The organism is Actinoplanes cyaneus, from assembly GCF_016862095.1.
In the GTDB taxonomy this organism is placed as follows: domain Bacteria; phylum Actinomycetota; class Actinomycetes; order Mycobacteriales; family Micromonosporaceae; genus Actinoplanes; species Actinoplanes cyaneus.
In genome coordinates this window covers 1-55,265 of sequence record NZ_BOMH01000056.1, presented here as the reverse complement: position 1 = coordinate 55,265, position 55,265 = coordinate 1, and the positions used below count along the sequence as shown (strand labels likewise).

The following is a 55,265-nucleotide window of genomic DNA, read 5'->3' as shown; positions in this document are numbered from 1 at the left end:
AGGACAACGGCCGGGCGCTCGGCACGATCGCCGGCGAGATCCAGGGCTTCATCGAGAGCGAGGCCGGCAACGGTCAGCTCAAGAACGAGCGGCTGGCGCTGGGCAAGGCCCTCGGCGAGCTGCAGCAGATCCTCGGCGTGACGATGGGCTGGCTGGCCGCGGTGCAGGGCGGCGAGTCCCGTGAGCTGTACAAGATCGGCCTGACCTCCCGCCGGATCCTGCTCGCCCTGGGCGACGTGGTCCTCGCCTGGCTGCTGCTGCGCCAGGCCGAGGTGGCGCTGAACGCGCTGAACGGCGAGGTGTCCGAGGCCGACAAGAAGTTCTACACCGGCAAGGTGGCGGCGGCCCGCTTCTTCACCCGCGAGATCCTGCCGCGGATCGGCTCCGACCGCCGGATCATCGAGAACACCACCCTCGACCTGATGGACCTGGACGAGGACGCGTTCTGACCTGAAGCTTTTCCCACTCTCCTGAAAAGACGTAGGCCGGCGGACAATGGCGTCCGCCGGCCTTCGTTGTCTTCCGATCGTGACCTGATCGGAGGACGCTACCGTAACGACGTACCCGTACGATCCTCTTCGATACTGAAGATCATCGAATGCGGGGGCCTTCGGTGCGCATAGTCGCTGCCTGCCTTTCTTCCCTTCTCCTGGCCGGTCTGGTCGCCACACCCGCGCGGGCCGACGAGGCCCCGCCGGTCATTCTCGACATCGGGGTGCGGCAGATCTCCGACCGCACCGACGTGGTCGCTCGCTTCGCCGCCCGTACGCTGAGCCGTCGTGTCGTCGTCGGGCTGAATGCGGTGACCATGACGGTCGCCGCGGCCGACCGGGATAGTTTCGTGGCCGATCTGCTGGCCGATCCAGCAGTGACCTGGGTCGAGGAGGATGCGCCGGTTCACGCGGACGCGGCCGGGCCCGTCAACGACCCGTTCTACTCCCAATCGCTTGATGCCGCGGCCGTCCCGGAGGCGTGGACGTGGACGACGGGCAGCGCGGACGTGACCGTCGCCGTCGTCGATTCCGGCGTGACGGCGAACCGGGACCTCCCGGCCGCCCGGATCCTCCCCGGGCTCAACCTGGTGGAGAGCGGCCGGGAACCCGTCGACGACGACGGCCATGGGAGCCTGGTCGCCGGGGTCATCGCGGCGACCGCGAACAACGGGGTGAGCGCGGCCGGGGTCTGCCCACAGTGCCGGATCCTTCCGGTCCGGGTCCTGAAGCATGACGCGGACGGCGGCGCGTCGGGAACGTCCGCCCTGGCCGCGTCTGGCATCACCTACGCCGCCGCCAACGGCGCTCGGGTCATCAACACCTCGTTCAGCACCACCACGGACAGCCGGTTGCTGCGCGAGGCGGTGCAGTACGCGGCCGACCACGGTGCCCTGGTCATCGGCTCCGCCGGGCAGGATGACTATCGCTCCGACCGGCACTACCCGGCAGCGACCGAGCCGGCGCTCGCGGTCGCCGCGGCGCTGCCCAACGGCCTCCCCGCGGCTGGGACCAACATGAATCCGCTGAACAGTCCGGCCGACCGCTGGATCGATGTGGAAGGACCCGCCTCGCTCTGGGCGGTCGCTCCGTCGGGCACCGGAGGCCCGCTGGTCGGCACGTCGGCTTCGGCGGCCGCGGTCTCCGGAGCGGCGGCGCTCGCCTTCAGCCTGAAGCCCACGGCCAGTGCGGACGAGGTCCGGTCGGCGATCGTGAAGACGGCCGGCGACCCGGATCTGACCGGGATCGGACTCGTGGGCGAAATCTCGCCGTACCTGGATGTCGCGGGTCTCCTGCACAGCCTCGGGGCGCCGGACACCGAGGCGCCGAGGATCACCTCGTCAACCATCACCCTTGGCGTGCTCGGCGCGACCGGGACCACGGTGCTCCCGCAGGCCGTCGACGATCACGGGGTGTACGGCTTCGAGCTGGTGGCCGACGGCAAGGTCGTCGACTCGACGCGGGACGCCAGCTGGGACCGGCGGATGAAGCTCGTGCCGCCCGCGCACTATCGCGGCGACTGGCCGGTGACGTTGCGGGCCATCGACTACGCGGGCAACGTCACCGAGAAGACGTACGCCGTGCAGGTCGACACCGGTGCTCCGCTCGATGTGGACGGCCCGGTCGCGACCGAGTTGCGCCCCGCCGCGAACACGCGGATCCGGGACACCTTCACCAGCACGATCAGCGGAGTCACCGACCCGTCCGGAGTGGCGTCGGCCGAGCTGTGGTCCAACGGAAAGCTCGTCGGCCGGGACATCTCGGCGCCCTACTCGCTGGTCGTGCGGACCGGCTCGTCCAACGGCGCCGTCACCGTCATCTGGCGGCTGACCGACCAACTCGGCAACTCGCGCGACTACAGCCGGACGGTGATCGCGGACAGCGGCGGACCGGCCGTCTCGATCACGAAGGCGCCGGGGAACAAGGCCAAGGTCAAGGGCACGGTCAAGGTCTACGTCAAGGCGAGCGACCCGAGTGGCATCGCCCGGGTCCAGCTGCTGGTGAACGGCAAGGTGGTTGCTACCGATTACCGGTCGGCCTACCAGCTGTCGGTGAACACCGCCAAGCAGAAGAAGACCATGAAGATCCAGATCCGGGCGTACGACCGCCTGGGCAACCTGCGATACACCAGCGCCCGCACCTGGTACCGGAAGTAGGAGCTCAGCCGCGGGCGGTGTGCCGGCGTGACAGGCGCATCCCCTTCGGCTGGGTGTCCGACCATCCGGTCTCGGTGGTGTGCACGGCGATCCCGGAGGTCTTCAACTCCAGCGCCGCGCCGTCCCACTGTTCGTCCGGGACGAGCAGAGCGGACACTTCGGACACCGTTGGGTTGTGGCCGATCAGCAGGATCGTGCGCACCTGCTCCGGCACCGCCCGGAGCAGGTCGAACACCTCGGTCCGCCCGCCGTAGTAGAGCTGATCCTCGTAGTGGACCTCGGGCGCACCGTGCGCCGGATCGCCCTGTGCCAGCGCCAGCGACGCGCCCTGCCAGGTCTGCCGGGTGCGTTTGGCCGGTGAGCAGATCACCAGGTCGGGGTGCAGCCGCTCGTCCACCAGCCAGGCGCCGGCCGCGTCGGCGTCCGACATGCCGCGCTCGGTAAGACTTCTGTCGAAATCCGGTAGTTCGCCGGGAGTCTCCGCTTTGGCGTGGCGTAGCAGGATCAGCGTCCGCAAGGTCATTGGAACAGCTTGCCTGATTGGAACTTCACGCGTCCGGGTAAGGCCTCGATCGACGTATTCAGGATGGTCGAGCGAGGCAGGACTCAACGCCCGGCCGCTTACGAGGAGGGCCCGATGGGCATCGGCGCAAGTATTTTCCTGCTCGCTCTGGGGGCGATCCTGGCGTTCGCCGTCAACGCGGACATCAGCGGCCTCGACATCAGCGTGATCGGCTGGATCCTGATGGCCGCCGGCCTGATCGGGCTGGTCATCACGCTCTGGTTCTGGAACAGCCGTCGCCGCACGGTGGTCACCCGCTCCACCGCCGCTCCGGTCGCCGGGACGGGCTACGCCGCCGGCGAGTACCACGAGGTGCGTCAGGACGACGTCCCGCCGCCCCCGCCGCCGGCGTACCGCTAAAGCTTCAGATAGTGCAACGGCCCGGCGGTCAACCGCCGGGCCGTTTCGCGTATGCGGCCGTCAGGCGTACAGCGCGAAGTAGATCGCGATGTGGTGGCAGATCGCGGCCACCAGCGTGCAGGCGTGGAAGAACTCGTGGTGACCGAAAACGGTCGGCCACGGGTTCGGCCGCTTGAGGGCGTAGAAGACCGCGCCGACGGTGTAGATCACGCCGCCGGCCAGCATCAGGACCAGGCAGGTGACGCCGCCGACGTGCAGCACGTCCGGGATGATGCCGACGGCGACCCAGCCGAGCGCGACGTAGAGCGGCGCGCCGACCCACCGCGGCAGGTTCGGCCAGATCACCTTGAGCGCCACCCCGCCCACGGCCCCGCCCCACACCAGGCCGAGCATCAGCTCTGCCGTGCCCTTGTCGAGCAGCTCGACGCAGAACGGGGTGTACGTGCCGGCGATGAAGATGAAGATCATCGAGTGATCCATCCGGCGCATGATCTGGTAGCCGCGCTCGCTCCAGACGCGCCGGTGATAGAGCGCGCTGATCCCGAAGAGGCCGCAGACCGTCACGCTGTAGATCAGGACACTGATGAACGGTGCGATGCCCGGCCGGCTCGCGGCGATCGAGCAGAGCACGATGCCGCAGACCAGGGCGACGAAGAACGCGTACTGATGCAACCGGCCGCGTAGTCGCGGCTTGCCGAGGTCGGTCGGCTTCATCCGGAACGGGGCTGAGGTCGTCACGGGATCCAGGTTACGGCAGCGTAGGTTACTAGTGGGTAGTGACGCCGCATACGGTTCCCGATGCACGATGATTTTCCGGTGACCCCGATTGATCTGAACGCTGACCTCGGCGAGGGCTTCGGCGCTTGGCGGCTCGGCGACGACGACGCCCTGCTCGACGTGGTGACCTCGGCGAACGTGGCCTGCGGCTTCCACGCCGGCGACCCGTCCACCATGCACCGGGTGTGCCGGGCGGCCACCGCCAAGGGCGTCGCCGTCGGCGCCCAGGTGGGCTACCGGGACCTGGCCGGTTTCGGCCGGCGCCGGATCGACTACGAGTTCGGCGAGCTCCGCGACGACGTGCTCTACCAGATCGGGGCCCTGGAGGCGTTCTGCCGGGCGGCCGGCGACCGCGTGCGGTACGTGAAGCCGCACGGTGCCCTCTACAACACCGCGGCCGTCGACGAGCGGCAGGCCGAGGCGGTGGTGGCCGCGGTGCTCGCCTACGACCGCGCGCTCCCGCTGCTCTGCCAGCCCGGTTCGGTGCTCTTCGCGACCGCGGAGGCGGCCGGGCTCACCGCTGTCGGCGAGGGCTTCGCGGACCGTGGTTACCTGCCGGACGGCCGGCTCGTGCCCCGGTCACGACCTGACGCACTGGTTCACGACCCGGCCACGGTGGTGACCCGGGTCACGCGGATGGCCGCCGACGGCGAGGTGGTCGCCGCCGACGGCACAGTCGTCGCCTGCCCGGTCCGCTCGATCTGCCTGCACGGCGACACCCCGGGCGCCGTCGAGCTGGCCCGCGCGGTCCGGGCCGGGCTCGTCGCCGCCTCCATCCCGATCCAGGCCTTCTAAGGGCATTCAAACCCTTGTCAGGTACGGCCTAAGCGTCCATCCCGCGCAGGATCAGCGGGAGCCGGCTCGGGGCGGCGGTGTCGATCACGATCGGCACGCCCCAGTCCTGCCGGGTCAGGTGGCACGCCCCGAACTCGGCGTCCAAGTCACACGTCGCTGCCTGGGCCACCACCTGCAGCACGCCCTTCGGCACGTCCGGGTTGAGCACGAGCCGGCGGGTCAACTCGGTCGTCGTGCCCTCGCCGTCGAGCAGCAACTCGGCCGGTGACGCCGAGACGGTCAGCCGCAACGGCGAGCCGAACTGGCTGTCCAGCTTCTGACCGGGCGCCGGCGTGAAGATCACGTCGAGCGTCACCTCGCCCGGGGCCAGGTGGGACGGCGGGCGCTCGGTCTTGTGCCGCTCCCCGGCGACCGTCTTCATCACGCCGGGCGCGAGCCGGGTCAGCCGGTGCGCGGCGGACTCCACGACCAGGACGTCCCCCGAGCCGGTGACCAGGATGTCGCTCGGCTCGGCCAGACCGGAATCCACCGTGGACACCTCGTTCGCCACCGGGTCGAACCGCCGGATCGCGCCGTTGTACGTGTCCGCGATCAGCACCGACCCGTCCGCCAGCGCGGCGACACCGAGTGGATGCTGGAACAGCGCCTGGTCAGCGGGACCGTCGACGTGACCGAAATCGAACAGGCCCTGGCCGACCGCCGTGTGCATCACGCCGTCCTCGACGTAGCGCAGGGCGGACGTCTCGCTGTCGGCGATCCAGAGCCGCGTCCCCGTCGCCGACAGGCCGGACGGCTGGGCCATCCAGACATCCGGGATCGGGCCGTCGCGCAGCGCCTCGACCGTGGTGCCGGCGTAGACGCCGACCGTGCGCTGGATCGGGTCGAACCACCACAGCTGGTGGATGCCCGCCATCGCGATGATGACCTTGTCGTCGAACCACGCCAGGTCCCACGGCGAGGAGAGATCCGCGGCGAGCGCGTCGTGCGGGTGATCGTCCACCGTCGACCGCCACGGCCGGCCCGACCCGGCGACCAGAGTGATCTCGCCGGTCGCCAGGTTCAGGCCGCGCAGCTGGTGGTTGACCGTGTCGGCGACCACCACGTCGTACCCGATGATGTCCCTGATCGCCTGCGGCAGCGCCAGCAGACCCTGCGGCTCGCTGAACGGCTCGTTCCGGTCACCGCCGAACCGGCGGACCAGCGTCTCGCCGTCGGGGGACAGCTCGACCACCGAGTGCCGGGCCGAGTCGGAGACCAGCAGGTTACCGCCGGGCAGCTCGATCGCCTTGCCGGGGAAGTGCAGCAGACCCTCCGGGGCCGGCGGCGCGACATACGGCCCGTCACCGCGGTGCAGCGTGCCGTTCGCCTCGTGCTTGGCGACCAGCTCGTCGATCAGCCGGGACAGGCCCTCCGCGTGACCCTCGCCGGCCATCGAGGCAACCAGATAACCCGTCGGGTCGACCACGGCCAGGGTGGGCCAGGCCTTCGCCGCGTACTGCTGCCACAGGTGCATGTCGCCGTCGTCAATCACCGGATGGTGCACGCCGTAACGCTCGACGGCGGCGGCCAGCGCCTTCGGATCCCGCTCGTGCTCGAATTTCGGGGAGTGCACACCGATGACGACCAGGGCGTCCCCGTACTTCTCCTCCAGCGGCCGCAACTCGTCCAGCACGTGCAGACAGTTGATGCAGCAGAAGGTCCAGAAATCCAAGATGATGCAACGACCTCGCAAATCAGCGAGGGTCAGCTCTTTACCGCCAGTGTTCAGCCAGCCCCGGCCCTTGAGTTCGGGCGCACGCACGCGAGGATTCATGGGCCCATCGTGCCGCACGAGCGGTGACCAGCCCGCCCGAGGCGGTGGCGCGAGTGGCGTACGGGACACCGCTCGGCCGAAAGTCAGCTCGCCCACCCGGGTTCGGTAGCGGTCGCCCTGCCTTCGGTACACCTCCGCTGGCCCGACCGGAGTAAGAAGGTCGCCCGTGCCGACGATCGCGTTGTGATCCGGGTTGATGCGCTCGGCTATGACGGCGACGCGCCGGACGGTCACGGCAGACGGCGTCGCGCGGATCACGACGGCGGGGTAGGCGTCGTCGCCGACATGGATTGTGGCGGGGCGTCCGGGAGTGAGCACGAGGGTCATGGCGCGGACGGTACCGTTTTTTGCGACTGACGTCAGACGCAACACGCCCCGCCCCGGAGCTGTCTGGAACGGGGCGGGGAGGGGGCTTGTTGCCTGGTTACAAGGTTCGACCGTCGATGACTTCCAACGCCGTGCCCGCCTCCTCGGCGGCGGCTGACAAGCGTTCCGCGATTTTGTCGTACACGGCATGGTGCAGAACGGTCCGCGAAGGCTCGCTATCGGGCGCGGTGGCTGTCACAAGGACCGCAGTGCGGACGTCGAGGATGCGGCCGGAGTGGGCGCAGAACATCGCGTGCGAAACGGCGTGACGGAGGGTCTGGCGGTAAATGGCGGTGGCGATGGTGTCGTGCACTTCGGCTCCTCGGGCTCTCTCCTGGTTAGTGCGTAAGTCGTCATGCGCATCGGCTCAAGCTGCGGCCTCGGCGTCTATACGCGCGGAGCGGGCCGCTGCCAACTTGACGGCCCACCGGGCGGCGGCGTCGGTGTTGCCGTTCTCCATCGCGCGGCGACGGAACCGTTCGGCTTCGCGCTCGGCGGCCCGTGTCGAGCGGATCGCCGCCTCGATGGCGAGCACAGGTTGACCGATCGCCGTTTCCCCCATGCTGCCCACGAGTTCGCCGATCGCGTTGGCAATGGTCGGCTTCCAGCCGTTTCGCAGTGCCTCGGCGCGAGCGGCCTGAATGGCAGCCAAGACGCCGTCGCGCGGCGACGGGGCGGCAGCGATGTGGTCGGCCAAATCAGCGGCGAGTTTGGTCCGAAGGGCGGCGGGGAGGGTTTGAGGGTTCAGGGCGGTACTCAAGTAACTCACTCCCAGGCGGGTGGACAGTTGCGACCGATCATACATGCGTATGACGATGGACGCACCGCCGGTCGCATGCCGAGAAGGACATGTCTGGGAGTGTTTCGGTCTCCGCGATACGCTCAGCGGCATGATCGGTGCGGTGGTATTCGACGTAGGTGAGTGCCTGGTCAACGAGACCCGCGAGTACGGGACTTGGGCTGACTGGCTCGGCGTACCTCGGCACACCTTCTCCGCGATGTTCGGTGCTGTGATCGCACGGGGCCAGGATTACCGAGAGACGTTCCAGATCTTCCAGCCGGGCTTCGACTTGACAGAAGAACGCGAGCGGCGTGCCAAGGCGGGCCAGCCCGAGTCATTCGACGATCAGGATCTCTACCCGGACGTTCGCCCAGCGCTAACCGCTCTGCGGGCCGCTGGCTACTGGGTCGGCATCGCTGGGAACCAGACGATCCGTGCGGGCCGAATCCTGCGAGCGCTTGATCTGCCTACCGACATGATCGCAACGTCGGACGACTGGGGAGTCTCGAAGCCGGATCTCGGCTTCTTCGAGGCCCTAGCGAAGGAGACTCCGTTCAGCCCAGAAGCGACGCTCTACGTTGGCGACCGGCTGGACAATGACATCCGGCCGGCCGCGCTGGCAGGCTTCAAGACTGCGCTGATCAAACGAGGTCCGTGGGCGACCATCCAGCAGCACGACCCGGACTCTGCGCAGCTTCCGACTATGCGGATCGACTCGCTGACAGAACTTCCCGGCCGGATCGCGGCGCTCAACGCTGCAACGCGCTGAGCGTGGTCTGCCAGCTATAAAGGCGGTCATCGACCTTACGGACGAAGTCGGCGTCCGCCCAGGGATCGAGGGCGTGGCGCACCTCGCGAACGCGCTCCATTCCGGTCGCGTACCAGGTGCTCGCCAACTGATCTAGGACTTCGTGGATACGCGTGCAGGCCGCCTCCGGCTTCTTCTGAGCGACATCGACGGCCGCGAGGTCGGCAAGGATGACGGTGCGCTGCTTTCCCTCATCGGGAAGTAGGCCGGCCAGGGCTGCGGTGAGCGTTTCACGCGCCTGGGCGAGTCGGCCGGCCTTTAGTTGAGTGCTTCCCTTGAAAGCGGCGAGGCGGGCAGGCGAGAACCAGGTAAACCACTCCGGTGAGTTGTGGTCAGCGCCTGCCCCGAGGATCTCCTCAGCGTGGGTAATGAGGCGCAGTGCATCGGCATGACGTCCGCAAATGGACTCGCACTCCGCCTCGACCGCGTCGATCCATGCAAAAAAGTTCGGCTTGGCGTTGCCTCGCCGGGCGTAGGTACGCGCGGCGCGAAGGCGCTCGGCGGCTTCGTCGCGGCGCTGGGCCCAACCGGGGATGAAGGCGGCGTGCGCGAGAACGGCTGCCCCGAGGAGTGCATCCTCGGCCGCGCCTGCGGCCTGTAGCGCACGAACAAACGTGGCATCGGCCTCCGTGGGCTGCCGAAGATCAAAAAACTCGATACGCCCGGCAAGTAGCTCAGATTCGGCCAATGCGCCTGCGAGTAGGCGATGGGCAACACCGCTGGTTTCGGACAACAGATGCAGTCCAAGGCGCGTGTGCTCGACCACTGTGGGATGTAGATGGCTTGGTTGAACGCTCAGGTACATACGCCGATGAGCGGCAGTAATGGAGCTGTAGTCCGCGCCGATCGTCAAAGGCTGGACGGAGTTGGTAGCTCGCGGGATGGGGAGGGCCGCCGGCGCCGCCGCCGAACGCGGCCCAGGTGCCGAGCCGGGCGCGGCTGAAGGCATTTGCCAGGGCGGTTCAAAACCCAACTCTTCAATGGGTAGCTGAAGAACGTGGACAAGCAAGCGTTGGTAATCAGCCCGTGGCCAGGGCGGGGAAGACGACTCCCACCGACGGACCTGGCGGACGCTGACCTCCACTTGTCCTAGCCCGATGCGCGGCGCGGCTTGCGTCAGCGCGTCGGCGAATGCTTGCTGCGAGGCATAACCCGCGTGCTGACGTGCGGCCTTCAGACGGGTGTTTCCAGCCGACTGGGGAGACAAGGGACCTCCAAGATGGCGTGCCTCGATCGAGCGTACATCGGGAGCACTTTGCCAGGACTTTCCAGCCCCCAGAATCCGAAAGTTGCCTCTAAAAGTCCTCTGGAGGTCCGCCTAGGGGCCTTCTGGTTACTTACGAAGTGGGACATCGTGGCCACGGTGAGCGATCAGGGCCGGAATTACCGCAGGTGGCGGTGGCTCAGGCAAACGCGGCGACCGCTGGGAGCAGTGATGCATCAGAAACGAAGGTGGAGGCTGCTCCGTCGTTCTCGCTGTACCTGCGGGCTGCGGTGGCCGTGTATAGAGGCCGCGATGGCCGCGGGCCGGCACCGTGAGGACAACCGCACGCGCACGGCAGTAAGCGACCCCGCGCCGTCGGTAGCTCCGGAGCCCTCGCCGCGCCCCCCAGCCTGGGCGACAGCGACGATGCCCTTGTTCCAGGTTGCGCGTGCCGGCTCGTTGACGCCGGGTCAAGAGCGCCGCTCGCGAGGGGGTGCGTCGTGCTAGTCCCCCGTACGGAACATCAGGGCGAGCGTCCCGACTGGGACTGCCGGGTCTGCGGCGAGCCATGGCCCTGCGCGGTCGCGAAGGTCGAGCTTGCCGAGCAGTACGGGCGATTCCCGCACGGTCTGTCGGTCGTCGTTGGGTCCTTTCTGATCGAGGCGATCGACGACTGGGCCGGCAGGGCTGGCGGGAGGCCGCCCGACCTTTATGAGCGGTTCCTCGGCTGGGTCGAGGCCCCGGGGCTCGCGGCATGACAACCGAAGAGTCGCCGAAGAGAACGCCTGGGCTGCTCGGTCTCCTGATCGATGCCTTCGATGGGCCACCCGTGGTGAGGGTCGGGACGACGTTGGTCAAGGTCGGATGGATTCACATGCAAGAGGGCCGCGCCGTCATCGAGCTTGAGGCCGACGACATGGCGGTTGCCGTCGAACAGCTCGTACTCGACAGCGCCACGGCGGCACGGGCAAGAGCAGCACACACGGAGGACCGGTCGGTAACGGCGTCGCAAGATCAGAAGGAGGCATCGAGTGTTTGAGGCAATCGTCAGCCCACAAGAGGAACAGTTCGTCGCCGTTCGCCCAGGTAACCCGGCAGCGATGCAACTGCCCTCAGCTTTCTACGCCGCGCTCGCCGACCTCTCAGATGAAGGCGGCATCGTGCCGGACTGGTTCGCCGACGCCGCTGCAAGTGCCTGGGCCTTGGATCTCCGGCAACGGCCCGTTCGGGACGTGTTGATGGTCCGGCCGCCCTCCACGCTGCCCGTGACGTATTGCCGTGCGTCGTGGGAGATCAACCTCGGCTGCAACTTTTCCTGCGAACACTGCTATCTGGAAACCCGGCCGTTCGCCGGCCTCGACCTGGACGGCAAGCTCCGGCTGATCAACATGCTCGCGGAGATGGGCGTCTTGTGGTTCCAGATCACCGGCGGCGAGCCACTGATCGACCCGCACTTCGCGGAGCCCTATCGGGCCGCTCACGACGCCGGGATGATGGTCGAGATCCTGACAAACGGATCACGGCTCGCGCGCCCGGAGATCCTCGATATCTTCCGAACCTCCCGGCCGCACAAGATCACGGTGTCGATGTACGGCGCGAGTGCTGAAACGGCGTATGCGCTGACCAAGACCAAAAGCGCGTTCAAGAACACCTACGCGGGCCTCGTGGCCGCCGCCGAGGCGGAACTACCGGTCGAGGTCACGATCATCATCACCAAGCACAACATCGAGGAGCTGGGAGAGATGCGCGCCTTGGTGCGCGACCTCGGCTTCCCATTCAAGGAGTTCGGATCGATCTCGCCGACCTACACCGGCAACGGCTCGACCCTCGACTCCCAGACGCCCGGCTATCTGGACAAGTCCGCGATCTTCCAGGGCTGCCCGGCCGGGCACACCAGCTTCCATGTCGACCCGCACGGCAACGCCACCATGTGCAAGGTCGGCCGGGAGAACCCGCTCAATCTCATCACCGAGGGACCTGAAGCCCTCTTGCGTCTGCCCGGGATCGCAGACGCCCAAATGCTTCGCACGGGTGGATGTTCCGGCTGCAAGCTGTCGTCCACCTGCCGGGTATGCCGACCTATGGCGAAGGTGTATCAGGCGGCGAAGGCACCACTGAGTTACTACTGCCAGCACGGGAACTAGGAGGAATCATGAGCCCGACCCCGGTTCAGATCACGCGCCGTCCCGAGGCGACCGCGGCCACGACCTCGGCGCTGTCCCAGCACCGCCGGCCGGAGCCGACCGGCATCGTCATCACCACGGTCGAGCAGGTCTCCGCGGGCAACCAGCGCGGCTGCGGCGACGACAACCCGTACAACTGATCATCGGTCATCCCTGATTGAGCGTCCCGGACCGTCGTCGTGCCATAGGCGAGGCGGTCCGGGCGTCCCAGCCGCCGAGGAACGAACCTTGTCGCCCACACGAATCGCCTATTGGCAGTTGCCGGCCTCCGTCCGATACCGCATCGGTGCGGTCATCGGTCTCGTCACCGCCGCGGACTCAGCGACCGAAGGACTCAACAGTTCGGTTGCCGCACGCCTGCACACCCCCGACGGCCGGTACTTTCTCAAGGCCCTGCCGGTCGAGCACCGCTGGGCATGGACTCAGCAACGCGAGGAGGAGGTCGCGCCGCACGTTGAAACCGTGGGCGCCGGCCTAATCGCCCGGATCGTCGAGGACGCCTGGGACATTCTGATTTTCGACGCGCTTGACGGGCACCACGCGGACTATTCGCCCGAGTCGAAAGACCTCGGGCACGTGGCCCGGCTTATCGAACGCATCGGTGAGTTGCCTTGTCCGAACACTTCGCTGCGGCTGGCTGAGCAGCGGCTCGCCGCGTACACCAGCGAGGATCAGCTTCATCACTTCGTGGGCGCGAGCCTGCTGCATACCGACCTGAATCCCGCCAATGTGATCGTCGGCGGCGACGAGGCCCGGATCGTCGATTGGGGCTGGGCGACTCGTGGCGCGGCATGGCTCGATGCCGCCTACTGGGTGAGCTGGCTGATCGCCGCCGGCCATGACCCGAAGCAAGCCGAATGGTGGGCCGAGCAGGTGTCGGCCTGGCAGACCGCAACGATCGAGGGCGTGACGGCCTTTGCCGAGGCCAACGCGCGGATGTGGGCGGAGATCGGTGCCGGGAGCAGCGATCCGTGGACGCGCGGAATCATGACCGCGTCGGAGGCTTGGCATCAGTACCGACGAGGAACGGCGACAAGCGCGGGCAACAGTTAGTCACTCCAATACTCCCGGTTCGGCGGGCTCTTCCCCCGTGGCGCCTGCCGAGCCGGGTCTCAACTTTCCGTGTATCACGACCGGAGATTCCTGACGGTGGCTTCACGAACAGCAACGGCAACGACGCAAGATGACTGATCCAAGATCAGCCGACCGATCCGCCGTCGACGCGCCTGCGCTGCAAGGCGACGCGCTGATCTGGCATAACCGCCGCAGCCAAGCCCAACGGGAGGGGTGGCCGCCGGAACGCCTGGACGAGATCGCCGCGCTGGAACGGCAGCATCCGGAGTGGCGGGTGAGCTGGCGAGCCGAGTGGAACGGCGTGAAGGGCTGGGAGAGCCCGGCCGGCTACTACGCCCGGCGTCGCAGGCGCCAGGACTTCGAGCCGGAGGCGTACGCAGCAACGGCCGACGAACTTCCAGCGGCGATCCAAGACCTGATGGATCGGTTGGAGCAGGCACGCCAGGAGGGGCGCCGACTTTGGGTGCGCGCTGGGAATGGGGAGGGCTGATCGATGACTAGCGAGAAGCTGACGTTGGCGAAGGTGATCGCCTCTGCGGCGTACCCGTTTGAGGCGGGCAGCACCCCGGACCGGTTTGCCCGGCTGCTGGCTGAGCTGGTTCCCGATTACGAGGCCGAGGCTGACAGCCCGGAAACGACGGGCAGCGGGGACGTCAACGTGTCCATCTCATCAGTTGATGGCCGATGCGTGGCTATCAACGAGGGGCCGCATGGCGATTACCCCCTCGACGGGAAATGGCAGGTGCTCGCGTGGGGCCGGGTGGACATGATTCTCTTCCTTCCCGACGATGCCGATGAGGCCACGTTTGCCCACATGATCCGCCTGCTTCAGGCGCACGGGGTGCTGCCGGAGGCAGTGAGGTAAGAGAGACCGCCGCTGAGCGTCCGTCAGCGCGGGCTGAGGTGCGGCCGTGAGCGCGGTCGTAAAGAAGGCCCGGCCGAGGTGCACCTTGCGGCGCTACCGGTCCGGGCCTTCGTCATGCGGTTTTCTTGGCGGTCGCGGCGAGCGCGTCGCGTAGTGCCCATCGCGACATGCCGAGCCGTTTGGCGGCGGCTTCCTGCGAGATCCGGGGCTCTGCCTTCTTCAGTAGCTCGAACTGTCGGCGTGTCTCTGCGGCGGGCCGACGGCGGTTCGTCGAGGGAAGGATGAGCAGCTCGCCGTCTTCCCGGGTATCGCCATCAGGGTCGGTAAGTAGGACGTCGTCCGCGGTGCTTGGTACTGGCGAAGCCGAAACGAGCGGCAACAGCCGGGCACCGGGCGGGACGAGTGGCGGGCGCCAAGTTGGAACGGCAGGTGGTGACAGAACGGTCGCGATGGCGTGTTCTGTGATGGTCGTGGCGTGGCCGGTGACGATGATCGCCACGGTCGAGATCAGCATTAGGCCGTCAACGGCGATCGGGCCGAACCGTACCGCGATCGGGTCTTCTCCGTAGTAGCTGAGCAGGCCGGAGAGGTGCCGGTACGAGACGACTGCGGCGACGGCGGCGACCGGGGCCAGACCGACGACACGGACGAGCCAGGCCCACCAGGTTCGGGGCCATGGCACGCGGGCGAAGACCTCGACCACGACGGCCAGCGCGACGGGCCAGAAGATCGAGATCAGCACCGCCCCGACCTTTGGCGTCCAGTCGGCCGGGGCACCCTCGGGCGGGATGAAGGTGTGCGCGATGTTCGCGGCGATCGAGACGACCGCGCCGAGCATGGTGCCCACGTAGGCGGCACCGCGACCTCGCGCGGGGCGGGACGGCAGTTTCACAGGCCCTCGCATCCGTGCTCACACAGTCCAGCGACGCACAGAACGCGGTCGGGCTCGTGGGCGCCGCCGAAGACGCATTCGGCCTTGCCCGGTGCGCAGTGGCATTGGGACGAGCAGTCGGGAAGGTATCCGGCGGGATGGGGGTAGTCGGTGTGTGGCGGGGCGGTGGTGATGTGGGAGATCGTCATCATTTCCTCGTCGAGATACGGTCGGTCGCACTTGCGTGTGACGTCTTACGCATCTCGCATAAGACGTCACACGGCATGTGGCGCGTCAGCCCTGTTCGCGGAGGCGGAGGCCGATCGGGTCGAGGTTGGCCCACTGCTTGAGCATGGCGACCAGTCCGGCCGGGATCACGATCTCCCGGTCGATGTCGATCAGGAGGCCGCTCGCGACGTCGGCGAACGTCTCGAAGGAGTACCGGCGGATCTCGGTCTCGGTCTCGTCGTCGTGGCGGAAGACGATCTCGCGGGTGTCCTCGCACAGGTCGATGAGGTAGCGCTTCTCGTCGATGGTCTCGATGCAGGTCCGGTCGGTGTATTCGTTCGTCATGCGTAAAAGCTTACATGCGTAAAGCGTCATACGCAGCTCACGAATGACGCTTTACGCAAGAATTCCTCAGTGGCAGGTGAGCGGGTGTTCGCCTTGCTCGATGCGGCGAAGGCCGGCGAGGGCCTCATCGTGAGTCGCGAAGGCGAAGGCCGAGCCGAACTCGGCATCGCGGTCAATCACCACGTGAACCGTGGTGGCGGGGTCTGCGTCGTCCGGTTCCGTGGTGATGCTCAGGCGATCCGTCGCGGTGTCCGGGTGAGTCATTTTGCCTCCTGAGTAAGGGTCGTCACGTCCGATGATACATGCGACTGACGTCACACGCATCAAGCAACGCACGCACTGAGGACGGCGCGTGCCAGCAAAGGCGGGACGGAGTTGCCGATCTGCAGGAAACGTTTCGCCTTGGAGCCCTGCCAGGGGTAGCCGACCGGGTAGGTCTGGATCACGGCTGCTTCGTCCTCGGTGACCAGCCGGACGAAGTCCGAGCGCAGGAACGTCGCGGCCCGGTTGCCGTACCGCGCGACCGTCTCGGGCGTCGGGATCGCGGGGACCTGGCGCACCCATCGGGGGTCACGGTGGCCACAGATGGTCGCGCCCGGTCCCTCGATCGGCCGGCGGGCAACACACGGCCGGTCGTTGGTCGTCTGCAGGCACCAGCCGACGGTGTTGACCCGCTCGCCGAAGAACAGGGTTCCGGAGGGCTGGTCATCGCGGCGTTCCGCGGCGTTGGCCTGCGTGCCGTTGCGCAGCGCCCAGCGGAAGCCGCCGGGGTGCGAGCCGCCGCCCTGGCCGGTCACCGTGAAGGCCGGCGCGTCGACCGGCCGGCCCGGCCGCTCACCGTGGCGTTCGATCATTCCGGCGCCCATCGCCTTGATCGCCTCGGCAGGGATGGCGTCGATGTGCGACCACGACGCGGATTTCGACGTGACGGTGTGGGCGGGCTCGCCGGCCGACCGTAGATCGCGTGCCCGGTAGTCGGTGCCATCAAGGGTGACCGTTTCGCCGATGCCGTCGGCGCGGCGTGGCAGGCCCACGTAGGGGGCGCTGTCGGTGCTGGCGGGTGGGTTGTCGCCGGGCTCGATCCAGCGTCCCTCGGCGCGTTCGGTGGCGAGTCGGCGGCGGGCGCCTGCGCCACCTCCGAATCCCTTGGGACCGCCGGTTTCCGAGGTTCCCGGGACGGTCATGGACGGCCGGGCGGTCATTCCCCAGCCGAGCGCTTCGGCCATGGAGATCCAGGGGAGTACGCCCTCGTCGAGCCGCTGCGGGTCGCGGGGGTAGTAGCGCGAGTGTGTCGGGGCCGGCAGTGCCGCGGTCTCACCGTCGCGGCGGGCGATCAGAAAGGCGCGCTTGCGGGTCTGCGGTACGCCGTACTGCTCGGCGTTGAGGTTGCCGGTCGCGACGGAGTAGCCGGCGGCGCGCAGCACCTCGGCGCACGCCTCCCAGACCGGCAGGACCGGCGGGACCTGCTCCCAGGCGATGTAGGTCGGCATCATCGCGAGGGCGATGCGGAGCGGCTCCAGGACCAGGGCGGTGCGTTCGTCGCCGGTCGTGTCGGCCAGCTCGCGGTACGTCGGCCGCTCGCCCGCGGCGTACCGGGCGACGCCGGCGAGGACCGCGTCGAGGGCCCGCCGTCCGGAGCCGTTGCCCGCGGTGGAGAAGGTCTGGCACGGCGGGCTGGCGATCAGCACGTCGTACTCGCCGGGCAGCGGGGCGACGTCCCGGACGTCGTCGGCGATTGTCTTCAGGCCGGCGGCGGCGCGGGTCGCCTTGGCCTCATTCATGATCTCGACGCCGTCCACGTCCCAGCCGAGATCGTGGGCGGCGAGGTCCCAGCCGCCGGAGCCGGCGAAGAGGTCGAGTGCACGCAAAGTTGAGCTCCCTTTCGGGTTGATGGGGTGGGGTGGGTCAGGGCGCCAGGTGGCGGGGGAGGTAATCGAGCGGCGTGTCGGCGACCAGCTCGGAGGCGTGGCGCGGCACATAGCCATGCGAGATGGCGGTCTCCGCGCGGACGGCGTCGACCAGGGCGCGAAGCTCGGCGGTTCCCTCGGGGGACTCCCAGCCGGGCAGGTCTGCGGGCGGGCGCCGGAAGCGCCGGATCACCGCCGGACGCCGGGGCGGCCCGGCAGGTCGTAGACGACCTCGCGGAGGTGCTCGATCCGCTGGGTGTCGCGCTGGTCGCGTTCGTCGAAGTCGACGAGGTCGTAGTCGCGGTGCGTGACGAGGTCGCGGTCGATCGGGTGCGGCATCGGGGTGTCCTTTTCGTGGGTCGGGTCGGAGGGCCTATGCGCCACCGAGGGCCGTGCCGTTCACGACCCCCGTGCACCGATTTATGCGGCGATCGTCATACGCATATCGGTCAAAGCGCGCTGACGTGTGCGCTGCACCTTGAGGCGGGAGAAGCCGAGCCGGTGACCGATCTCGGCGTCCGGCACGGTGTCGTACTCGGTGAATCCGTAGTAGAGCCGGCAGACCTCGCGCTCGAGTTCGTTCACCGCGGCGAACGCCAGGTCGACCAGGACGCGATCCTCGGCGTCCACGATCTCGGCCGGTGAGGTGACCGCGTGAAGAGCTGCGTCGCCCTGGGCGTCGAGGGCGCTCTCCAGGGACTCGTTTGCCGTCACGGCGGCGTAGACGTCCCAGAAGGTGCTCTCGCGCATCTCGTACCGGGGGGCGAGTTTCGCGGCGGCGGCCGGGTCGCCGTCCGCCTGGGCGAGGATGTTGTAGAAGCGCTCCAGGGTGCGCGTCGGAACGCTGAATCCCTCGCGGGCCTCGCTCGACGCCGCGTCGAGGGCGTTGATCAGGTACGGCCGCACGATGGAGACGAGCCGGTCGGTCTTGGCCAGGTCGACGGCCCGGATCGCCTCCAGGAATCCGACGAAGGCAGCCTGCCGGGCATCGTCCAGCGGCAGGACGCGGGTGTAGCGCGTGATCGCCTTGCGCATGTGCGAGACGTACGACTCGGCCAGCCGAAGGATCGCCGGCTCGTCGCCGGCCTTCGCCCGCTCGATGAGGGCGACCTCGTCGTCGGCGGTCTCGATGTGCCGGGCGGAACCTGACCAGATAGCGTCAAAAGCGGACATAGTGATGCCTCCGAGGGCGTGAAGGGGCCGGCCGACGTCGCCGGCCCTGATCGCACGGGCGTTCGAGTTGCGCGAGAGCAGCAACTATGACTTGCGTCTAACGGTGTACGCACCTAAACCGCTGAACGTTTAGTGCGAGGGTCGTCACACGCAACTCGGGCGGGAGGGCGCGATGTTGAGCCGAGCGCGTGAGGCCGCGGTCGCGAGCTTCGGTGACGGGGTTCTCCGGCCCGGCGGGAGCGTCAGTCGGGCAGGGTGGAGACGAGCTCCTCGGCCGTGAAGACCGGTATTCCGAGCGACCGGGCGAGGGTCACCTCGGCGAGTCGCTCGCCGCCCGGCATGACGACCAGGCAGTCGCAATTGGCCAGGGCGTTCAGGTCTTTGTCCAGGGCGGCGAGCATCTCGTCGGTCGATTTGCTCGACCAGCCGAGGGTGCCGGCGGGAGTGACGACGTCGAATCCGCGGAAGCCCAGCTCGGCATAGAAGGCGCACGAGAACTCGTGCTGTGCTCGGTGCCGGGCGGTCGGCGCGGCGAGATACACCCGCACCTGTTTGGTGAGGCGCGGTGGTGACGTCGTCGTGTCGTCCATCTGGAGGATGCCTATTCGGTCCACGAGGTCAAAGAGCGCTCCAGTCCAAGTCGGACGCCGCGTAGAGCGATGATCGTCTTACGCAACGAAGTCTCGGACTCTACTACCTGTTGTCGAAGCGCTTGCCGGGCCGTGTCCAGGGCCACGTCGCTCGTCGGATCGGCCCGCTGGTTCTTCGCCCGCTCGGTCGTGTCGTCTCGCGGACGGGCGACGGGTGCCGCTGTCCACTGGGCCTCGACGGCCGCCGGGATGACCATGTCCAGTGCGTCGGCCTCGGCCCGCGCCCAAGCGACGAGCTGAGTCAGGCGCAGCTCGTCCGGGTCGGCCCCGAGGCGGTCGATGTCGATCTTGTGGTGGGTCATGCTGATGCTCCGTATCCGTGGCCCCAACTGGGGCCGTACACCTCGGGGTCGCTTGCGATCCGGACGCCGTAGAAGTTGCTCTCCATCACGCGGCCGATCTCGCGGATCACCTCCGCGGCCTCGTCGCGTGGGGCCTGAGCGATCAGTTCGTCGTGTACCGGCAACAGCAGGTGCTCGCCGAGGCCGGCGTCGAAGAGGTCGACGATGGCCTGTGCCAGCAGGTCACGCGACGTGCTCTGAACGACGTAGTTCGTGGCCGCGTACAGCCGGTCGCGGTCGAGCGGCAGATGCCGGCCGCTCGGCGTGACGACCTCTTTGCGGCCGTACTCGGCCCGGTTCATCAGGCGGCGCGAGTACCGCTTGATGCCGGGGAAGGTCGCGTCGTAGGCGGCGAGCGCTGACTTGACGCTCTCCAGGTCCGCGCCGGTCTGGCGGGTGATCGTCGCGGCGCCGCCGCCGTAGACCTTGCCGAAGCCGACCGCCTTGGCGATCTTGCGGTGCTGCTTGGTGAAGTCCGGCCCGAAGACCCGCTCAGCGGTGAAGCTGTGCAGGTCGACGCCGTCGGCAATCGCCTTAATCATCGTCTCGTCGCCGGACAACGCGGCCAGGACGCGCATCTCGACCGCCTGGTAGTCGGCGGCGATGATGGCCTGCCCGGGGTCGGCAATGAAGGCCCGCCGGATCGTCCAGTCGCCGGACGGCAACTGTTGCAGCGGTGGCCGGGACACCGACATGCGGGCGGTGCGGGCCTGAAGACCGCCGATGAACGGGTGGAGCCTGTCGTCGGCGTCCTTGAGGTCGAGGAACGCCTGTGCGTAGGACTCGGCCCACTTCTGCGCTCGCTTGGAGCGCACGACCGCGTCGGCGAGCGGGTTCGGCGTGCGTGACTCGATGCGCTCCCACTGCAAGGTGAGGTCGGCGAGGGGCAACAGGACGTTCTTGTCGACCTTCGGGGCACCGGACGGGGTGTGTTCGTGCAGTTGCTCGCCCATGGCGAGCAGGGCCTCGGCGACCTGGGCTGTCGAGTTGACGTTCGCGACGCCGTACCGGGCGGCGACGGCCGCGAACTGTTCGGCCTCGGTGATCAGTTCGCCCTTGAGCCGCTGGACGTACGGCACGTCGAGGCGCATCCCGCGGCGCTGGAGGATCGCGAGCAGCGTCTGCAGGTGGTGCTCGAACTTCGACAGGTGATCGAGTCCGATGTCGCGGACCATCGGGCCGATCTCGCCGAAGAGGCGATGGGCGTAGATGACGTCCAGGCCGGCGTACCGGACATAGGTTTCGTGGTCGATCGGGATGCCCGCCCAACCGGTCGCCTTGGTCAGGCCGAGCCCGCGAAAGACTGCGGTCAGGCCGTTCTGCGTGTCGGGCGCCTCGGGGTCGACGTAGACCGCCGACAGTGGTTTCAGGCCGAGCCCGATGCCGCCTTCCGACTCGGTGCGCGGGTCGAGCAGGTGCGCCAGGATGCGCGTGTCGAACGTGCGCGGCCCGATCTCCTCGATCGTCACGCCGAGGTGGCGGTTGAGCACGAGAAGGTCGTAGGCGGCGTTGTGCACGAGCAACGACCGCGGTTGCCGCAGGGCCCGCATGATCGCCGGGGCGAACAGGTCGGCCCGGAGGACCCACGCCTCGGTGCTGGTGCCGAACTGCACGAGACGCAGCCGGTGACGGGGTGTGTAGACGTCCAGGCCGGTCGTCTCGGTGTCGACGGCGATGACCTTGTCGCCCCGCGCGAGGAAGGTCTCGAAGGCGATCAGGTCGGCGTGGCGTTCGGGAAAGTTGATCGTGCAGGGCTGTCCCGCGACCACATGGGTCAGCGTCCGCACGCGGCCTCCAGGCGCTCGCGCAGAGCGGCCGGCGGGAGCTGACCGAACCGGTCGACGACCTGGCCGTCGCGCCAGACCAGGACGGTCGGCACCGACGTGATGCCGTTCTGGGCTGAGGTACGGGCGTCGCGATCCACGTCGAATCGCTGGACCGACAGGCCCCGGGCCTGGGCCTCGGCGGTCAGCAGCGGACCGAACTTGCGGCAGGGCGCGCACCACGGGGCGGAGAAGTAGGCGAGCAGGGTCACGGTGGCTCCTTCGGACACAACTGAAGGGGGACCGCCCCCTGGTGGAGGCGGTCCCCGGGATGGGGCGGGTGCGCGGGTCAGGCGGAGCAGCCGCCCCCGCAGCAGCCGGCGCCCTCGGGCTTCGGCTCGTCCGGGTCGACGTCCGGGACGTCGGGGTCGACGTCCGGCAGGTCGAAGAGGGCGAGTTGTTCGCCGGGTGCCGGGTCGCCGCAGACTTTCGCGGCGAACAGCGGGCACGCCTGGCATCCGCCGGTCACACCGCAGTCATCGGCCGGGCTGCTCACGCCTGCTCCTCGACGGTGATCGCCTGCTTGCCGGTCTCGGCCGCGAGCAGCTCGCCGGCGAACCGGAAGGCGTCGGCCTCGTCCTTGGTGAGCGCGACGACGATCGACGACCGCTTGGCGTCGTCGTGGACGGTGATGGTGTGCGGGACGCGGAACACGGGCAGGACCTCCTAGAACGCGTCGTCGAGCGACGGTCCGGTGATGGGGACGTCCTGCCTATGCGCCAGCGGGTTAGGAGGTGTTCGCGGTTCCTCGGGAATTTCCGGGGCGTCGTGGTCGGGGACGGCGTCGGGCTGGCGGGCACGCCGGATGCCCTCGAAGTAGACGCCGTCGCGGCCTTTCTTCTTCGTGGCGCCGCGTTCCTCCAGAGCCGCGAAGAACGTCCGGCGTGTCCACCGTTCCTTGCTGGGGAGGTTCTCCTCGTCAGTCCAGGCGAGATACGCGTCGTAGGCGAGCTTGCCCGTGATCCGGCCCTCGTCGTCGTAGATGAAGATGCCCGGCAGCAGGCCGGCCAGGGCGTCCGAGGTCTGCCGGTACTCCTTCGTCGCGTCCACGATGCACGGCGGGTCACCGAGCCCGTCGCGATACCACTCGACCGCGCCCCGCACCGCCCAGGCGAGGATGCCCTGAGCCTCGGCGAGCAACTTGTCGCCGAGCTTGTGGTCCCGCTCGGCCGGGGCGAAGTACCGCTCGAAGGGGATCAGCTTCACCCGTCGCCAGAGGCCCTCGTCCTGGCCCCGGAACTGGGGCCGGAAGTTGGTCGCCAGCAGCAGCAGGAACGACGGCCGGAACTCGAAGAACTCGCGCCGCATAAACCGCGCCGCGATCAGGTCACGGCCGGTGACCCGCTTCAGGACCGCCTCGGCCATCGGCCGGCCCTGCTCGCCTTCGGCGGCCATCACGAGCCGGGAGCCCTTGAGCGCGGCCAGATCGTTCGGGATGCCGCCCGATCCGCGTTCCTCGAAGGTCGAGAACGGGGTCGTGACGGTGTGCTCGCGGAAGACCTCGGTCAGGGTGTCGGTGAGCACCGACTTGCCGTTCGCGCCCTTGCCCCAGAGCACGGCGAAGCACTGCTCAGCGGTACTGCCGGTGATGCCGTACCCGACCAGGCGCCGCATGTAGTCCGGCAGCCCGGCGTGCTTGCTGCGGTGCGGGAAGATCTCGCGGAGGAACGCCTCCCACCGCGGCGCGGTCGCGTCGGGTTCGTAGTCCAGGTCGACGCGCCGGGTGAGCAGGTAACCGGGGTCTTGCGCGAGCAGCTCGCCCGAGCGCAGGTCGACCACCCCGTTGCGCACGGCGAGCAGGTGGTGATGCCGGTCGAACGCCTCGAAGTCGACGGCGACACCGCGAAGCGCCTTGAGCTCGCGGACCATGGCGTCGATGCCCCTGGAGGTGTTCGCGTTCTTCGCGAACCCCTTCAGTTTCCCGACGCGTGCCGCGAGGGCCTTCGCCTCGCCGGCGGGGTCACCGGCCTGCTTGATCGCTTCCAGCTCGCGCGCCAGGTCGGCGGCCTCCTCCCAGAGCGCGTGGGCGACCTCCTGCGCGGCGGTACGAACCCCGTCGAGCTTGTCCGGGCGCCAGACCCCGGCCTCCAGGATGAAGAAGCCCGCCTCCGGCGAGTACCGCACGCCCGAGCCGGCGGCCTCGAAGTGCTCGCGCAGACGGCGCGCGGAGGCGACCTCGGTGAGGTCGGCGTCGGTCCACGCGTCGAGGCGGGCCGCGACGCCGCCCAGGACCGGAGCGGATGCCACCGAGCGGGTCAGGTCGGATGCGAACGCCGCAGGGTTGCGCGCCCGCCAGTCGGTCAGGTCGTCGCCGTCGCGCGGCGGACGCAGTTTGCGCACGGATTCGCCGCGCTTGGCCAGCTCGGCGGCGAGCGTACGGGCGAAGGCGTCACCGGCGAGGTCGGCGTCGCCGCAGATGACGATCGGGCGGCCGTGCGCCATCCGGACGATGTCGTCGGCGACGCTGCCGGCCAGCCCGGCACCGCGGACGAGCGCGACGTCGTAACCGACCGCACACGCGGTCAGCCCGTCGCCGGGGCCCTCGGTCACCAGGACTTCGGCCCAGCCCGCCTGCCCCGGCAGCCATCCGACCTTTGCCCAGCTCGCGCCGTCGGGTGATTTGGCGCCGAGCCAGCGAACGCGGGCGTCCTGGCCGAGGGCGCGGGCCTGGTAGCCCCGGGGGACGCCCAGCTCGTCGCGGAACGGGACGACCAGGCGCGGACCGCCGCCCAGGCCGACCGCGAATCCGAGGCCGAGCCGCTCACAGTCCGCGGCGTCCAGCCCGAACCGGTCGCGGGCGTAGTCGTACGCCTGCTCCCCGCCGCTGATCAGGTTCGCCGTCCAGCGGTCGAGATCGGCGGCCAGCGCGGCGACCGCCGCCGGACCGGCGGGTTTGTCGGTCGACTTCGCGCGGGCGCGGACCTCGCCGGGCTCGACGGCGTCCAGGTCGGTCCAGGACATCCCCAGGGCTTCCAGCACGCCGGGCTCGTCGTCGGGCGTACGGCGCCCGGTGGGGCAGCCGGCTCGGCATTTGAGCAGCACGCGGCCGGCGTCGGACACCGCCACGCGCAGGGATGGGCGGGAATCGGAATGCGCCGGGCAGGGGACGACCCAGCCGTCGCGCTCCTCGACGATCTCGGCGAACCTGCCGAGGAGATCGTCAAGCGTCACAGACGCTCCTTTCATCGGGTGCCGGGCCTATGCGCCGGGCTCGTCGTCGGTGTTCTCGGCGGTCTTCGCGACGGCGTCGTAGTCGGCGGCCAGCTCGTCGGCGATGGCCAGCCGGTGCAGGGCGTATCGCCCGGGAGCGACCTCGGCGAGGATCCGCTCGGCGCGTCGCAGCCGGACCAGCAGGCGAGCGAAGGTCGCGATCGTCATCACGGCGTATCCGGCACCGGTCGGGCGGCGGACACGTTTGACGAAGGCGACGCCGTAGTCCTCGCGGGCGTGCGTCTTCTGGCGCTCGGCGCCGTCCAGGCCCTCGCGGATCGCGGACTCCCAGGACTTCCAGTCCTTGGCCTGGCCGATGAACGGGGACAGGCCGTGCAGGTCGCCCGTGTCCTTGTGGCCCTCCTGCGCCGGCCGGTACGCCCGCAGCGTCGCGGCACCGAGGAACCGGACGAGGGCGGTCTCCCAACGGGTGCCCTTCGCCTTGTTCGGGTTGCTCATTCAGCGATCTCCGTACCGGGCACGGCGACCCAGATCGGGAAGCACTCCTCGACGCGGACGACGACACCGCAGCGGGTGATGCGTGAGCGGGAACGGGAGGCGGCACCACGGGTCGCGTAGGGCCCGGTCGTGTCGACGAGGCGGTCGCCCTGGTACGCGGCTGCGCGGTACATCGGGACGTTCGGCGGGACGTAGCTACGGGTCCGGTAGCTCACGCGCGGCCCACCTTCACGCCGCGGAGCACGGCCATGCCGATCGGGGCCGCCCAGGCGCCATAGTGCTCGGCGGTGTGTTCGCCGGTGATCATCACGATGTCGGAAGGACCGAGTTTGTGCAGGTCGGCGGGGCCGGGGACGGTGCGGTCGTCGCCTTGCTCGACGACGTGCCGGACGTTCAAAAAGGGCTCCTCACGTGGAAAGGCCCCGAGGCCGGCGGGCGATTAAGTCCTCACCGGCCCCGGGACCGCGTCTACTCACTTATGCGTGTCTCGTCATACGCATCTCGCCTAGAAGGGCGGCTCGTCGTACCGGCCGCTCTTGTCCGGGCCGATGACGTCGATCACGGGCTTGGTGAAGGAGCGCCGGGTGCCGCCCGAGTCGTACTCGACGACTTCGAGCTTGAGCCAGGCCAGGGCCGGCCCGTCGATCGCGGCGAGCTTCAGCTCGACGTCCGCCAGGTCGCGGACCAGTGACCAGGAGCCGGAGGTGAACTTGAACCGGCCCATGTCCGGGTCCTCGGCCAGCCGGAAGAACAGGGTCACGTTCGGCTGGCACCCGGTGCCCTTCTTCGCGGCCTCCTTGCGGTCGGTGTAGCCGGCCGGGCACTCGCACGGCCGGCCCTTGGCGTCGTCGGCGGTCTGCTCGACGCCGTCGCAGCGCCGGATCGCGCCGGCCCGGCCCCAGAGGACCATCTCGGAGCGCAGGGCCGACGGGCCCTCGATGATCACCTTGACCTTCTCGGCGGCGGTGAACACTTCGAGGTTGTCCTCGCCCTGGGTCTGCCACTCCTGGGGCTTCTCGCCGCGCAGCAGGTCGGAGATCGCGGTCGCGACCTCGGGGTCTCCGGAGGTCACCCGCCATTTCTGAAGCGATGCGGGCCGGCCGTTGATCTGGTAGCCGCTGCGGAACCGGCCGACCAGGTCGTCGGCGAACCGCTGGCGCGGCTTGGGGGCGGCGTCGGGGTCGGTCTCGAAGATGCGCAGGCCCAAGTGCGGGCCTCCTTCCGGGATGGGCGCGGTAGCGATCCGCGCCGTTGGGTGGTCGAGCTGCCTATGCGCCAGCGGGCGCCGGGGTGTTCAGCGGAAGGCCCGGCGGCCGGGACAGCCGGGGTGGCGTCTTGTCGGTGTTCGGGGAGCGGCCCAGCACCGCGGCGATCCGCGCGGAGCGGCGGGCGCCCATGTGCGGCAGGATCGCCCGCATGACCGCCTCGGCCTTCGGGCCCTGCGCCTCGGCGTGGAAGGTCGCCTGCGCCGGGGCGCGGCGCAGCGTCACGCGCACGCCGACCCCCATCAGCGTCGCGGCGCGACCGACGACGTCGCGGTCGCACATCTCCAGGCGCACCCGCGGGTAGCGCTCCCGGTGCAGGTCGAAGGTTCCCTCGCCCTCCAGCAGGCCGGCGAGCCAGATCACGTCGTCACGGTCGGCGGTCCCGATCACGCCGCCCGCCGGCGGGGTGCGGCGGTCCGCCGGCGTGGCGTCGAACCGGGGTCGCGGTTCACGGGGGCACCGATGACGGTGTCCTTGGTGGCCGATTCCCAGTCGAAGACCTGGCGCAGCGTCTTGAACACCTCGAACGCCTCCGGCCCGCAGTTGACCGGGACCAGCGACCAGCCCTCGGGCCGCACGTGCACCACGGCGCCGCCGTCGGCCTGCGGAAGCGGCACGCGTGAGCCGTCCGGCCGGATGATGTAGTCGGCGTGCCGGTATGCCGCGAGCTGGATGGCGACCTCGGGGTGCACGCCGGACCTGGTGGTCTTCCAGTCCATCCAGAGCCGCTCGCCGCCGATCACCGCATAGGCGTCGAAGGATCCGGCGTAGTCATGTTTCTCCGACCAGACGGTCTCCTCGGTGAAAATCACCTCGGGCTGGAATTCCTGAAGGAATTCGTCGAAGTGGTCGACGAACGGCTTCAGGTCGGGGTGCACCCGGCCGACGGATTCGCCTTTGGCCATGCGCTCGAAATAGTCGTGGGCCTCGCTGCCGACCTCTGCGGCTTTCGCGGTATCACGACGGGGGGCGCCCTTCAGATAGTCGATCGCGCCCTGTCTGTCGCCGCGCATGGCGATGCCGACGATCTCGCCGAGGTTCTCGACGGCGTAGGTGGCGACGACCTTCGCGGCCCAGGGCTGCAAGAACGGCTTCGGCAACATGCTGATGACCGACGTCACGCCGGGGGCTTTGGCGCCGGTCTCCGGGTTCACGTAGAACCGCGAACCACCCCGGCTGATGGTGGTGATTTTGGGCGTCGTCACGACGTCCGAACCTCCTTGAAGGAGTCGGATAGGGGACGTCGTTCCTATGCGCCAGCGCGGTTCAGGAGTTCACGCGCGAACGGCGCCCAAACCTCGCGAGGAGGCGGGCGCCGCGTGCCGGTCCGTGTGATGAAGTGACGGAATAAACGTCACTCGTTATTGGGGATATAGGGGGAGGGAAAGCTAGAACAAGAAACGGGGGTGACGTTCAAACCGTCACTTCGTCACCGCGTTGAGGCGGTCACTCCTCGCGGCCCGTCGCGTCGAGCTGGTCGGCGACGATGCCCCGGAGCTTCGACAGCACACCGCGTGCCTTCTGCCGGTCGTCGGCTTCCATGTCGCCGATCGTCGCTGCGGGGATCTTCTGGAGCATCAACAGCGCCGTGCCGAGCATCCTCAGGACGTCTTCGGTGTCGTCCGCCTTGCCCGCCGCCTGCGCGGCTTCCAGCAGCGCCCGCGCGGTCGCGCGTTGCGACCTGTTGTACTCGACCGGTGTCTCCTTCCGCAGGCCGAGACTGGCGATCTCGTCCTCGGACAACCGCGTCCGGGCCAGGTTGGAGATGTGATACCGGACGTTGGACTGAGTGTTGGTCGCCTCGTCCGCCTCGTAACCGGCTTCTTTGTACTGCTCGCGGACGTGGTTGCGGTACGCCCAGGTCCGCCCCGCCCAGTCCGGCTCGCCGGCGGGGGTGAGGAAGTGTTCCCGCAGGTCGAAGGTGAGCCGTGCAACCTCGCGCAGGCGCCTCAGCCTGTGCTCGCTATCCGCGTTGCGAAGCGCGCGTAAGGCGCGGACGAGGTCCCGGCTTAGCTCGTGCTTCGTTCGGGTCGCAGTCATCAATGCTGGTTCCTGTCAGATGGGGAGGCGTCAGCGGAAACAATACGCGCGTGTGTCGTCTTACGCATAGCTGGTCCCGCCGGTGCGCTGCGCCTGTTCCCGGCGTGAGTGGTGACAAGCAAAAAGGCCCCACAGCGAGGCGTATGCGCCTGTCGCTATGGGGCCTACCTGCACGTTTGGTGCGTCTGGCGTTACACGGAGCGCACTATTGCGGCCAGTGCGTCGACTTTCTCGAACAGGTGTTCTAATAGGCGGTCATTGGCAATGGTCATTTGAGTCTCTCGATCTTCTAGAGCGGTTTCGCTCTCGTGATCGTCCGACTTGTCGCCACCCGGCCGGGTGATCCGGACGAGCACGCCGCCGGCCCGCTCGACCGCGTCCGCCTCGTTCGGGTAGCGCACGTCGGTGATGACGATCGGTCGCCAGCTAGCCCGTGCCTCGGCGATCACCGGACGGAGCCAGAAGTCGGGATCGAGCGCGCGAATCCCGTTGCCGAGCTCCTGCAGGGTGCGCCGCACCTCCGGGTACTCGTCCTTCGCCGTTTCCCACCCGACCGACCCGACGATGTCGCCCAGACGCAGCGTCGCCCACGCCGGTTCGCGGGGAACGACGATCGGGTTGAGGGCGAGGGCGGCGTCGCGCAGGCGGTCGGCGAAGGCCAGCCGGCGGAAACCCTGCCGCTGCACGAGACGGATGGCGACGGTGTCCTTGCCGGTGCGTTTGCGGCCGACGAGGCCGACGATCGGGTGTGTCATGCCGTGCCTATGCGCCATGGCCGGCGGGCGTGTTCAAACGAAAAGGGCCCCGCCCTCGGCGAGGCGGCCGGAAGGGCGGGGCGGGCGGATCAGCGGGGCGGGAGGCGGCAGGCGGGCGGAACCGTCGCCACGCCGCAGGCGGTTACTCGACCGGCGCGGGCGGAACGCCCGCCGATGCGTCCTCGGCGGTGGCGTCCTGGCCGGCGGTCGTCGAAGCCGGAACCAAAGGGGTTCCGTCCTCCGCCCGGGGGTCGGCGGTCGGGGTGACATGACCGCGCGCCCAGTAGGCGGCGACCAGCGGGGCGGCCACGGCGAGGACCTCGATCACGCCCTCCCGGATGTCCTCCGGGATGGCGATACCGAAGTGCGACAGCAGGGCGACGATCAGGCCGACCGCCGCCACGATGGCGGCGCGGGAAACAACAGGCTGGCGGGACAAGAGGGCTCCTTCAGGCGAAAAGGCGGGAGACGAGGGGCGTGAGGGCGGCGACGATGGCGGCGAGCGTGCCGAGGGCGGTCCACATCGCCCGCGGCGAGACGGTCGGGCGGTTCTCAACCGCCCGGAGACGCGGCTCGTGATCGTCAAGGCGGCGGCCGTGCTCGGCGAGCTGGGCGCCCTGCGTGGCGAGGGCGGCGTCGACCTTGCCCTCCAGGCGGGCGAGGGCGATCAGGACGGCGGCACCGCCCTCGTCGGGCGGCGGGATGGCGGAAGTCACGGGCGGCTCACTTCTTCCGCAGGGCGGTGAGCGTGCGCGGGCCGATGATGCCGTCGTCGTCGAGCTTCTTGGCCCGCTGGAACGCGCGGACGGCCTTCTCGGTGGCGGGGCCGAAGTCCCCGTCGGTCTTGAGCTTCGCGCCCTTGGCGTTCAAGAGCTGCTGGGCCTCCCAGACGTCCGTGCCCTTCGCCCCCTCCTTGAGCTGGCGCGAGCCGAGCGCGTGCTTCGGCAGGCCGGCCGGCGGCTTCGGCGCGGACGGCTTGGCCGGCGTCGGGGCGGGCTTCGGGCCGGCGATGAGGCCGATCGAGACCAGGTAGCGCTTGAAGAGCGCGGTCAGGTCGCGGCCGGACTTCGTTGCGTCGCGGAAGAATGAGATGTGCGTGTGGAAGGTGTGAGAGCTGTCGCCGCTCGACCGCTTGCCGAGCCGGTCCCAGCGATGCACAGTCTTGCCGTCGAGGCTGTAGATCACCTCGCGGATGTCGAGCGTGTCGCTGGCGCCCTTGCGGCATTCGGCGACGAGCCAGGCGCTGAAGGTACGGAGCGTGTGGGTCTTGCCCTTAACGGTGACCGAGAAGTAACCGACGTCGAGGGCCGAAGCGAAGGCGGCAAGGCCGGCCTTGTCGCGGGCCGATTCGGTCGCGGCGTAGCCGATCTTGGCCTGCTCGGGCAGGCCGAGGTGGTAGCTGTTGCCGTTCTTGACGTGCGCGGTGTCACCGACGATGCCGACTTCCAGCGGGTCCAGATCGGTCGGGTAGGCCGAGCTGTTCTCGTGGATGTCGAGGTGGTCGAGCAGGAGCGCGCGGACGGCCTTGAGGTTCGCGGGAGCGGTGGTCAACGGGTCCTTCCAGGCATGAGAAAGGGCGCCCCTCACATGAGGAGCGCCCGGATACGGCGAAGGTCAGACAGGAACTTCTTCGATGGCGAGACTCAGCCAGTCATTGCTGTCGCTGGAGATCGTTCCGGTGCCGCTGACACGTCGCCACATCGCTTGGACGGTGTAGGTGCCGGCGGAAACTCCGGTGATCTCTCGCTCGCCGCTGAGCCGGTCGTGTTTGTTGACGGTCTCGAAGCTGCGGTGTGCGATGTCGTAATCGGTGCCGCTGATACGGACGGCCATACGAACGGTGGACACCGCCGTCGCGGCACAGCTAGCGGTCAGCCGCGCGATCAACTTGGTCTGCGTCCCGCTGTATTTCTTGGTGAAAGCAAGACTCGACGTGCCGGGGAGCGCGGCGTACGTCGCTACCGTGGTGGTTCCGGTGCCTTGCGCGTTATTGATCGTCTTTACATTGCGGAAGACCGGCACGCCGCCGACGGCCAGAGCGCCACCGATTGCGACGTCGCCAACGGTGGTCAAGCGGTCGGAGACCTCGACGATGTTCGTGACCAGGCTGATTCTCGGGTCGCCGCCCTCTTCGTCGCCGGACCGAAGCAGCATCAAGGAGTAGTCGATGCCGGTCGGCGGGGACGGGTACGAGCTGTTGTAGGGGGCGGCGATTCGCAGTGTCGGTGCGTAGCGGCCGTCGGGGTCGTTGGTGTAGTCGCCGTATCCGGTGGCGTGGATCGCCGCTGAGCCGGGCCAGGAGTTCGGGAACGCGCCGCTCTGGTCTTTGCCGGGGCCGAGGGTGATGCCGACGCCCATCTCGGGGTCTGTGTAGGACAGGGCGATGTACTGGGCGTTGTCATCCGGGTTGGTAATGAACAGCCCGGCCTCTTCGAGAACTACCTCGCCGCCCGTTCCCGCTGTGACGGTGCTACCGGTGATCTGCGCGCCGATGATCGTGTTGCCGCGGATCGTCCGCGCGTCCAGGGCGTCGACCGCGATCTTGTCGGCCGTGATGGCATTCGCCGCGAGCTTCGGTGTGCTGATCGCGCCTTCGGCGATGTCGGTCTCGGTGATCGACCCGGCGGGCAGGTCGACGACGTTCGCGACGACCTGGGCGCCGTTTGACGCGGCGACCGCGTAGGCGCCGTCGGACTGCCGGCCGACGGTGAGCACGGGCGAACCGGCATCGTCGTTGACGACGAGCGCCCCACCCTCGATCGAGGTCCGGGACATCTGGGCCGAGCGTTCCAGCGCCTCCAGGCGGCGGCGCATGTCGGCCAGCTCGGTTGCGAGCGCGTCGGCGCTCACGGTCATGCGGTACCTCCGTAGGTGAAGGAGTCGGAACGCTGGAGGGTGAGGGAGACTCGGGTCTCGGAGATCAGCGACCAGCCGACGACGCGCTCCCAGACGGCGATGTCGCCGAGCCAGGGCAGCGACGCTTGAATCAGGACGTCATCGCCGAGCTGCCACGAACCGATGGGCGCGTTGGGATGGTCGACGACCTCGACGGAGCGCAGCTCCAGCACGTCGCGCCGGGCGTCCAGCTCGCGCCGGATGACAGCGTCCAGCCGGGCCGCGTCGCTGATCGTCTTGTCGGTGTAGATCGCCGGCCGCCGGAGCCGGCCGTCCCGTATCGGGATGCGGCGCTGAAGGATCGCCCGGCCCGAGCCCGCGCCCACCCCGACGACCTCATTGGCGTAGGCGTCGCCGGAGCGCTCCGCGGTGACCACGTTCGTCACGTTGTCGCCTTGGACGAAGGCGAGATCGTCGCGCTTGCGGCCGAGCCGGGGATAGCCGAGCCGGATGCGGTGGGCGACCGCGTTGCCGTTCCAGGTGTGTTCCTCGGCGTAGTCGAACGGGCCGGCCTTGGCCAGCTCGTCGAGCGCTGAGCCGCAGTCCGGCGCCTCCCACCACGACAGCGCGTAGGGAGATCCGGCGGTACCGACTCGGGCCGGGGTGCTGATCGTGTCGACCGCGACGCCGAGGTTGCTGTCCGGCTGCGCCTGGACGTAGGCCCAGACGTCGCGGTAGACGGCCGCCGGGTCGGCGTCGATCTGGCTGTACTCGCCGAGGTACGGGATGCCGTTCGGATAGGTCGACATGCCGACCGCCTCGACGGTCCAGGCCGGGCCGTCCCAGGAGGAGCCGACGACGATGCCGCCCCAGCGGATCTCGCCGTCGGCCTCGGCGTAGAGCAGCGTGCCCCATTCCTGAAGCACGAGACTTCCGTCGCTGGCGCGGAGGTGGCCGACGTCCGGGGAGATGGTGCCGCGCAGAGCACCGGGGCCGGACAGGGCCCAGCTCAGCTCGTCGCGGTCGATCGGTAGGTCCCAGCTCAGCCATTCCCCGGTGAGGGCGCGCTGGGCGAGGTAGCGCCAGCTCACTCGGCGACCTCGAGGAACTCGATGTCCGCGACGAGCGTGGTCCCGGTCGTGGCGTCGAGCCGCCCGAGCCCGGATGACCCTCGGTACTTAAGGCGACCTTGCAGAGCCACGGACGTCGAGGTGCCGCGCAGACTGGAAGGCACGCTCAGGACGTCCGCGGTCATCAGTGTCTTGTCGAGGCCGTTACCGCCGCTGACGCCGTTGGTGTCGAAGTAGGTCTCCTGGCCGAATACCGTTCCGAAGCGACTGCGGACCCAGCCGTCGACCACATCGCCGACGGCCACCACGCCCGCGGCGGTGATCACGATCTTCGCCTGCACCGCCCACGACGGCACCGCGACCGTTTTGACGGCCGCAGCCGGCCAGTCCGCCGGGGTCGCGGCGGTGCTGGTGAGTGACTGCGTCGCCGTCGGCGAGGTGACGAGGAGCTGCCGCGACCGGCGCGGGTTGGCGATCCTCCGGAGGTCGACGATCATGGCCTGCGTGATCGTGGCGGTGGACGCCGGGATGTCGATACGCGCAAGCGGGATTGCCGAGTAACCCAGGTTGAGGCCGGTCACGGTGGTGGTCGTGTTCGGGACGTTCGGGATGACCCGGGTGTAGATGTACGGGCCGACCTTCGGGTTGGCCGGGTCGTCCCAGGGCTCGCCGGAGAGCCAGGGGTCCTCGACCCGCGCGACGATCAGGTCCGATCGGCCGGAGCCTGAGCCGGTCGCCGAGATGGCGACGGTGTCCTGTGTGGCCATGCGGCCCGCGTACATCTGGTACTGCTGGCTGGTGGCGCGGCAGAGGATGCCGCAGGCGCCCGGAGCGACGGTCACGGACGAGCCGGGCGTTGCGAGCGCGGCGACCCGCAGGTCGGCGGAGCCGATGATGCCCTCGTTGCCGGCCATCGCGGCGTACGCGAGCAGACGGCCGACTTCGGGGCTGTGCTCGGCGCCGCCGCCCACGAGCCAGGGAACGGAGTCCCAGCCCAAGATTTCCTCCTAGAGAGATACGTAGACCGGGCGCCAGGCGATGCGCATCGAGGCCGTGCCGGTCGCGTCGATACCGCGAAGCGCGATCTCGTACTTGCCGGGAGCCAGCGCGGCGCGGGCCAAGCGCACGGAGTCGCGGGTGAGCGCGCCGGCCAGCGAACCGCCGCCCGCGCGCAGGACGGTCCGGGCCCACGGCCGGGTGTCGACCGTGACGGAGTCACCTGCGGCGATACTCGCGGACAGCGTCATGCGCCACTTACCGACGACCTCGATCACCGGCGTGGTGATCGGGCCGTAGACCGTAACGACCGGCCAGGCCGACAACTCGCCGCCGACCGAGATGACGGTCGAGCGGTCGGACTTCGCCGTGGTGGTCAGCGGCGTGGTCAGCGGCGTGGTCAGGCCGCCGCTCGGGGCCGGGACGAGCGCGACCGAGCCGGACTCATCCGCCGGGCCGTAGAAGACGTCATCGGCCGTCACGAAGTCGGCCGCGACCGCCGCGAAGCCCTCGCCGATCTCCTCCTCGGAGACCGCGAAACGACGGGGGCGGCCGTAGATCACCCGTTCCCGACCGGCGTGCTGGACGTGCAGCTCGGCCATCGCACCGCGCGACGAGGAGCGGATCGACTTCGCCCGCCAGGCGTTCGCCAGGTCGGCGAGCAGTGTGCGGGCCTGCCCTTCGGTGTCCGCCAGGACGCCCAGGTCGAAAGTGATGGTGCGGGAGCCGGTGAAGTCGACGCCGAAGGCGATGCCGTCCTGACGCGGCCGGTCGGTGTCGTCAGTGCGGATCTCCGGCTCGGAGATCTCCGGGGCGCTCAGATGCACGACCGGGGCGTCGACCGGGCCGAAGCTCAGATCGACGCCCGGGTAGACGAGCCGCCACTCACGATCACGCATAGACACCGCCTCGCCGGATGCGCCGCAGCGTCCAGGTGACCTCGTCGAGCTGGTCGCGGACGGTCTCCTTCGAGGCCGCGAGCGTCAGCGACCCGATCAGCGGACCACCGGAACCCGCACTCGTCGCGCCGGCGCCCGGGACCTGCGCGTCGGGGAGCGTGGTCAGCGCGGAGTACGCCTTGGTGACCTTGCGGCCGGACTTCTCCAGCCCCTTCGCGTAGCCCTCGCCGGAGTAGCTGCCGAGCTTCATCAGCACCCGCGACGGGCTCTTGATGCCGAGCTGCTTCTTGATGGTCTTGACCATCGACTTCGCGATCTTCTCCATGATCTTCTCGATCGCGGCCTGCTGGGACTCCAGCCCCTTGACCAGTCCACGAGCAGCGTTCACACCGCTGTCGTAGAGCGCTGCGGACGCCTGCCCACCGACCGAGCCGGCCACACTGGCGAGCTGCTTCTGAACGCTGTTGACCTCGCCGATCGCGGACTTGCCGCCCTTGAGTAGCGTCTCGGCGATCTCCAGGCTGTCCGGGCCCGCCTCGACGAGCTGCCGGTAGGTCGTGTCGTTGAGGCCCTGCTTGCGGAGCTGCCCGAGAACGCTCGCCCACTTCTGCGCCCGGACGAGCTGGGCGCGCATCGAGGCGATGATCCCGCTGGAGTTGCCCGCGTCGATGCTCGTGATCGAGCCGGTGTCGATGACCGAGCTGCGGACGGCGGCGCTGAAGTCGGAGCGGGCCTGCATCGCGTCGGCGAGCTTCTGCTTCGCGTCGGAGATCTTCACGGCCAGCGCGTCCCACTGCTTCGCGAGCGCCTCGATCTGCTTCTGCTTCGGCGCGAGCGCCTTGGTCAGCGCGTTGACGCGCTTGTTCGCAACCGACTCGCTGAGGCCCTTGGCCCGCAGCGCGGAGAGCGCCTTCTCGGCGAGCTTCTCGGCGGTCGCCTTGACCTCGTCGAGGCCGCCGACCATGCCGACGACGAAACCCTTCGCCGCCCAGGTGCCCAGCTCGGCCATCTTGCGCGACGGCGAGTTGATGTCGAGGAAGTTCTTCGCCGCGTCAAATGCCATGCGGCCCAGCGAGGTCCCGGCGCCGATCAGGCCCTTCGCGTCGGAGAGCAAGCCCCGAATGAACCCGGCGACGGCGTTCTTGCCGGCGTCGTAGAGCTGGCCCGGCAGTCCGGCCAGCGCCGCGACGATCTTCCCGGGAAGACCTTGGACCACCGCGACGGCCTGGGCGATGTGCGTCTTGACGGCCGCCTTCAAACGGCCGAACGCCGCACCAGCGGATCGAAGCGGGTCAGCGAGCCGCTTGATCTGATCGACGATGGCGCCGATCGTGCCTCGGGCGACGCCGAGGGCCGCGCCCAGCGCGATCGAGACGCGCTGCTTGAAGTCGTCCCACTTGCGGCCCCACTCCGCGACCTTGGCCATCCACCTGCCGACCTCGGCGAAGAAGCCGGCGACCGCCGGAATCCACTCGGTCACGGCGCGCTTCGCGAAGTCCTTGATCTGGTCGATCATTTTCTGGATCGCCGCGACGTTCTTCGGGTCGCTGAGCCAGGTGTGGATGTCTTCGAGCGTCGTGCGGACGCCGCCGAGCACGCTGCCCGAAGCGGACTTCGCCGACGGGAAGAGGATGCGGACGATGTCGCCGATGATCTTGAAGCTCAGGCCGCCGATCGCCCAGATGTCCCGAAGCGCCTGAGCGGCATCGGTGAAGAACGACTTGAGCTTGTTGCTCTTGTCGGCCGCCGCGACCCAGGCGGAGAAACGGTCGATCACGCCGCCGATCAGGTCGCCGAGCTGCGTCAGGAAGGGCACCGCAGCGGCAGCCAGCCGGCCGAACGTGTCGATCAACGGGCCGGCGCTCTTGCCGAGCCGGCCCAGGAAGACGTCAAAGCCGGCCGTGGCCTTCGCGATGTTGTCGACGAAGCTCTTCTTGCTGAGGGCCGCGCCGATTCGCGTGAGGACGCCGTTGATGGTGTTGCCGACGCCGCCGAGGATCTTGAAGAGCGGCTTCTGCCAGCGCTTCCAGAGCTTGTCCAGCACGCCGGCGAGGTTGCGGAAGACGCGGCTCTGCACGTACTTCGTCAGCTCGGCGAACGGCTTCTTGAGTTGGGCGACCTTCTGGACGAACTTCGCGGCGGCGGGCGCGAGCTTGTCGAGCGTCTCCCGGCTGATCTTGCCTTTCTCGCCGAGCTCGTTGAAGGCGTCACCGAGCCCGTGCGTCGCCATGGCGAGCACGGCCATCGTGGCGATGCCGCCCGTGGCGAGGGTGAACAACGATCCGGCCGCGCCGCCGACCAGGTAGATCGCAGGGGCCAGCGCCAGAAAGCCGGCGATGGCGATCGGGAGTGCAGCGGAGATTGCGATCACCGCTCCGAGCAGGAGGTTTAGCCCGCCTGTCGCTGCTGTACCGGCTGCCGTGCTGATCAGGCCGGTCACGGCCGAGAGTGCGACCTTGCCGCCCTCGCGCAGTGCCTCGCTGACGTTGGTCGCGAACTCGCCCGCCAACTTGCCGGCCGCGCTGAACGCGCTGGACAGACCGCGCAGCACGCCGCCCGCGAGACCGCTGACGAGCGAGCGGCGGAAGCCGTCGCCCTCGGCCTGGGCGGACGAGCGGAAGAACCGGAAGCCGGAGCTGAAGCCGCCGCGAAGCGCCTTGCCGATGGCGGTGCGAAGCGGCTTCTTCGAGACCTCGGCGCCGTCCGTCACACCGTCGCGGACACCGCGGCTGGTCTCCTTACGTGTCGAGTCACCGACGCGCTGGCCGAACGCCTGAGCGTTGGCCTTGCTCAGCCCCTCACCAACCGCAGTCGCAACCTGATCCGAGAGGGCCTTGCCGACCTCTTTGCTGTACGCCTCAAGCGGCGACTTCGTCTCGGCCTGGAGCTTCTTCAGAAAGCCCTTCGCGCTCGGGATGATCGAGAGCGTGGCGTAGCCGACGTTGCTTATGACGCCTCCTTCGGGCGCTGCGCGGCCACGCGGGCACGCTGGGCGCGGAGGCGGGCGGCGGTTGACTCGTGGCGCTCGACGGCCGCGCGATCCTTCGGCTGCGGACGCAGCGGGTGCGGCTGGCCGGTGACGGCTTGGAAGATGTCCGCCAGCAGCACGTCCGCGCGGGACGCGCCGAGGGCTTCGCCGTTCTCGGCGGCCCAGGTGGCGGACTCAGGAGGAAGGTTGGTGACCAGCGCGCTCACGCGCCGGAGCGACAGCTCGCCGCGCCACAGGCCCCCGAGGTCGACGCCGTAGAAGCGTTGGAAGTCAGCCTCGACGGCGTCGTAGTGATCTCGGAGCAGGCCGGCGAGCGCGGTCAGTTTCCCGCGAGGCCCGCGGCCTTCTGGAGCGCCTCGAACATGTCGTTCAGGTCGCCGATCGTCCGGCGCTTGGCCTTGAACGTCGCCCACTGCTCGGTGCCGAGGATCAGCTTGACCGGCTTAACGATCTGGCCCTCCTCCATCGCGTCCAGGGCGTCGAGGTCCCAGTCCTTCGACGGCGCGATGGTGTAGGTCTCGCCGTCATAGACGAACGTGGTGGGCTGGTCAGTCGCCTCGGCGCGAGCGGCGGCGGTCTTACTGGCAGGCAAGAGAGATCCTTTCGGGTGGCGCAGAGAGCGCAGAGATATGGCCCGAGACCGTCTCTGCGCGGGACGGTCTCGGGCCTGGCCGACGTGAGGGAGTTACTCGACCGCGCCGGAGAGTTCGGTGTAGAGGGTGCCGTCGGCCTCGGGGTACAGCACGACCGTGATCGCGTAGACCGTGACCTCGGACTCGGACTCCTTGATCTCGTCGACCGTGTCGACCTCGGCTCGCTTGATGTAGCGCCGGACGACCCGGTCGCCCTCGCGCAGCTCCATCCCGAGCGCGAATTCATGACCCTTCGGGACCTTGATGGTCGAGCTGGTCACGCCCGCCGTGGTGGTCCGCGTCGAACCGGGGTTGATCAGCTTGAAGACGGTCTCGTTGTCCTCCAGCGCGACGAACTTGAGCGTCCGCTTGTGCTTGGACTTGGTGCGCTTGACGAGGATGCCGCCCCAGGCGTACTTCTCCGAGGACTCCTCGTCGCGTTCCCAGGTCGCGCCCTCCTCGCCATCGAGCAGGCCGACGACGTTCCAGCCGGTGCCCCAGGCGGTCGTGAGGTCGGCCGGGCCGGCCGTTCCGATGGTGTCGTGAATGTAGATGTCGGCGCCCTCCCACTGGGACGCCTTCGTCGGGTCGCCCGACAAGGGGCAGCTCCTTTAACGCTGAGGGCGCAGACGCGCCAGAACGGAGAAAGAACAGAGCGGCCGACTGGTGTCCGGATCGGCCGCTGGGAGCGGGCCGAGCTCGGGCGCGAAGCTCCGGATGTCCCGGCCGTGCCGGAAGTCCAGGAGCACGCCGTGGAGCTGCCACGCGAGCGCCGTGGCGGCGGCCCCGGTGTCGGCCCAAGCCACGATGCGCAGTGGCGCGACCGCGGCGACGGGCCAGCGAACAGCCGCAGCCCCCGCCCGGACTTGGACGTACGGCAGGCCAGGTGCCCCGCCGTCGGGGTATTCGTCGACCGCTTTGGTTCCGAACGCCACACCGGGCGCGGCGGCCCGGAGGATGCTCAGGGCGGCGAGCTGTGGATCAGCGAAACGGGTCACGAGGCGGCCTGACCCTTCTTTGCCTTGCGGCGCCGTCGTGTCGCTTGCTGCTTCGCGGTGGTGACCTGCAGGGCGACCGCGCGGGCCGCGTCAGCGAGGACTCCGTACTTCGCTTCGACGGCCAGGCCGCCAGCATGTTCGATCGCGACGTCCTCGCCGGCCCGGTCCGAGGCGTAGGCGTGCCGCTCGACCGGCATCTCGTGCCGCACGATCGATGGGTGCTCAGACACCGTCCGCTCGACGTGGGCGGCGCGGAGAGCGATGGTCGCGGCGATCTCGGCGGACCGGAGCATCTCACCCATGCCCTTGTGATCGAGCCGGATTCGGGCGGGCACGCAAGCTCCTCAGAAAAGGACGATGGGTGTGACGTGGTAGTTGGCGCTGGAGTTGTTCACCGGGAACGCGATCTCGGTGCCGTCGAGCCAGCTACCGCCGGGATCGCAGGTCAGATGCGCGCTGGCGGCCGGCAGTGTCCCGAAGGAGGCCACGTAGTAGCGGGCGTTGTAAGCCGCCACGTACGTCCGAGCCGGGACGACCGGGACCGGGTCGTCGAACAGGACCCGGATCATCTGCGACTCCGCCGACGGTGTGACCGTCGTGCGGGACAGGCGATCCTGGGTGTGCGCGTTGTACGCCGCGACGGTCAGCGGCAGGCCGGTCATGTACCGCGCGACCCAGACCGCACACCCGAGCCAGAGGCCCTCGGAGCTCGCGGTCCAGCGCAGACCGAGCGTGACCGAACGGCTGTCGTCGTAGGTGGTGGCGAGCGTGCCGTCGAAGGCGAGCACCTCCTCGGTCCTCGGCCGGGAGAAGGTCTTCCAGGTACCCGCCTCCCGGGCGGCCCCGGTCAGATCGACCTCGGCCCAGACGCCGTCAGCGCGGACGCGGGCGACCGGGCTCATTCGCTCGTGTCGATCCAGACGGAGCCGTCCGGCACGCTGCCGGGATCGGCCGGGCCGACGTAGATCGTTGCGGTGCTGTCCGCCACGTATGCGGTGCCGTTCCAGCGCTTGATCGCGGGTGCGAACGTGGCCAGGGCGGCGACCAGGCCGGCCACCTCGGCGAGCGAGTGGCCGTGCGCGGCGGGCGGGTAGGACGCGGGCTTGTCGAGCACGTTCGCCCAGCTCACCGTGCCGCCGCCTTCCACCGCGTGTGCGAGGACGTACGCCTCGGAGGCGGCGGGCGATCCGTCGACCAGGACCAGCGCGCCGGTCATCGTGTCGCCGGTGCGTCTGACGGCGGTCGTGGCCGGCGGCGGTGCCTCCAGCATCTTGACCTTGAGCGTCACCAGGACAGTTCGGCTCGGCGAGCGGGCCTCGGCCGGGTCATCGACGACCGCGTAGGTGCGCCCGGCGACGAGCAGCCGGTCGCCTTTGAGTACGTCGGTCCCGGCGGGCAGGTAGACCGTGTCGCCGGACAGGAAGCCCGCGGTTTCGGTCGCGAGAGGGTTCGCCCACGATCCGTCGGGATTCCCGTACTCGTCCGTGCCGACCGGCCGCAGGAGGACGACCTCGTCGGGGAACCTCATGCGAGATCCACCTCCGACGGCGTCGGGGACTCGTAGGCCGACGGGGTGCGAAGGGAGAAGACGCCGGAGCTGGCGGCCGGGCTCGCGGCCCTGCGGATGATGGTGATCTCGTCGGTCGACAGGTACGCCGACGTGGAGGTCTGCGCGTACTGGTAGGAGTAGGCCCCGACCGTCTCGCCCTGGTATCCGTCCGGGTTGCGGTACACACGTCCAGCCGCCGCGAGAACGACGGTCACGATCGCGCGTGGGGCGGTGATCGTGACGCCGTCCGCGGCGACCCAGTCGGTACCGGCTTCCAGGCGAACCAGGGACGAGACGTCTTCGAGAGCCGCCACCGCCCGATTGAGGTCCGGGCCGGTGATCGTCCCGCCCACGCGGGTCTGTAGCTCGGCCACGGTGGCGAGCGGTGGCAGACTCACGAGTGGCTCCTTACGCGTGTGTCGTCTTACGCACCGACGGTCGAGGTGAGAACCCGGATCGCCGAGGGGACGTACTCGACCTTCTTGGTGTCCGGGTTCATGCGCGGCAGGTCGATGCGCTTGCAGCCGATGAAGGTCGAGAAGATGCTCCGGTCCTGCAGATGGGTCGAGTCGTAGTCCTTGACCCACCGCATCGCGAAGCCGTTCTCCGAGCGCGATTCGCCGAAGGCGACGCCGTCCGGTACACGCGGCGCGCGGATCGCCAGGGTGTAGGAGTCGCGGCCGTAGAAGATGATCTCGTCGTCGGCGAGCCGATTGTTCTCGGCGACGTTGAAGCCGCGTACGGTGCCGACCCGCGCGTTGCGCAGGGCCTCGGTCGAGCCGGACACGCTCGCGTTGGTGATCGCGTCGGCGTCCAGCAGCTCGGCGTAGACCCCGGTGCCAACGGCCGCCCAGAGGCCGGAGGCCGGCAGGCCACGGTCACGCAGGACCTTGCGGGCGGCGGTGAAGGTGGGCACCGGCTTCGCCTTGTCGTAGGCGATCGAGGTCGTCTCGGCGGTGGCCTGCATGACGGCGACCGCGAAGTCCTCGACGTCCTCGACCATCGCGAGGACCTGCGGCGCGGACACCTGCCGGGTGAAGTCCTCGATGTTGAGGCTCAGGTCCTCGTCGGTCACGTCGACCGCGCTGTAGATCATGTCGGTGATCTGGACCGGCACGGTGGACTCGCTGAGGCTGTCAGTGGTGATCGCCGCGCCCGCGTCGGCGAGCTTGCGGCGCCGGGCCTTGAGGGTCGACGGGATACGGACGTTGACCACGGTCCCGCGACCGCCGCCGAAGGCGTCCTCGTAGTCGCGGTTCATGGTCGCTGCGAGCTGAAGGTCGTCGCGGAGCAGGCCCAGCGCGGTGCGCAGCACCTGCTCGGGGATGACGAAATTGTGAGCCATGGGTAGGCGGGGTTGTCCTTTCGGAGTCAGTAGCCGCGCCGGACGGCCTTGATGACGGCCTCCGGGTCGAAGTCCGTGGCCTCGTCGCCGGCCGCGTGACCGGGCTTGAGCCGCGGCTTGGGGCGGCCGGGAAGCGGAGCGGTCTCGGTCTTGGTGAGGCCGGTCTCCTCCGCGAGCGCCTTCGCGCTGGCGGCGATCTCCTCGGCGGTGTCGCCGGTGAGGAACCGCGCGAGGGACGCCGGGAGGCCGTGCTCCTTGGCGGCGTGCTCCTTGCGGAGGGTGGCCAGTTCACGCGCCAGTTCTTCGCGGGATTCCTGGGCCTTCTGCAGGTCGGACTTCTGGTCGTCCTCGTGCGCCTTGAGCTTCGAGCGGGCCTCGTCGCGCTCCTTGCGGAGGTTCTCGACGAGCCGCTTGGCGCGGTCGGGGTCAAAGTCGCCGTCCCATGTCGGTGCCTGGCCGACGGGGGGCGGGGTGGTGCTGGGCGCATCCCCGGTCGTGCCGCCGTTGTCGGCGGGCTCTGTCGGGGGCGTGGTGGTCGGGTTTTCCGACAAGGGGTGTCCTCCTGGGACGGTGAAGGCGCGCGGGACCTGCCCGCAATTTCGAATAGAGCAAAAAGGGGCTAAAAGATAGCCCCAAAGCGTAGCAAAAAGTGCATGATCCAGGGATCAAGCGGATCGGGCATAACCGTACGGAGGTTATGAGCGCAGTCTGTGTTAATGTGTTATTTGAGCTGTGTCCAAGACATTGCTTGTCATTCTCAACTTCTTCTTTTTCGCGATCATCATCGCGCTGGTGGCAGCCTGGTTGACCTGGGCTGAGAGCACTTCGCTCTTGGCCAGCGTCGTCTCCGCGGGTGGCAGTTTTACTGCCACCATGACGCTTGAATTGCTCGTTTGGGCCGCACTGCGCTACGGCGGCGGTAACTCAATTTGAGCCTTACCTAGATCGTTAGTGACGTCTTTCGCTGGGCCGCGTAGGCGCGGCGGAAGGCGTTGATCGCGTCGCGCCCGGATTGGCCCTCGGTCGAGTCGTTCCAGAGGGTCTCGAACTCGCGTGAGCGGCCCGGCCAGGCTGCGGCCCGTGAGTAGACCGGTACCGGCACGCAGCCGCATCCGTCATGGTACGGGTCGTCTCCGGTCGCGCTGTCCTTGCTCAGGTAAACGGCACCGCGGCCGGCGAGCATGGCGCAGAAGTAGCAGGGGTCGCCGTCGGTCAGCCGTGCCCAGCCCAGCGCGACCCGATCGCGCCGAACCGTGTCGCGGACGGTGCTGCGGCCAGCGTCCGCAGTGTGCCGGACGACGGCGCCGGCCGTTGCCGCGCGGGCGCGTGAGATCGAGGTCTGGATCGTCGCGCCTCCCGCGAGGGATCGCTTCACCTGGACAGGGCCCGTAACGAACAGGCTCGTCGCGAGCTGGGCCGCCGGGAGCTGCCCGGCATAGGCAATCGCGGGAGCGTCACCGCCGACGCCTGCGGTGTCGCGGTACGCCGTCAAGAAGGCACCCGCGACCAGCGCACCGACCCGTCGTGCCTCCGCGATGATCTGAGTGACCATGCGGAAGTAAGCGGGGAAGGTGCGGTCGAGGTCGGCCGGGTCGAGCAGGCTCTCGAAGGCCACGGTGACGCGGGCAGCCGTCTCGGCGTTGAGCGTTGCCTGTAGCTGCCGGTAGGAATCCGCGACCTGCTCCAGGGTCGGCGTCATGCCGCCGCGATGGCCGGCTGAGCCTGCCGGGTCAGCGCTTCGGCGAGCTGGGTGAGACCGTCACTGTTGGTGGCCATGCCGCGCCACCGCTCGATGTCCTGGTCGGTGATGCCGGGGATGCGTTCCCAGGCCCCTTCCGGCGGGACGTTGAGCATTTGGACCATCTTCCCGAGTGCGTCCACAGTGGCCGCCATGCTGCGGGCCTCGGTGTCGCGCCAGCGGACCTGCGCGGACCGGTCGGTCGCGCCCTGGCCATCGCCGGCGGCGAGCGACGCAAGACGCAGGGTCTGCTCGTGGGATTCACCGAAGATGGTCTCGTACTCGCCGATCTTGCGCTGGGTCGCGGACTCGGCGGCGGCCAGCGCGTCGGCGGACAGGTTGACCAGGTCGCCCAGCAGGACATGCGGGCTGAGCTGCGCAATGGCGGCGAGCGAGCGGACGGTGGAACCGTAGGCTTCCAGATGGCCGGTGACGTCGGTCTGCGCGAAATCGCCGAACTTGGCGTCTGGGTTGTCGGTCACCCACAGGCGGTCAACGGCGGCTTGGAACGGCTCGACCGGCTTGCCGTAGTTCGGGTTGGGTGAACCGTCGGCGAGCGTCGCCTGATCGTCCACGGGGATCGCGAGCCCGGTGGCCCAGCGCTGGCGGAAGCTCGCGTACTGCAAGGCGATCAACAGGGTGAAGACCGCTTCGCTGACGCGGTCCTGAAGCCCGATCAAGGGCAGGATGATGCCGCGCGAGCCGTCCAGCCGTTCCCGATACCGGACCAGCGGGACGTACCCGAGGCGGTGCTCATCGGTGCTCACGACGCGTGGTTTCGCCTCGCCCTTCGGTACCGCCAGTGTGTGCACAGCGGTGTCCGTGATCAGTTCGTAGAGCGCGGCGCCGTTGACGGTGCGGCCCTTGAACCGGAGGGCGTGCTGCGCCCACTCGTCGTCATCGTCTTCGTAGAACGCGACGCACTTGGTCGCCGAGACCGGCTTGATCGACGGGCCGTCGCTGTTGCCGGGAAGCACGAGGGCGTACGACGTGCCGTACTCCAGGGCGCCGCGGTGAATGAGTGTCTGGCGGGCGTCCATGCCGTTGAGCTGCCAGTAGCCCCACGCCTTGGCGTTGGTGGTGCTGTTCGCCGGCCGATAGCCGTCCACGAACAGGCCCTTGACGAACGTGTCGGAGATCAGCGGCAGCCAGTTCGTGATCGACTTGCGAGCCAGCGACCGGTACTCGGCCTTCGCGCCGCGCGGCACGTAGGGGAGGTCGTGGTCGCCCGCCAGGTAGCGGGTGATCCGGCCGAAATCCGAGGTGCGGTGATTGGCCTTCTTGTGCTCGGCGATCAGCTCCTCGGCGAGGCCGACGATCGATCCGTCTTCGGGCACGCGGGCATGGCCTCCTTCCGAGGCGCGTAGGGAAAGTCAGAAGCCGACGAGGCGGCCGACCGGCTGACGCCGTTTGGCGAGGACGCCGTCCGCGAGCACGCGGGAACGCGCCATGCGCGCCAGCAGGAGAGCGGCCAGAGCGTCGACCTTCTTCGGCGACTCCCGGGTCTCCTTGCCGAAGGAGACGCCCCAGCGATTCGGCCGGCGGCGAGCGTTCAGGACGTGGCGCCGGAGCCGCTGGTCGCCGTCGTGCGGGACCTCTTGGTCGATGAACGCGCGGTGCAGGGCCTCGACGGCGCGGACGGTGTCGCCCTGGTGGGAGCGCATGTCCCAGGCGACGGTGTGCCGCGTGGTCGCTTTGACCAGCAGGCGCTCTTGGTACTCGTCGCGCCAGTGGTCGACGGTGGTCTCCCAGTAGGCGACATCGGAGAAGAACCCGATGACGTCCAAGGTCGCGAAGGCGTTGTCGACGGCGTCGCGGACCTGGTCGTGGTCGACTTCCCAGCCGACGCCCCGGGGGCCGTCCGGCTTCTCCCAGAGACCCAGCAGGAAGGCCGCGCCGTCCGAGACACGGACGGCGACGACCGCGCTGCTGTCGTCGGTCCGGCCGCCATCGAATCCGAGGCAGATCGTGTCGCCCTTGCGCCACTCGCCGGGCTCGGCGACCTTCAGCGGCGCCAGGTTGACCCGTTCGTTCGCGTCGTACTCGTGCGGGGCGAGCCAACTGTCGGCCGCGGCGGTGATCTGGTTCAGATAGAAGCGGCGGGCCTCTTCCGGCGGGGTGTTCGGGTCGTAGACCTCGTCGGCGATGCGCTCGAGGTCGACCCAGGTCGAATCGCCGTACGCGGCGGCCAGGGCCAGCAGGAGAACCGGCCGGTCGGCGAGATCGACATTGCCGGGAGCTTCCCTGGAGTCGTAGAGGATGCCCTTGGCCTTCGAGCGGCCCTCGCGGGCGGCCAGATAGGCGAGGTAGCTCATCTCGGCGACCGAGTCCTCGCCGGGCGCGTGGGCGTTGGTGGTCTCGATCGCTCGGGCGGAGCCGTCGCGGGACTTGGCGAGGTTGCGCCGGATGACGCGGGCGAGGGCGTGCCCGCCGTTGGACTCGGACCAGTGGTGCGTCTCGTCCATCACGGCCATGCTCGGCCGGGCACCCTCCGAGGTGGACGAGCTGGAGGTGATCCCGGTGAGCTTGCCGCCGGTAGGCGTGAAGATCCGGGTCTTGCCGACGTCGAGACCGATCGCGTCGACCAGGTCGGACTCTTCGACCATCGCCCGGATCGCGGCCATGGTGTTCTCGGTCTGCGTCTCGGAGACGCCTGCGATCACGACCCACGGCGCGGGATGTGGCTTGCCGACCGCCTCGCCGTCCGCGCCCCAGTAGTCGAACCGGACCGGGCCGGCCAATTCGGCAAGGCAGAGCGCGCCCAGGAACGGCGACTTACCCCAGCCCTTCGCCCGGCGCAGGACCGCCCGGCGGTAGAGAAACTTTCCACGGCTGTCGACCGCGTAGAACCAGAGGACGAAGTTCAGTTGCTCGCGCGTCAGCCGGTACGGGGAGCCGGCCTCGTCGCCGTCGGGCTGCAAGAGCCATTCCTCGACCCATGCCGCGACGCCCCAGCCGAGTGTCCGGACGCTGCCGTCCATCGGGAACGCCTCGATGGTCGTGAGCGCGGCCACCACGACGGCCTTACGGGCGGCGGCCTGGCTGGAGGTCAGAAGGGCAGAGTCGCGGGCTTCGGCCGCCGTCACTCGCCGGACGCCATGCGGCGCCGCAGGTCGTCACGGGCGTCGGCCAGGTGGAGCACCGGAGCGGATTCGTGCTCGTCGGCGTCCTCGATGCGCATCCGGGCGCGCATCCGGTCGACGACGGTCGCACCGAGGCGCTCCTCGTTCATGCGGATCTCGGAGAGTGCGGCGGCGCTCGGCCGGCGGAGGTACGCCTCGACGATCGGGGCGAGCATCGCCAGGCGGCGCCAGTCGGTCAGCTCGAAGACGGCGGCCTGCGGCGAGCGGCGCCAATCGTCGTACCAGGCCAACACGTCATCGCCATACGCCCGTGAGGACAGCTCGGCCAGTTCGGGGCCGCGGAGTTCGTCATCGCGGGGGAGGACCGTCTCGCCGTGCGTCGGCGCGTTACGGCGGCGGCGCTGCCCGTCCGGCTTGGGTGCGTGCATGGTGCCGCGAGCCATCAGTCCTCCTCTCCACAGTCGACTTGAGCCAGTTCGGTAACGTCGTTTGCACAGCGAGCACGTCAGATGAGCGAGGCACAGGCATGAGAGAAAGAAGGCTCTTGCGATGCCGAATCTTGCTGATGTCGCTGGCTGGGTGTTGGGTGGCCTGGTAGGGAATCTGGCCTACGACCTGGTCAAATCGGTCTGTTCCTCGGGCGCGCGACGGAGGCTCAGCCGCGCCAAGCAAGGGCAGAGTCGTCAAGAACACGGCTACCCAGAGTGAAGACCGTGATGGGCTCTGCGACCTGTATGCCCGTACGCGGTCCGAGACGCTATGCCGCTTCGGTGCCGGGGCGAGCCGGGCGAGGGCTACCCCCCCAGGGTGGTCACACTGTGTAGCTGCCAGGCCTGTCTATATCCTGAAATCGGTCCGCGTCCCCTGCTCAACTCATACGCTCTCAGGGTGTGTAACACGCTCATTCAGGTGCGCATATTCAATGGGCCGCTCGATGGCTTCGATGTGGTCGTGCCTGTCAACAAAGATGCGCATCCGCCGCCTGTCGTGTGGAACAACCGAACGCGACTCCAACCGGATCGTGTGATCTGGCCCGGCGTCATCGAGGACGACCCAAGGGAGGAACTAGCTGGCCCTCTCTGGAGTAAGTACGCCCTAGTCCCTGACCCAGACCACCCAGATGATCGTCAGCCCTGGCGATATGTCTTCGTTCGCGCCCAAGACGACGAACCAGATTTCTGGGACTGGATCGACAACCTGTAACTCAATACAGCCCGGGATGACGCTCCGGCTCACGCCGCTGAGTAGGCCGCGGTTGCCGAGCAGCCGCGCCCTCAGCCGAGGTTTTCTGCCCGTGGTGCCAGCGGCAGATCGCTTGAAGGTTGCGAAGATCGTGGTCGTCACCGTGCTCGATGTGGTCGACCTCGTTGGCCGGCGCACCACACGGACGCCCGTCCAATCCCCGCACCTGGCACCGGTATCCGGCCGCCCTCAGCACCCGCAAGCGACGCAGCGGCCAGTCATGGGGTAGACGTGAGCGTCGGTCGCTCGTGCCTTCCCATGCCATGCGGTCTCCAGGGGTACGTGACAACGCCCCGGTGCGGCGCTCGATCCAGCGGGCCAGCAGGCCTAGCGGAGAGCGCACGCCACCGGGGTCGGTCAATGACGGGGTGAGGACGCACGAAAGCCCCACCTATCGGCTCGTCCCCAGGGGCACACGAGTCGCAACAGGCAGGGCTTAGGGCGGGGGTCGAGGGTTGTTGTGCCCCTCGCACATTGCTTATGCGCCAGCGACCCGAGATGCGCGGCGGTCACGCTGGCGCTGGGCGTCGCAGGACTTGCAGGTGGACTTGAGGTGGTCGGCCTCGCGAGTGTCCTCGGCGAACGCCTGAGCGGGCAGGTGCTCACCGCAGGTGCCGCAGCGTTTGACTGGCCGGGCCGCCCGCTCGATTCGGCGTGATCGAGCGGAGCGGACGCGACGGATGAACTCGTCGGGGTTGACGCCGTAGCGACGGGCCGCCTGGCGTGCGGCGTCGTCGAGAGCGGTCACTCCGGATCGGCGCCGAGGTCGAACCGCAGCAGCGGCGACCGACCCTCGGCCTCGTCGGCGGCATCGAGAATGCCGGCGGCGTACGACCGGGCGACGGCTGGCGACAGGACCAGGCTGGCTCGCTCGCCGTCCATGACGTTCTCGATCACGACGAACGGGCGGCCGGGGGTGCTGGGTGCGGCCCGGCCGGCTCGGACGTAGGCGTAGTCACCGGGGCTGGCTTCGCACTCGACGCGGCGGGTGGGTCCGACCGGTACCGCGTCACCGGCCGGAGGCGGGTTGTCTCCGGTCTCCTGTTCCTGGCTGGTTGGCTCCTCGGTGGCCTGGCTGTAGGCGAGGAAGTCGGCGACCTCCAGGGACAGCCGGACGTACTCCGCCGGTCCGAGCCGTTTGCGACCAGGTGCGGCCTCGTTGGCGGCATCGACTACTTCGATACCGGCGATGAGCGCTTCGGCCGGGTTGATCACTCGGCCTCCTCGGTGATCTCGGCGGTCGCATTGATGGTGATGCCGTCCACCTCTGTCGACTGCTTGCGCAGGGTGGCCAGGGCGAGCATGAGCGCGTTCTGCGCGTGTTCGACCGACTCGATGCCGTTGCCCGCGGTCAGCGTGGCGTCGAGGTTCTCCTCGCCCTTACCGGCGCGGAACTGGACCAGCACGAAGGGCTCGCCGGTCAGGCTCGTGAGGATCTCGCCGAGGTTGATCACTGAGGGGTGTCTCCTTGGTTCTTGTCGCTGGGCGGTACGGAGGTGCGGGCCGAGGGGTCGGTGAGGGCTGTGGGACTGACGTTAGGTGCCAGGTCCGACAGGTTTCGGATCTTGGGCTCCGGGCTGTGGATAACGCTCCCATCTGTGGATAAGTCCTGGCCGCGAGCCATACAGGCGTATGGCTTTCTGCCCCTCACTGATCAATCTCCCGGCGCGGTGTAGGAACGGGCTCCAAACCGGGGGCGGCGGCTCGGGGTCGATGTGAAGGGACGGTATTGCGTCGGTCCGACAGGTCCGGCCGCCCGAAGCGGACGGCCGGACAGCGGGTACGAGTCAGGTAGGGACTGGGACGAACTGGCCCGGCGAAAACCAGTTGACGGGAACTGTAGAAGGCACGAATCCAGTTGCACCTCCTGATTTCCGGCCGGTGCCGCAGGCTTGGCAGACTGGTACATCGGCCAGTGGAGGTTCCGCTTCGCGCTACGCGGAGGCGTTCATCAGGAACCGGGCCAGCGACAGGATCGCGTCCGTCCGGGCGGACAGCGGAGCGACGCCGTCGGAGTAGCCCCGCGCGTTGGTTGACGGGGCGAGCCGGCCGACCGTGTCCTCGGCGTTTTTGAGCGCCTCGGCGCGAGTCATGCCGGCCGGCGCCGGGGCCGATGTCGCAGCCGCCGGGGCGTCGCCCAGCAGGCCCGTCAGGTGGTCGCGCAGGCGAGCGACCTGCGTGCTGGGGAGGTAGACCGTCTTGTACTCGATCTCGACGGCGATCTCGTTGTCGCTGTCGAAGGCGTCGGCGACTTCTAGGTCTCCGAAGTGGCTGGTCACGCGGCGGCCCCGTTCGCGGTGGGGAGTTCGTTGAGCAGGAACAGGGCGTAGCCGAGAACGGCCTCGTGTGGGGTGACGCCGAGGATGCCCTTGCCGGCCAGTTCGGCGGCGAAGGTCAGGGCGGCGAGGCGTCGCTGGTCGAGCGACACGACGGCGGCCGTGGCGTCGACCGTCGGCTCCGGGTCCGGGTCCGGCCGGCGAACCTGGTCGGTCAGGACGAACCATCCGCGGGCACCGTCGTACGGCTCACCCCGGCCGGAGACGAACGCGACATAGAGCCCGTCCTCGCGCTCGGGGATGCTCACCACGCGGACGCGGTCGCCCTTGAAGAGAGGGGCGTAACTCGGCTCGTCCACGGCGATGATCGCCTCGTCGTCGACCTTCCAGGCGGGCTCGGCGGTCGAGGCCTCCAGCGGGGCGAGGAACCGCGGAGCGACATAGCCGACCCGGTCCGGCTGCTCGCCGTCGACCGCGCGGACCTCGTAGTCGCCGTCGCTGTCCGGGCCGGCGATCACCCGGACACGGGTCGTGCCCTTCTCGTCGAAGGCCGACGGGTAGGTGTGCCGGATGCCGTACGACGGGAGCCGGGTGAAGGTCGCATCGGGCAGAAGCCGATACTCGCGGCCGGTCTCGATCACGACGCCGGTCTCGCTCGCGGCTGTCGCTTCGTCGTCGTATGAGGTGAGGGCGGCCCGCAGGCGGGTGATGGCGTCGCGGGAGAGGTAGACCGAGACCTCCGTGTCCTCGTCCTCGTGCCGGTCGGTCGCCGTGAGAATCAGCGGCTGTTCGGGGGACAAGGGACGAGTCCGGATCTCGACGAGGTCGCCGTCGCCGTCGCGGTGCTCGAAGATCGTCACTGAGTAGCCCTTTCGGTTCGCGGTGTCGCGGACGAGGGGCCTATGCGCCAGTGAGCGGCGGGGTGTTCAAAGGTTCGGCGGGAAATCTCGGCCGTCGTGGGGCGGTGGCCGGACGGCGGGGCCGGAGCCGTCGTTTCGCCTGCCAGTGCAGGTGTGACGGAGTGACGGATCGAACGTCACCGTCCATTGCTGCTGTAGGAGGAGGAGAAGTCCAAGAAAAAGAATGGGGGTGACGTTGGAACCGTCACTCCGTCACCTCCGCGTCGGCTCGGCGCACACCCCCCGCGCACGCAAAACGCCCTCCCGTGGTGCGGCAGGGCGTTGATGCGACTCTCGTCTTACGCTTCTCGGCGTTTGAGGAAGTCGTAGACGCTCCAGAGAGAGCATCCGACCGCGTGGGCGATCTCCTTTGGGGTCGCAGCGGGGTTTGCCGCGTATGCCTGGGCGATCAGGACCCGCTTGCCTTTGACCGGACCGGGAGCGGGGCGCGAGGTCGTCCCGTCCTTCCAGTGGATCGTGACTCGTTGGTCCGGCTCGAACCGGACGCCACGCGTACCGGCCCGAGTGCAGGTGACCCTCTCGATTGCGAGGGCCAGAAGACCGGCGCGCTCAGGAGTCGGCAGCGCCTCGAAGGCGGGCACGGACTGAGCGAGATCCAGCAGGGGTGAGATGTCTGCGTCCGGAAGCGGGATTGCGGCGAGCGATTGCTCAGCCTCCTCAACGGACCTTCGCAACTCGGGCATGACCTCGGCGGCGTCCTGTTCGGTGAAGACGCCAGACACGACGAGGCGGCGTACGCGGGCGAGCTCATCGCGGGCAGCATCGAGAGCGTCCTGTGCGGCTTCCCGGGCATCGAGATCATCGGGAGAGACCCGGGCGACCCACGCATCGGCAACCGCTTCTAGCAGCGGCTCGCCCGGTTCCAATGTGGCGAGACGGGAGAGGAAGGCAAGAGAGACGGCGCTCTCGATCTCAGCGACGGGGGCCGTGAAGCCGGGGCAGGGGTGCCCGTTCGCGTTGTGGTTGCACCGGTAGTGCTTCTTGTCCCGTGCGCCGCTCAGTTGCGTCCGGAAGTCGCAGTACGGACACCGCAACAGATCGCCGAGCATGGCGCGGGACCGACGGTTGCCACGCTGGACGAAGAGGCCGTTACGGGCGAGACGCTCCGATCGTTCCCCGATCAGCCGGAGGATCCGGGCGCGTTCGCCGAGCGTGATAACGCCCTTGCCGACACTGACGGTCTTGCCCTTGGCGTTCCGGTAGACGTCCGCGACTGCATTCCAGTTCCCCGCCGCTGTCTTCCCGCGTAGGCCCTGCAGGCCGGCGAAGCCCGGCGAGCGGACGAGCTGGGAGACGGTTCCGACCTGCCAAGTCCCGCCGGACGGCGACGGGATGCCCTCGGCATTGAGCGTCTGGACGGTCTCCCAGATCGTCGTGCCAGCGAGTAGCGGCTCGGCGATGCGCCGCCGAGCGATCGGATAGAACTCGGGGTCGGGTTCGAGTTTGCCTTCCGCGTTCTTGCGCGTGCCATAGGGGGTGCGACCGCTCAGCCAGAGACCCTCGTCGCGCTGGCGTCGCTTGGTCCGGCTGACCCGCCTTGAGAGGTTCTCGACCTCCTCACGGGCGATCTCGGCGCGGATGATCATTTCCAGGCGGCGACGGGAATCGCCGGTGTCCGTTCCGTCCACGCCGACGACGCGCCGCGATCCGTCGACGTGCTCGTCCAAGATCTTGCCGATCTCAACGGCACCGCGGCGATCAGCGCGGTCGAGGGCCCAGACCAACAGGGTGTGGAACTTGTCACCGACCCGGAGGTCCGCGAGTGCGCGTAGCCACTCGGGGCGGTCCTTGTTGCTGAACCGGGACGCGCTGGTTCCCTCCTTCTCGGTATAGACCCAGACGACGAACAGGCCGAGGCGCGCAGCCAGATCGCGTTCGTCCTTCTCCTGCTCGGCGAGACTCCGTCCATTGCGCGGATCGCCCTCGGCGAACTTATGGGACCGGCGGAGGTAGAGGGCGCAGCAACGGGACGGGTCCAGTAGCTCGTGCGGTGTGCATGGGTGGTCGGCGAAGGCGGCCGGCTCCAGGGCGGCCGGGATTGCCGCAGCGGTGAGAAGTCGAGACATGCGAGTGACGATACACGCATCAACCGAGTTGCGTCAGGCGCGACTGGTGCACGGGTGGTGGCTCGGGCCGGACGACTGATCGGCGGGTGAGTCAAGGTTGTTGGACCGATGCGGATTTTCAGAAGTCGAGCAGAAGGATCTTGCCCCGCAGGTCGGCCAGGGTGAGGGCCTTCCCACCGGTGTTGAGCCAGCCGCGGCCCTTGAGTTCGGGCGCACGCACGCGAGAAGTCATCCGCCCATGGTGCCTCAGCGGTGGTCTTGATCGGACCTCGGGCCGATCAAGACCACATCGCGATCAGCCGGCCGGCTTGGCGAGGCAGTAGACCTTCTTGTCGGCCTGCAGGTACGGCTGTGCCTGGTCGGCGCACTGTTCCTTCTTGTCGACGATCTGCTTGATCTGGAACGCGTCGCCGGAGGAGCAGGACACCTTCTCGACCTTGGAACCGTTCTTCACGCAGTCACCCGCGCTGAAACTGTCCCCGCCGCCACCCGAGATCAGGTAGACCAGGCCGAACACCACGCCGAGCAGCAGCGTCGCGCCGAGCACCACGGCCAGCGTCACCCGGCCCGTCTTCACGACCGGCTTCGGCGGAGCGGGCGGCTCCTCCGTTTTGAACTGGTTGAACTTGTCCTGCTCGGGCGGGCCGGGCCAGCTTGTCGTGTCCTCCGGGCCGGGCGGCGTCACCGTCGCCCTGGCCGCCGGGTCGGCACCGAACGGGTCCGACGTCGGCACACCCGGCATCGGGGTCAGAGCGGGCGCCGGAACGTACGGCGAATTGCCCCGCCCGGAGACGTCCGTCGTGCGCTCGCTGAAATCGCCACCGGCCGGAGGCGCCGCGGCGGTGAAGTCACCCCAGGCCGGGCCGTCCTGCGGCGCGGCGCCGGGACGAGGACCGAACGGCGTGGTCGGCGAGCCGCCCGGGAACGACGACGAGGGCGGCGGGAAGGTCGGCTCCTCGCCGGGCTGGCTGAACGGCGGGAAGGCCGGAGCGCTGCCCGGGCCCGACGGCGCACCGGAGAAGGCGGCCGGGGAACCGGGCGGCGGGAAGCCCTGCGGGGGGAAACCCTGCTGCGGGAAGCTCGGCTGCGGGAAGCCCTGCTGGGGGAAGTCCGGCTCCGGCGAACCGGGAGCCGGGTAACCCTGGCCGCCGAACGGCGAGTTCGCGTCCGGCGGGCTGACCCGGGCACTGCCCTCGACCCGGGCACTGCCGGACGTCGGAGCGGTGGGCGCGCCCGGCTCCGGCGGCGAGACGCGGGCGCTGGCCGAGGCGCGGGCGGTGGCCCGGGCCGGTGACTGCGGCGCCGATCCGGGGGTCTCGCCCTGC

At 68.9% G+C, this 55,265-nt stretch carries 69 protein-coding genes (1 of these 69 running past the window's edge); 13 read left to right on the top strand and 56 right to left on the bottom strand.

The genetic code is table 11. The features are described 5' to 3' along the window. Both Acy02nite_RS34100 and Acy02nite_RS34095 read left to right on the top strand, forming a co-directional pair. A protein-coding gene (locus Acy02nite_RS34100; RefSeq protein ID WP_203750385.1) for an acyl-CoA dehydrogenase crosses the window boundary here: on the top strand, positions 1-449 show its 3' end. It extends 1,408 nt beyond the left edge of the window; 449 of the gene's 1,857 nt are visible here — the last part of the coding sequence; the start codon falls outside the window, past its left edge; the stop codon is at positions 447-449. A gap of 164 nt (positions 450-613) precedes the next feature. Then, positions 614-2,647, top strand: coding sequence for a S8 family serine peptidase (locus tag Acy02nite_RS34095; RefSeq protein WP_203750382.1), 2,034 nt, complete (start codon positions 614-616; stop codon positions 2,645-2,647). 4 nt (positions 2,648-2,651) lie between these two features. Here the strand turns inward: Acy02nite_RS34095 and Acy02nite_RS34090 are convergent, their stop codons facing one another. Continuing rightward, positions 2,652-3,170: a SixA phosphatase family protein gene (locus Acy02nite_RS34090; RefSeq protein WP_203750379.1), complete on the bottom strand. Its 519-nt coding sequence runs from the start codon at positions 3,168-3,170 to the stop codon at positions 2,652-2,654. A 114-nt stretch (positions 3,171-3,284) separates the two neighbouring features. Here Acy02nite_RS34090 and Acy02nite_RS34085 point away from each other — a divergent pair, with 114 nt between their 5' ends. Then, positions 3,285-3,569 carry a DUF6458 family protein gene (locus Acy02nite_RS34085; protein ID WP_203750377.1) on the top strand — a complete coding sequence of 95 codons (285 nt, stop codon included), beginning with the start codon at positions 3,285-3,287 and terminating at the stop codon, positions 3,567-3,569. Positions 3,570-3,629: 60 nt separating this feature from the next. Here the strand turns inward: Acy02nite_RS34085 and trhA are convergent, their stop codons facing one another. Continuing rightward, entirely contained in the window at positions 3,630-4,307 is a 678-nt protein-coding gene (trhA, locus tag Acy02nite_RS34080; protein WP_203750373.1) for a PAQR family membrane homeostasis protein TrhA, read from the bottom strand. 87 nt (positions 4,308-4,394) lie between these two features. Between trhA and Acy02nite_RS34075 the strand changes: the two genes are divergently transcribed. Further along, positions 4,395-5,141: a LamB/YcsF family protein gene (locus tag Acy02nite_RS34075; RefSeq protein ID WP_203750523.1), complete on the top strand. Its 747-nt coding sequence runs from the start codon at positions 4,395-4,397 to the stop codon at positions 5,139-5,141. Positions 5,142-5,169: 28 nt separating this feature from the next. On the opposite strand, the gene Acy02nite_RS34070 is transcribed toward Acy02nite_RS34075, so the two are convergent. The 3 genes from Acy02nite_RS34070 to Acy02nite_RS34060 form a co-directional block, all read right to left on the bottom strand. Further along, complete coding sequence (locus Acy02nite_RS34070; protein WP_203750355.1) at positions 5,170-6,954, bottom strand: NHL domain-containing thioredoxin family protein; 1,785 nt, start codon at positions 6,952-6,954, stop codon at positions 5,170-5,172. A 424-nt stretch (positions 6,955-7,378) separates the two neighbouring features. Continuing rightward, complete coding sequence (locus Acy02nite_RS34065) at positions 7,379-7,633, bottom strand: hypothetical protein (protein ID WP_203750346.1); 255 nt, start codon at positions 7,631-7,633, stop codon at positions 7,379-7,381. A 54-nt stretch (positions 7,634-7,687) separates the two neighbouring features. Next, the gene (locus Acy02nite_RS34060; RefSeq protein ID WP_203750343.1) at positions 7,688-8,125 is read right to left on the bottom strand and encodes a hypothetical protein; all 438 of its coding nucleotides are present in this window, start codon (positions 8,123-8,125) and stop codon (positions 7,688-7,690) included. A gap of 85 nt (positions 8,126-8,210) precedes the next feature. Between Acy02nite_RS34060 and Acy02nite_RS34055 the strand changes: the two genes are divergently transcribed. Then, positions 8,211-8,870, top strand: coding sequence for an HAD family hydrolase (locus Acy02nite_RS34055; protein ID WP_203750340.1), 660 nt, complete (start codon positions 8,211-8,213; stop codon positions 8,868-8,870). Here the strand turns inward: Acy02nite_RS34055 and Acy02nite_RS34050 are convergent. Beyond that, positions 8,851-10,116: an NsdA family TPR-like regulatory protein gene (locus Acy02nite_RS34050; RefSeq protein WP_486303521.1), complete on the bottom strand. Its 1,266-nt coding sequence runs from the start codon at positions 10,114-10,116 to the stop codon at positions 8,851-8,853. The two genes, Acy02nite_RS34055 and Acy02nite_RS34050, sit on opposite strands and share 20 nt — an antisense overlap. 497 nt (positions 10,117-10,613) lie before the next feature. Between Acy02nite_RS34050 and Acy02nite_RS34045 the strand changes: the two genes are divergently transcribed. The 7 genes from Acy02nite_RS34045 to Acy02nite_RS34015 all read left to right on the top strand — a co-directional run bounded on the left by Acy02nite_RS34045 (position 10,614) and on the right by Acy02nite_RS34015 (position 14,235). Continuing rightward, a complete protein-coding gene (locus Acy02nite_RS34045; RefSeq protein ID WP_203750334.1) occupies positions 10,614-10,871 on the top strand; it encodes a hypothetical protein in 258 nt (85 codons plus the stop codon). Further along, on the top strand, positions 10,868-11,152 hold the full coding sequence (locus Acy02nite_RS34040) for a hypothetical protein (RefSeq protein WP_203750331.1): 285 nt from the start codon (positions 10,868-10,870) through the stop codon (positions 11,150-11,152). Before Acy02nite_RS34045 ends, Acy02nite_RS34040 begins: the two co-directional genes overlap by 4 nt. After that, a complete protein-coding gene (locus tag Acy02nite_RS34035) occupies positions 11,145-12,257 on the top strand; it encodes a radical SAM protein (protein ID WP_203750328.1) in 1,113 nt (370 codons plus the stop codon). The genes Acy02nite_RS34040 and Acy02nite_RS34035 overlap by 8 nt, the downstream gene beginning before the upstream one ends. 8 nt (positions 12,258-12,265) lie before the next feature. Further along, positions 12,266-12,436 carry a hypothetical protein gene (locus Acy02nite_RS34030; RefSeq protein ID WP_203750326.1) on the top strand — a complete coding sequence of 57 codons (171 nt, stop codon included), beginning with the start codon at positions 12,266-12,268 and terminating at the stop codon, positions 12,434-12,436. A gap of 88 nt (positions 12,437-12,524) precedes the next feature. Further along, positions 12,525-13,349: a phosphotransferase gene (locus Acy02nite_RS34025; protein ID WP_203750324.1), complete on the top strand. Its 825-nt coding sequence runs from the start codon at positions 12,525-12,527 to the stop codon at positions 13,347-13,349. Between the two features lie 130 nt (positions 13,350-13,479). Next, the gene (locus Acy02nite_RS34020; RefSeq protein ID WP_203750313.1) at positions 13,480-13,860 is read left to right on the top strand and encodes a hypothetical protein; all 381 of its coding nucleotides are present in this window, start codon (positions 13,480-13,482) and stop codon (positions 13,858-13,860) included. Between the two features lie 3 nt (positions 13,861-13,863). Beyond that, the gene (locus Acy02nite_RS34015; protein ID WP_203750310.1) at positions 13,864-14,235 is read left to right on the top strand and encodes a hypothetical protein; all 372 of its coding nucleotides are present in this window, start codon (positions 13,864-13,866) and stop codon (positions 14,233-14,235) included. A 112-nt stretch (positions 14,236-14,347) separates the two neighbouring features. On the opposite strand, the gene Acy02nite_RS34010 is transcribed toward Acy02nite_RS34015, so the two are convergent. The 40 genes from Acy02nite_RS34010 to Acy02nite_RS33815 form a co-directional block, all read right to left on the bottom strand. After that, complete coding sequence (locus tag Acy02nite_RS34010; RefSeq protein WP_203750307.1) at positions 14,348-15,082, bottom strand: hypothetical protein; 735 nt, start codon at positions 15,080-15,082, stop codon at positions 14,348-14,350. A gap of 318 nt (positions 15,083-15,400) precedes the next feature. After that, on the bottom strand, positions 15,401-15,679 hold the full coding sequence (locus Acy02nite_RS34005) for a hypothetical protein (protein ID WP_203750304.1): 279 nt from the start codon (positions 15,677-15,679) through the stop codon (positions 15,401-15,403). Positions 15,680-15,745: 66 nt separating this feature from the next. Next, positions 15,746-15,943, bottom strand: a complete 198-nt coding sequence (locus tag Acy02nite_RS34000; RefSeq protein WP_203750302.1) for a hypothetical protein — start codon at positions 15,941-15,943, stop codon at positions 15,746-15,748. A 59-nt stretch (positions 15,944-16,002) separates the two neighbouring features. Continuing rightward, positions 16,003-17,547: a DNA cytosine methyltransferase gene (locus Acy02nite_RS33995; protein WP_203750300.1), complete on the bottom strand. Its 1,545-nt coding sequence runs from the start codon at positions 17,545-17,547 to the stop codon at positions 16,003-16,005. A 37-nt stretch (positions 17,548-17,584) separates the two neighbouring features. Continuing rightward, complete coding sequence (locus Acy02nite_RS33990) at positions 17,585-17,779, bottom strand: hypothetical protein (RefSeq protein WP_203750298.1); 195 nt, start codon at positions 17,777-17,779, stop codon at positions 17,585-17,587. Beyond that, positions 17,776-17,925, bottom strand: a complete 150-nt coding sequence (locus Acy02nite_RS33985) for a hypothetical protein (RefSeq protein WP_203750295.1) — start codon at positions 17,923-17,925, stop codon at positions 17,776-17,778. Before Acy02nite_RS33985 ends, Acy02nite_RS33990 begins: the two co-directional genes overlap by 4 nt. A gap of 81 nt (positions 17,926-18,006) precedes the next feature. Continuing rightward, entirely contained in the window at positions 18,007-18,759 is a 753-nt protein-coding gene (locus tag Acy02nite_RS33980) for a sigma-70 family RNA polymerase sigma factor (protein ID WP_203750292.1), read from the bottom strand. 242 nt (positions 18,760-19,001) lie between these two features. Next, positions 19,002-19,349, bottom strand: a complete 348-nt coding sequence (locus Acy02nite_RS33975; protein WP_203750289.1) for a hypothetical protein — start codon at positions 19,347-19,349, stop codon at positions 19,002-19,004. An 11-nt stretch (positions 19,350-19,360) separates the two neighbouring features. Further along, positions 19,361-19,711: a DUF7169 domain-containing protein gene (locus tag Acy02nite_RS33970; protein ID WP_203750273.1), complete on the bottom strand. Its 351-nt coding sequence runs from the start codon at positions 19,709-19,711 to the stop codon at positions 19,361-19,363. Then, positions 19,708-21,537, bottom strand: a complete 1,830-nt coding sequence (locus Acy02nite_RS33965; RefSeq protein ID WP_203750270.1) for a DNA polymerase — start codon at positions 21,535-21,537, stop codon at positions 19,708-19,710. The genes Acy02nite_RS33970 and Acy02nite_RS33965 overlap by 4 nt, the downstream gene beginning before the upstream one ends. Next, a complete protein-coding gene (locus Acy02nite_RS33960) occupies positions 21,525-21,785 on the bottom strand; it encodes a thioredoxin family protein (RefSeq protein ID WP_203750267.1) in 261 nt (86 codons plus the stop codon). The genes Acy02nite_RS33965 and Acy02nite_RS33960 overlap by 13 nt, the downstream gene beginning before the upstream one ends. Positions 21,786-21,862: 77 nt before the next feature. After that, the gene (locus tag Acy02nite_RS33955; protein ID WP_203750264.1) at positions 21,863-22,069 is read right to left on the bottom strand and encodes a hypothetical protein; all 207 of its coding nucleotides are present in this window, start codon (positions 22,067-22,069) and stop codon (positions 21,863-21,865) included. Next, complete coding sequence (locus tag Acy02nite_RS33950) at positions 22,066-22,227, bottom strand: hypothetical protein (protein WP_203750261.1); 162 nt, start codon at positions 22,225-22,227, stop codon at positions 22,066-22,068. Before Acy02nite_RS33950 ends, Acy02nite_RS33955 begins: the two co-directional genes overlap by 4 nt. A 12-nt stretch (positions 22,228-22,239) precedes the next feature. After that, entirely contained in the window at positions 22,240-24,744 is a 2,505-nt protein-coding gene (locus tag Acy02nite_RS33945) for a phage/plasmid primase, P4 family (protein WP_203750258.1), read from the bottom strand. Between the two features lie 27 nt (positions 24,745-24,771). Then, positions 24,772-25,242: a hypothetical protein gene (locus Acy02nite_RS33940; protein ID WP_203750254.1), complete on the bottom strand. Its 471-nt coding sequence runs from the start codon at positions 25,240-25,242 to the stop codon at positions 24,772-24,774. After that, complete coding sequence (locus tag Acy02nite_RS33935; protein WP_203750251.1) at positions 25,239-25,457, bottom strand: hypothetical protein; 219 nt, start codon at positions 25,455-25,457, stop codon at positions 25,239-25,241. The genes Acy02nite_RS33940 and Acy02nite_RS33935 overlap by 4 nt, the downstream gene beginning before the upstream one ends. After that, complete coding sequence (locus Acy02nite_RS33930; RefSeq protein WP_203750248.1) at positions 25,454-25,639, bottom strand: hypothetical protein; 186 nt, start codon at positions 25,637-25,639, stop codon at positions 25,454-25,456. Before Acy02nite_RS33930 ends, Acy02nite_RS33935 begins: the two co-directional genes overlap by 4 nt. Positions 25,640-25,747: 108 nt before the next feature. Continuing rightward, positions 25,748-26,449: a recombination directionality factor gene (locus Acy02nite_RS33925; protein ID WP_203750245.1), complete on the bottom strand. Its 702-nt coding sequence runs from the start codon at positions 26,447-26,449 to the stop codon at positions 25,748-25,750. Positions 26,450-26,510: 61 nt separating this feature from the next. Continuing rightward, positions 26,511-26,897 carry a hypothetical protein gene (locus tag Acy02nite_RS33920; protein ID WP_203750242.1) on the bottom strand — a complete coding sequence of 129 codons (387 nt, stop codon included), beginning with the start codon at positions 26,895-26,897 and terminating at the stop codon, positions 26,511-26,513. Next, entirely contained in the window at positions 26,894-27,661 is a 768-nt protein-coding gene (locus Acy02nite_RS33915) for a hypothetical protein (RefSeq protein ID WP_203750239.1), read from the bottom strand. Before Acy02nite_RS33915 ends, Acy02nite_RS33920 begins: the two co-directional genes overlap by 4 nt. 292 nt (positions 27,662-27,953) lie before the next feature. Beyond that, positions 27,954-28,547 carry a hypothetical protein gene (locus Acy02nite_RS33910; RefSeq protein ID WP_203750236.1) on the bottom strand — a complete coding sequence of 198 codons (594 nt, stop codon included), beginning with the start codon at positions 28,545-28,547 and terminating at the stop codon, positions 27,954-27,956. Positions 28,548-28,738: 191 nt separating this feature from the next. Then, on the bottom strand, positions 28,739-29,302 hold the full coding sequence (locus tag Acy02nite_RS33905; RefSeq protein ID WP_203750234.1) for a deoxynucleotide monophosphate kinase family protein: 564 nt from the start codon (positions 29,300-29,302) through the stop codon (positions 28,739-28,741). A gap of 142 nt (positions 29,303-29,444) precedes the next feature. Further along, the gene (locus Acy02nite_RS33900; protein ID WP_203750231.1) at positions 29,445-29,741 is read right to left on the bottom strand and encodes a hypothetical protein; all 297 of its coding nucleotides are present in this window, start codon (positions 29,739-29,741) and stop codon (positions 29,445-29,447) included. A 10-nt stretch (positions 29,742-29,751) separates the two neighbouring features. Next, positions 29,752-30,018, bottom strand: coding sequence for a hypothetical protein (locus tag Acy02nite_RS33895; protein WP_203750229.1), 267 nt, complete (start codon positions 30,016-30,018; stop codon positions 29,752-29,754). 7 nt (positions 30,019-30,025) lie between these two features. Further along, on the bottom strand, positions 30,026-30,853 hold the full coding sequence (locus tag Acy02nite_RS33890; RefSeq protein WP_203750226.1) for a peptidoglycan-binding domain-containing protein: 828 nt from the start codon (positions 30,851-30,853) through the stop codon (positions 30,026-30,028). A gap of 63 nt (positions 30,854-30,916) precedes the next feature. Next, positions 30,917-32,158, bottom strand: coding sequence for a hypothetical protein (locus tag Acy02nite_RS33885; RefSeq protein WP_203750223.1), 1,242 nt, complete (start codon positions 32,156-32,158; stop codon positions 30,917-30,919). Further along, entirely contained in the window at positions 32,155-33,228 is a 1,074-nt protein-coding gene (locus Acy02nite_RS33880) for a hypothetical protein (RefSeq protein WP_203750220.1), read from the bottom strand. The genes Acy02nite_RS33885 and Acy02nite_RS33880 overlap by 4 nt, the downstream gene beginning before the upstream one ends. Further along, positions 33,225-34,205, bottom strand: coding sequence for a hypothetical protein (locus Acy02nite_RS33875; RefSeq protein WP_203750218.1), 981 nt, complete (start codon positions 34,203-34,205; stop codon positions 33,225-33,227). Before Acy02nite_RS33875 ends, Acy02nite_RS33880 begins: the two co-directional genes overlap by 4 nt. Before the next feature lie 9 nt (positions 34,206-34,214). After that, positions 34,215-35,102: a phage tail family protein gene (locus tag Acy02nite_RS33870; RefSeq protein WP_203750215.1), complete on the bottom strand. Its 888-nt coding sequence runs from the start codon at positions 35,100-35,102 to the stop codon at positions 34,215-34,217. Beyond that, on the bottom strand, positions 35,095-37,812 hold the full coding sequence (locus tag Acy02nite_RS33865) for a phage tail protein (RefSeq protein WP_203750211.1): 2,718 nt from the start codon (positions 37,810-37,812) through the stop codon (positions 35,095-35,097). The genes Acy02nite_RS33870 and Acy02nite_RS33865 overlap by 8 nt, the downstream gene beginning before the upstream one ends. Positions 37,813-38,048: 236 nt before the next feature. Continuing rightward, the gene (locus Acy02nite_RS33860; protein WP_203750208.1) at positions 38,049-38,297 is read right to left on the bottom strand and encodes a hypothetical protein; all 249 of its coding nucleotides are present in this window, start codon (positions 38,295-38,297) and stop codon (positions 38,049-38,051) included. Between the two features lie 113 nt (positions 38,298-38,410). Then, entirely contained in the window at positions 38,411-38,683 is a 273-nt protein-coding gene (locus Acy02nite_RS33855) for a hypothetical protein (protein ID WP_203750207.1), read from the bottom strand. Between the two features lie 93 nt (positions 38,684-38,776). Next, on the bottom strand, positions 38,777-39,322 hold the full coding sequence (locus Acy02nite_RS33850; RefSeq protein WP_203750204.1) for a phage tail tube protein: 546 nt from the start codon (positions 39,320-39,322) through the stop codon (positions 38,777-38,779). Between the two features lie 12 nt (positions 39,323-39,334). Then, positions 39,335-39,721, bottom strand: coding sequence for a hypothetical protein (locus Acy02nite_RS33845; RefSeq protein WP_203750201.1), 387 nt, complete (start codon positions 39,719-39,721; stop codon positions 39,335-39,337). After that, entirely contained in the window at positions 39,718-40,056 is a 339-nt protein-coding gene (locus tag Acy02nite_RS33840; protein WP_203750198.1) for a hypothetical protein, read from the bottom strand. Before Acy02nite_RS33840 ends, Acy02nite_RS33845 begins: the two co-directional genes overlap by 4 nt. 9 nt (positions 40,057-40,065) lie before the next feature. Then, positions 40,066-40,623, bottom strand: a complete 558-nt coding sequence (locus Acy02nite_RS33835) for a DUF4082 domain-containing protein (protein WP_203750195.1) — start codon at positions 40,621-40,623, stop codon at positions 40,066-40,068. Beyond that, positions 40,620-41,249, bottom strand: a complete 630-nt coding sequence (locus tag Acy02nite_RS33830; RefSeq protein ID WP_203750191.1) for a hypothetical protein — start codon at positions 41,247-41,249, stop codon at positions 40,620-40,622. Before Acy02nite_RS33830 ends, Acy02nite_RS33835 begins: the two co-directional genes overlap by 4 nt. Continuing rightward, the gene (locus Acy02nite_RS33825; RefSeq protein ID WP_203750188.1) at positions 41,246-41,668 is read right to left on the bottom strand and encodes a hypothetical protein; all 423 of its coding nucleotides are present in this window, start codon (positions 41,666-41,668) and stop codon (positions 41,246-41,248) included. Before Acy02nite_RS33825 ends, Acy02nite_RS33830 begins: the two co-directional genes overlap by 4 nt. Before the next feature lie 26 nt (positions 41,669-41,694). Then, complete coding sequence (locus Acy02nite_RS33820; RefSeq protein ID WP_203750186.1) at positions 41,695-42,615, bottom strand: major capsid protein; 921 nt, start codon at positions 42,613-42,615, stop codon at positions 41,695-41,697. A gap of 26 nt (positions 42,616-42,641) precedes the next feature. After that, complete coding sequence (locus Acy02nite_RS33815) at positions 42,642-43,166, bottom strand: hypothetical protein (RefSeq protein WP_203750183.1); 525 nt, start codon at positions 43,164-43,166, stop codon at positions 42,642-42,644. A gap of 181 nt (positions 43,167-43,347) precedes the next feature. Here Acy02nite_RS33815 and Acy02nite_RS33810 point away from each other — a divergent pair, with 181 nt between their 5' ends. Then, on the top strand, positions 43,348-43,548 hold the full coding sequence (locus Acy02nite_RS33810; protein WP_203750180.1) for a hypothetical protein: 201 nt from the start codon (positions 43,348-43,350) through the stop codon (positions 43,546-43,548). A 7-nt stretch (positions 43,549-43,555) separates the two neighbouring features. Here the strand turns inward: Acy02nite_RS33810 and Acy02nite_RS33805 are convergent, their stop codons facing one another. The 10 genes from Acy02nite_RS33805 to Acy02nite_RS33760 all read right to left on the bottom strand — a co-directional run. Further along, positions 43,556-44,314, bottom strand: coding sequence for a VG15 protein (locus Acy02nite_RS33805; protein WP_203750178.1), 759 nt, complete (start codon positions 44,312-44,314; stop codon positions 43,556-43,558). Then, a complete protein-coding gene (locus tag Acy02nite_RS33800) occupies positions 44,311-45,690 on the bottom strand; it encodes a phage portal protein (RefSeq protein ID WP_203750175.1) in 1,380 nt (459 codons plus the stop codon). Before Acy02nite_RS33800 ends, Acy02nite_RS33805 begins: the two co-directional genes overlap by 4 nt. 36 nt (positions 45,691-45,726) lie before the next feature. Next, entirely contained in the window at positions 45,727-47,439 is a 1,713-nt protein-coding gene (locus Acy02nite_RS33795; RefSeq protein WP_203750172.1) for a terminase large subunit domain-containing protein, read from the bottom strand. Beyond that, the gene (locus tag Acy02nite_RS33790; protein ID WP_203750169.1) at positions 47,436-47,879 is read right to left on the bottom strand and encodes a phage terminase small subunit; all 444 of its coding nucleotides are present in this window, start codon (positions 47,877-47,879) and stop codon (positions 47,436-47,438) included. The genes Acy02nite_RS33795 and Acy02nite_RS33790 overlap by 4 nt, the downstream gene beginning before the upstream one ends. A 1,543-nt stretch (positions 47,880-49,422) precedes the next feature. Continuing rightward, positions 49,423-49,893: a hypothetical protein gene (locus tag Acy02nite_RS33785; RefSeq protein WP_203750166.1), complete on the bottom strand. Its 471-nt coding sequence runs from the start codon at positions 49,891-49,893 to the stop codon at positions 49,423-49,425. Then, positions 49,890-50,132 carry a hypothetical protein gene (locus Acy02nite_RS33780; protein ID WP_203750152.1) on the bottom strand — a complete coding sequence of 81 codons (243 nt, stop codon included), beginning with the start codon at positions 50,130-50,132 and terminating at the stop codon, positions 49,890-49,892. The genes Acy02nite_RS33785 and Acy02nite_RS33780 overlap by 4 nt, the downstream gene beginning before the upstream one ends. 480 nt (positions 50,133-50,612) lie before the next feature. Continuing rightward, entirely contained in the window at positions 50,613-50,957 is a 345-nt protein-coding gene (locus Acy02nite_RS33775) for a hypothetical protein (protein ID WP_203750149.1), read from the bottom strand. Continuing rightward, entirely contained in the window at positions 50,954-51,814 is an 861-nt protein-coding gene (locus Acy02nite_RS33770) for a hypothetical protein (RefSeq protein WP_203750146.1), read from the bottom strand. The genes Acy02nite_RS33775 and Acy02nite_RS33770 overlap by 4 nt, the downstream gene beginning before the upstream one ends. Before the next feature lie 338 nt (positions 51,815-52,152). After that, positions 52,153-53,940 carry a recombinase family protein gene (locus tag Acy02nite_RS33765; RefSeq protein WP_203750143.1) on the bottom strand — a complete coding sequence of 596 codons (1,788 nt, stop codon included), beginning with the start codon at positions 53,938-53,940 and terminating at the stop codon, positions 52,153-52,155. A gap of 295 nt (positions 53,941-54,235) precedes the next feature. Continuing rightward, positions 54,236-55,265: LppU/SCO3897 family protein (locus Acy02nite_RS33760; RefSeq protein ID WP_438820872.1), on the bottom strand; the 1,030-nt coding region annotated here is incomplete at its 5' end.

Excerpts from the sequence above, each read along its gene's own strand:
- Acy02nite_RS34090 (WP_203750379.1), bottom strand. The coding sequence starts at position 3,170 with ATGACCTTGCGGACGCTGATCCTGCTACGCCACGCCAAAGCGGAGACT.
- Acy02nite_RS34085 (WP_203750377.1), top strand. The coding sequence starts at position 3,285 with ATGGGCATCGGCGCAAGTATTTTCCTGCTCGCTCTGGGGGCGATCCTG.
- Acy02nite_RS34070 (WP_203750355.1), bottom strand. The coding sequence starts at position 6,954 with ATGAATCCTCGCGTGCGTGCGCCCGAACTCAAGGGCCGGGGCTGGCTG.
- Acy02nite_RS34060 (WP_203750343.1), bottom strand. The coding sequence starts at position 8,125 with ATGTATGATCGGTCGCAACTGTCCACCCGCCTGGGAGTGAGTTACTTG.
- Acy02nite_RS34055 (WP_203750340.1), top strand. The coding sequence starts at position 8,211 with ATGATCGGTGCGGTGGTATTCGACGTAGGTGAGTGCCTGGTCAACGAG.
- Acy02nite_RS34040 (WP_203750331.1), top strand. The coding sequence starts at position 10,868 with ATGACAACCGAAGAGTCGCCGAAGAGAACGCCTGGGCTGCTCGGTCTC.
- Acy02nite_RS34030 (WP_203750326.1), top strand. The coding sequence starts at position 12,266 with ATGAGCCCGACCCCGGTTCAGATCACGCGCCGTCCCGAGGCGACCGCG.
- Acy02nite_RS34020 (WP_203750313.1), top strand. The coding sequence starts at position 13,480 with ATGACTGATCCAAGATCAGCCGACCGATCCGCCGTCGACGCGCCTGCG.
- Acy02nite_RS34015 (WP_203750310.1), top strand. The coding sequence starts at position 13,864 with ATGACTAGCGAGAAGCTGACGTTGGCGAAGGTGATCGCCTCTGCGGCG.
- Acy02nite_RS34005 (WP_203750304.1), bottom strand. The coding sequence starts at position 15,679 with ATGACGAACGAATACACCGACCGGACCTGCATCGAGACCATCGACGAG.
- Acy02nite_RS34000 (WP_203750302.1), bottom strand. The coding sequence starts at position 15,943 with ATGACTCACCCGGACACCGCGACGGATCGCCTGAGCATCACCACGGAA.
- Acy02nite_RS33985 (WP_203750295.1), bottom strand. The coding sequence starts at position 17,925 with ATGCCGCACCCGATCGACCGCGACCTCGTCACGCACCGCGACTACGAC.
- Acy02nite_RS33980 (WP_203750292.1), bottom strand. The coding sequence starts at position 18,759 with ATGTCCGCTTTTGACGCTATCTGGTCAGGTTCCGCCCGGCACATCGAG.
- Acy02nite_RS33975 (WP_203750289.1), bottom strand. The coding sequence starts at position 19,349 with ATGGACGACACGACGACGTCACCACCGCGCCTCACCAAACAGGTGCGG.
- Acy02nite_RS33970 (WP_203750273.1), bottom strand. The coding sequence starts at position 19,711 with ATGACCCACCACAAGATCGACATCGACCGCCTCGGGGCCGACCCGGAC.
- Acy02nite_RS33940 (WP_203750254.1), bottom strand. The coding sequence starts at position 25,242 with ATGAGCAACCCGAACAAGGCGAAGGGCACCCGTTGGGAGACCGCCCTC.
- Acy02nite_RS33910 (WP_203750236.1), bottom strand. The coding sequence starts at position 28,547 with ATGACTGCGACCCGAACGAAGCACGAGCTAAGCCGGGACCTCGTCCGC.
- Acy02nite_RS33905 (WP_203750234.1), bottom strand. The coding sequence starts at position 29,302 with ATGACACACCCGATCGTCGGCCTCGTCGGCCGCAAACGCACCGGCAAG.
- Acy02nite_RS33885 (WP_203750223.1), bottom strand. The coding sequence starts at position 32,158 with ATGACCGTGAGCGCCGACGCGCTCGCAACCGAGCTGGCCGACATGCGC.
- Acy02nite_RS33870 (WP_203750215.1), bottom strand. The coding sequence starts at position 35,102 with ATGCGTGATCGTGAGTGGCGGCTCGTCTACCCGGGCGTCGATCTGAGC.
- Acy02nite_RS33835 (WP_203750195.1), bottom strand. The coding sequence starts at position 40,623 with ATGAGCCCGGTCGCCCGCGTCCGCGCTGACGGCGTCTGGGCCGAGGTC.
- Acy02nite_RS33830 (WP_203750191.1), bottom strand. The coding sequence starts at position 41,249 with ATGAGGTTCCCCGACGAGGTCGTCCTCCTGCGGCCGGTCGGCACGGAC.
- Acy02nite_RS33820 (WP_203750186.1), bottom strand. The coding sequence starts at position 42,615 with ATGGCTCACAATTTCGTCATCCCCGAGCAGGTGCTGCGCACCGCGCTG.
- Acy02nite_RS33805 (WP_203750178.1), bottom strand. The coding sequence starts at position 44,314 with ATGACGCCGACCCTGGAGCAGGTCGCGGATTCCTACCGGCAGCTACAG.
- Acy02nite_RS33790 (WP_203750169.1), bottom strand. The coding sequence starts at position 47,879 with ATGGCTCGCGGCACCATGCACGCACCCAAGCCGGACGGGCAGCGCCGC.
- Acy02nite_RS33765 (WP_203750143.1), bottom strand. The coding sequence starts at position 53,940 with ATGTCTCGACTTCTCACCGCTGCGGCAATCCCGGCCGCCCTGGAGCCG.